The organism is Streptomyces sp. NPDC036815 (assembly GCF_055609205.1).
Genome location: NZ_JBVJPW010000005.1, coordinates 169,059 through 223,009, shown reverse-complemented (window position 1 = coordinate 223,009; position 53,951 = coordinate 169,059). Strand labels below are relative to the sequence as shown.

The 53,951-nt window shown below is 68.0% G+C and carries 62 protein-coding genes, 4 tRNA genes and 1 pseudogene (2 of these 67 cut by a window edge); 6 read left to right on the top strand and 61 right to left on the bottom strand.

Annotated elements, in window-relative coordinates; all coding sequences use genetic code 11:
- From ACZ69I_RS14130 to ACZ69I_RS13945, 38 genes are all read right to left on the bottom strand, one after another.
- Nucleotides 1–32, bottom strand: partial view of an adenylate kinase gene (locus tag ACZ69I_RS14130; RefSeq protein ID WP_467670440.1) — the 5' end (the start) only. Its footprint begins 622 nt before the window's first position; only the first 32 of its 654 coding nucleotides appear in the window; its start codon is at nt 30–32; the stop codon falls past the left edge of the window.
- A complete protein-coding gene (secY, locus tag ACZ69I_RS14125) occupies nt 32–1,345 on the bottom strand; it encodes a preprotein translocase subunit SecY (RefSeq protein WP_467670442.1) in 1,314 nt (437 codons plus the stop codon). The genes ACZ69I_RS14130 and secY overlap by 1 nt, the downstream gene beginning before the upstream one ends.
- A gap of 224 nt (nt 1,346–1,569) precedes the next feature.
- Nucleotides 1,570–2,025 carry a 50S ribosomal protein L15 gene (gene rplO, locus ACZ69I_RS14120; RefSeq protein ID WP_098244248.1) on the bottom strand — a complete coding sequence of 152 codons (456 nt, stop codon included), beginning with the start codon at nt 2,023–2,025 and terminating at the stop codon, nt 1,570–1,572.
- A 1-nt stretch (nt 2,026) separates the two neighbouring features.
- The gene (gene rpmD, locus ACZ69I_RS14115; protein ID WP_030567278.1) at nt 2,027–2,209 is read right to left on the bottom strand and encodes a 50S ribosomal protein L30; all 183 of its coding nucleotides are present in this window, start codon (nt 2,207–2,209) and stop codon (nt 2,027–2,029) included.
- Entirely contained in the window at nt 2,209–2,811 is a 603-nt protein-coding gene (rpsE, locus tag ACZ69I_RS14110) for a 30S ribosomal protein S5 (RefSeq protein WP_055553512.1), read from the bottom strand. The genes rpmD and rpsE overlap by 1 nt, the downstream gene beginning before the upstream one ends.
- A gap of 41 nt (nt 2,812–2,852) precedes the next feature.
- Nucleotides 2,853–3,236, bottom strand: a complete 384-nt coding sequence (rplR, locus tag ACZ69I_RS14105) for a 50S ribosomal protein L18 (protein ID WP_055564833.1) — start codon at nt 3,234–3,236, stop codon at nt 2,853–2,855.
- Between the two features lie 3 nt (nt 3,237–3,239).
- Complete coding sequence (gene rplF, locus ACZ69I_RS14100) at nt 3,240–3,779, bottom strand: 50S ribosomal protein L6 (protein WP_362363444.1); 540 nt, start codon at nt 3,777–3,779, stop codon at nt 3,240–3,242.
- Nucleotides 3,780–3,800: 21 nt separating this feature from the next.
- Complete coding sequence (gene rpsH, locus ACZ69I_RS14095) at nt 3,801–4,199, bottom strand: 30S ribosomal protein S8 (RefSeq protein ID WP_018528360.1); 399 nt, start codon at nt 4,197–4,199, stop codon at nt 3,801–3,803.
- Between the two features lie 222 nt (nt 4,200–4,421).
- On the bottom strand, nt 4,422–4,607 hold the full coding sequence (locus tag ACZ69I_RS14090) for a type Z 30S ribosomal protein S14 (RefSeq protein WP_003956452.1): 186 nt from the start codon (nt 4,605–4,607) through the stop codon (nt 4,422–4,424).
- 5 nt (nt 4,608–4,612) lie between these two features.
- The gene (rplE, locus tag ACZ69I_RS14085) at nt 4,613–5,170 is read right to left on the bottom strand and encodes a 50S ribosomal protein L5 (RefSeq protein ID WP_062775145.1); all 558 of its coding nucleotides are present in this window, start codon (nt 5,168–5,170) and stop codon (nt 4,613–4,615) included.
- Nucleotides 5,170–5,493 carry a 50S ribosomal protein L24 gene (gene rplX, locus ACZ69I_RS14080; protein ID WP_016645174.1) on the bottom strand — a complete coding sequence of 108 codons (324 nt, stop codon included), beginning with the start codon at nt 5,491–5,493 and terminating at the stop codon, nt 5,170–5,172. Before rplX ends, rplE begins: the two co-directional genes overlap by 1 nt.
- Before the next feature lie 2 nt (nt 5,494–5,495).
- Nucleotides 5,496–5,864: a 50S ribosomal protein L14 gene (gene rplN, locus ACZ69I_RS14075; protein WP_003974257.1), complete on the bottom strand. Its 369-nt coding sequence runs from the start codon at nt 5,862–5,864 to the stop codon at nt 5,496–5,498.
- A gap of 128 nt (nt 5,865–5,992) precedes the next feature.
- A complete protein-coding gene (rpsQ, locus tag ACZ69I_RS14070; RefSeq protein ID WP_150171090.1) occupies nt 5,993–6,280 on the bottom strand; it encodes a 30S ribosomal protein S17 in 288 nt (95 codons plus the stop codon).
- Nucleotides 6,280–6,504, bottom strand: coding sequence for a 50S ribosomal protein L29 (gene rpmC / locus ACZ69I_RS14065; RefSeq protein ID WP_127912615.1), 225 nt, complete (start codon nt 6,502–6,504; stop codon nt 6,280–6,282). The genes rpsQ and rpmC overlap by 1 nt, the downstream gene beginning before the upstream one ends.
- On the bottom strand, nt 6,504–6,923 hold the full coding sequence (gene rplP / locus ACZ69I_RS14060) for a 50S ribosomal protein L16 (protein ID WP_030782563.1): 420 nt from the start codon (nt 6,921–6,923) through the stop codon (nt 6,504–6,506). The genes rpmC and rplP overlap by 1 nt, the downstream gene beginning before the upstream one ends.
- A 5-nt stretch (nt 6,924–6,928) precedes the next feature.
- Complete coding sequence (gene rpsC, locus ACZ69I_RS14055) at nt 6,929–7,771, bottom strand: 30S ribosomal protein S3 (protein WP_125514476.1); 843 nt, start codon at nt 7,769–7,771, stop codon at nt 6,929–6,931.
- Nucleotides 7,771–8,118, bottom strand: coding sequence for a 50S ribosomal protein L22 (gene rplV / locus ACZ69I_RS14050; RefSeq protein WP_361716672.1), 348 nt, complete (start codon nt 8,116–8,118; stop codon nt 7,771–7,773). Before rplV ends, rpsC begins: the two co-directional genes overlap by 1 nt.
- A 42-nt stretch (nt 8,119–8,160) precedes the next feature.
- On the bottom strand, nt 8,161–8,442 hold the full coding sequence (rpsS, locus tag ACZ69I_RS14045; protein WP_356251643.1) for a 30S ribosomal protein S19: 282 nt from the start codon (nt 8,440–8,442) through the stop codon (nt 8,161–8,163).
- A gap of 12 nt (nt 8,443–8,454) precedes the next feature.
- Nucleotides 8,455–9,291: a 50S ribosomal protein L2 gene (gene rplB / locus ACZ69I_RS14040; RefSeq protein WP_361716676.1), complete on the bottom strand. Its 837-nt coding sequence runs from the start codon at nt 9,289–9,291 to the stop codon at nt 8,455–8,457.
- 39 nt (nt 9,292–9,330) lie between these two features.
- Nucleotides 9,331–9,750 carry a 50S ribosomal protein L23 gene (rplW, locus tag ACZ69I_RS14035; RefSeq protein WP_055564827.1) on the bottom strand — a complete coding sequence of 140 codons (420 nt, stop codon included), beginning with the start codon at nt 9,748–9,750 and terminating at the stop codon, nt 9,331–9,333.
- Entirely contained in the window at nt 9,750–10,403 is a 654-nt protein-coding gene (rplD, locus tag ACZ69I_RS14030; RefSeq protein WP_389714788.1) for a 50S ribosomal protein L4, read from the bottom strand. The genes rplW and rplD overlap by 1 nt, the downstream gene beginning before the upstream one ends.
- An 8-nt stretch (nt 10,404–10,411) precedes the next feature.
- The gene (gene rplC / locus ACZ69I_RS14025; protein ID WP_055564825.1) at nt 10,412–11,056 is read right to left on the bottom strand and encodes a 50S ribosomal protein L3; all 645 of its coding nucleotides are present in this window, start codon (nt 11,054–11,056) and stop codon (nt 10,412–10,414) included.
- Between the two features lie 14 nt (nt 11,057–11,070).
- Nucleotides 11,071–11,379 (bottom strand): 30S ribosomal protein S10, encoded by a 309-nt coding sequence (gene rpsJ / locus ACZ69I_RS14020; protein ID WP_003948644.1) that lies wholly within the window; start codon nt 11,377–11,379, stop codon nt 11,071–11,073.
- Nucleotides 11,380–12,146: 767 nt separating this feature from the next.
- Nucleotides 12,147–13,340, bottom strand: a complete 1,194-nt coding sequence (tuf, locus tag ACZ69I_RS14015) for an elongation factor Tu (protein ID WP_161692952.1) — start codon at nt 13,338–13,340, stop codon at nt 12,147–12,149.
- Nucleotides 13,341–13,484: 144 nt separating this feature from the next.
- Nucleotides 13,485–15,611 (bottom strand): elongation factor G, encoded by a 2,127-nt coding sequence (gene fusA, locus ACZ69I_RS14010; RefSeq protein WP_470832286.1) that lies wholly within the window; start codon nt 15,609–15,611, stop codon nt 13,485–13,487.
- Nucleotides 15,612–15,650: 39 nt separating this feature from the next.
- Nucleotides 15,651–16,121: a 30S ribosomal protein S7 gene (gene rpsG, locus ACZ69I_RS14005; protein ID WP_003974303.1), complete on the bottom strand. Its 471-nt coding sequence runs from the start codon at nt 16,119–16,121 to the stop codon at nt 15,651–15,653.
- A gap of 2 nt (nt 16,122–16,123) precedes the next feature.
- On the bottom strand, nt 16,124–16,495 hold the full coding sequence (rpsL, locus tag ACZ69I_RS14000; RefSeq protein WP_003948652.1) for a 30S ribosomal protein S12: 372 nt from the start codon (nt 16,493–16,495) through the stop codon (nt 16,124–16,126).
- A 480-nt stretch (nt 16,496–16,975) separates the two neighbouring features.
- Nucleotides 16,976–20,890 (bottom strand): DNA-directed RNA polymerase subunit beta', encoded by a 3,915-nt coding sequence (locus ACZ69I_RS13995; RefSeq protein WP_389714795.1) that lies wholly within the window; start codon nt 20,888–20,890, stop codon nt 16,976–16,978.
- A gap of 96 nt (nt 20,891–20,986) precedes the next feature.
- Nucleotides 20,987–24,472, bottom strand: coding sequence for a DNA-directed RNA polymerase subunit beta (gene rpoB, locus ACZ69I_RS13990; RefSeq protein WP_467670450.1), 3,486 nt, complete (start codon nt 24,470–24,472; stop codon nt 20,987–20,989).
- A 575-nt stretch (nt 24,473–25,047) separates the two neighbouring features.
- Entirely contained in the window at nt 25,048–25,428 is a 381-nt protein-coding gene (rplL, locus tag ACZ69I_RS13985; protein ID WP_389714798.1) for a 50S ribosomal protein L7/L12, read from the bottom strand.
- 113 nt (nt 25,429–25,541) lie between these two features.
- Nucleotides 25,542–26,072 carry a 50S ribosomal protein L10 gene (gene rplJ / locus ACZ69I_RS13980; RefSeq protein ID WP_447037989.1) on the bottom strand — a complete coding sequence of 177 codons (531 nt, stop codon included), beginning with the start codon at nt 26,070–26,072 and terminating at the stop codon, nt 25,542–25,544.
- A 269-nt stretch (nt 26,073–26,341) separates the two neighbouring features.
- Complete coding sequence (locus tag ACZ69I_RS13975; protein WP_467670452.1) at nt 26,342–27,196, bottom strand: SCO4651 family lipoprotein; 855 nt, start codon at nt 27,194–27,196, stop codon at nt 26,342–26,344.
- A gap of 123 nt (nt 27,197–27,319) precedes the next feature.
- Nucleotides 27,320–28,225 (bottom strand): SCO4651 family lipoprotein, encoded by a 906-nt coding sequence (locus tag ACZ69I_RS13970; protein WP_470832283.1) that lies wholly within the window; start codon nt 28,223–28,225, stop codon nt 27,320–27,322.
- A gap of 157 nt (nt 28,226–28,382) precedes the next feature.
- A complete protein-coding gene (rplA, locus tag ACZ69I_RS13965; protein ID WP_055564539.1) occupies nt 28,383–29,105 on the bottom strand; it encodes a 50S ribosomal protein L1 in 723 nt (240 codons plus the stop codon).
- A gap of 109 nt (nt 29,106–29,214) precedes the next feature.
- Nucleotides 29,215–29,649: a 50S ribosomal protein L11 gene (rplK, locus tag ACZ69I_RS13960; protein ID WP_355803871.1), complete on the bottom strand. Its 435-nt coding sequence runs from the start codon at nt 29,647–29,649 to the stop codon at nt 29,215–29,217.
- Nucleotides 29,650–29,824: 175 nt separating this feature from the next.
- Complete coding sequence (gene nusG / locus ACZ69I_RS13955; protein ID WP_467670456.1) at nt 29,825–30,727, bottom strand: transcription termination/antitermination protein NusG; 903 nt, start codon at nt 30,725–30,727, stop codon at nt 29,825–29,827.
- A 77-nt stretch (nt 30,728–30,804) separates the two neighbouring features.
- Complete coding sequence (gene secE, locus ACZ69I_RS13950) at nt 30,805–31,092, bottom strand: preprotein translocase subunit SecE (protein WP_467670458.1); 288 nt, start codon at nt 31,090–31,092, stop codon at nt 30,805–30,807.
- 107 nt (nt 31,093–31,199) lie between these two features.
- Nucleotides 31,200–31,272: transfer RNA gene (locus tag ACZ69I_RS13945), tRNA-Trp, on the bottom strand.
- Nucleotides 31,273–31,453: 181 nt separating this feature from the next.
- Between ACZ69I_RS13945 and ACZ69I_RS13940 the strand changes: the two genes are divergently transcribed.
- Together ACZ69I_RS13940 and ACZ69I_RS13935 are read left to right on the top strand one after the other, a co-directional pair.
- Nucleotides 31,454–32,680, top strand: coding sequence for a pyridoxal phosphate-dependent aminotransferase (locus tag ACZ69I_RS13940; protein ID WP_470832279.1), 1,227 nt, complete (start codon nt 31,454–31,456; stop codon nt 32,678–32,680).
- 143 nt (nt 32,681–32,823) lie between these two features.
- Nucleotides 32,824–33,843: an adenosine deaminase gene (locus tag ACZ69I_RS13935; protein WP_470832277.1), complete on the top strand. Its 1,020-nt coding sequence runs from the start codon at nt 32,824–32,826 to the stop codon at nt 33,841–33,843.
- Here the strand turns inward: ACZ69I_RS13935 and ACZ69I_RS13930 are convergent.
- Complete coding sequence (locus ACZ69I_RS13930) at nt 33,836–34,432, bottom strand: TetR/AcrR family transcriptional regulator (RefSeq protein ID WP_470832276.1); 597 nt, start codon at nt 34,430–34,432, stop codon at nt 33,836–33,838. The two genes, ACZ69I_RS13935 and ACZ69I_RS13930, sit on opposite strands and share 8 nt — an antisense overlap.
- A gap of 87 nt (nt 34,433–34,519) precedes the next feature.
- On the opposite strand from ACZ69I_RS13930, the gene ACZ69I_RS13925 reads away from it, so the two are divergent.
- Nucleotides 34,520–35,158 (top strand): NAD(P)-dependent oxidoreductase, encoded by a 639-nt coding sequence (locus ACZ69I_RS13925; RefSeq protein WP_467670466.1) that lies wholly within the window; start codon nt 34,520–34,522, stop codon nt 35,156–35,158.
- Nucleotides 35,159–35,184: 26 nt separating this feature from the next.
- Here the strand turns inward: ACZ69I_RS13925 and ACZ69I_RS13920 are convergent.
- The 8 genes and pseudogenes from ACZ69I_RS13920 to ACZ69I_RS13885 form a co-directional block, all read right to left on the bottom strand.
- Nucleotides 35,185–36,258: pseudogene (locus tag ACZ69I_RS13920) on the bottom strand (UDP-N-acetylmuramate dehydrogenase); the annotation flags it as partial.
- Nucleotides 36,259–36,300: 42 nt separating this feature from the next.
- Nucleotides 36,301–37,737, bottom strand: a complete 1,437-nt coding sequence (locus ACZ69I_RS13915) for a DHA2 family efflux MFS transporter permease subunit (RefSeq protein ID WP_467670468.1) — start codon at nt 37,735–37,737, stop codon at nt 36,301–36,303.
- A 113-nt stretch (nt 37,738–37,850) separates the two neighbouring features.
- Nucleotides 37,851–38,399: a TetR/AcrR family transcriptional regulator gene (locus ACZ69I_RS13910; protein ID WP_467670871.1), complete on the bottom strand. Its 549-nt coding sequence runs from the start codon at nt 38,397–38,399 to the stop codon at nt 37,851–37,853.
- Between the two features lie 142 nt (nt 38,400–38,541).
- A complete protein-coding gene (locus ACZ69I_RS13905; protein ID WP_467670470.1) occupies nt 38,542–38,970 on the bottom strand; it encodes a MaoC family dehydratase in 429 nt (142 codons plus the stop codon).
- 4 nt (nt 38,971–38,974) lie between these two features.
- Complete coding sequence (locus tag ACZ69I_RS13900) at nt 38,975–39,439, bottom strand: FAS1-like dehydratase domain-containing protein (RefSeq protein ID WP_389714820.1); 465 nt, start codon at nt 39,437–39,439, stop codon at nt 38,975–38,977.
- A gap of 99 nt (nt 39,440–39,538) precedes the next feature.
- Nucleotides 39,539–39,703 carry a 50S ribosomal protein L33 gene (rpmG, locus tag ACZ69I_RS13895; RefSeq protein ID WP_004571794.1) on the bottom strand — a complete coding sequence of 55 codons (165 nt, stop codon included), beginning with the start codon at nt 39,701–39,703 and terminating at the stop codon, nt 39,539–39,541.
- 88 nt (nt 39,704–39,791) lie between these two features.
- Nucleotides 39,792–39,864, bottom strand: a tRNA-Met gene (locus ACZ69I_RS13890).
- A gap of 47 nt (nt 39,865–39,911) precedes the next feature.
- Nucleotides 39,912–39,984 (bottom strand) — tRNA-Thr (locus tag ACZ69I_RS13885).
- Between the two features lie 242 nt (nt 39,985–40,226).
- Between ACZ69I_RS13885 and ACZ69I_RS13880 the strand changes: the two genes are divergently transcribed.
- Both ACZ69I_RS13880 and ACZ69I_RS13875 read left to right on the top strand, forming a co-directional pair.
- Nucleotides 40,227–41,522, top strand: a complete 1,296-nt coding sequence (locus ACZ69I_RS13880; RefSeq protein ID WP_467670473.1) for an amidohydrolase family protein — start codon at nt 40,227–40,229, stop codon at nt 41,520–41,522.
- Between the two features lie 156 nt (nt 41,523–41,678).
- The gene (locus ACZ69I_RS13875) at nt 41,679–42,335 is read left to right on the top strand and encodes an SDR family oxidoreductase (protein ID WP_467670475.1); all 657 of its coding nucleotides are present in this window, start codon (nt 41,679–41,681) and stop codon (nt 42,333–42,335) included.
- A gap of 70 nt (nt 42,336–42,405) precedes the next feature.
- Here ACZ69I_RS13875 and ACZ69I_RS13870 read toward each other — a convergent pair whose 3' ends face one another.
- Together ACZ69I_RS13870 and ACZ69I_RS13865 are read right to left on the bottom strand one after the other, a co-directional pair.
- Nucleotides 42,406–42,618 carry a hypothetical protein gene (locus ACZ69I_RS13870; RefSeq protein ID WP_467670477.1) on the bottom strand — a complete coding sequence of 71 codons (213 nt, stop codon included), beginning with the start codon at nt 42,616–42,618 and terminating at the stop codon, nt 42,406–42,408.
- A gap of 104 nt (nt 42,619–42,722) precedes the next feature.
- A tRNA-Tyr gene (locus ACZ69I_RS13865) sits at nt 42,723–42,804 on the bottom strand.
- 193 nt (nt 42,805–42,997) lie between these two features.
- Here ACZ69I_RS13865 and ACZ69I_RS13860 point away from each other — a divergent pair.
- Entirely contained in the window at nt 42,998–43,486 is a 489-nt protein-coding gene (locus ACZ69I_RS13860) for a YajQ family cyclic di-GMP-binding protein (protein WP_055564526.1), read from the top strand.
- A 124-nt stretch (nt 43,487–43,610) separates the two neighbouring features.
- On the opposite strand, the gene ACZ69I_RS13855 is transcribed toward ACZ69I_RS13860, so the two are convergent.
- The 12 genes from ACZ69I_RS13855 to ACZ69I_RS13800 all read right to left on the bottom strand — a co-directional run.
- Nucleotides 43,611–43,877 carry a GlsB/YeaQ/YmgE family stress response membrane protein gene (locus ACZ69I_RS13855; RefSeq protein ID WP_389714826.1) on the bottom strand — a complete coding sequence of 89 codons (267 nt, stop codon included), beginning with the start codon at nt 43,875–43,877 and terminating at the stop codon, nt 43,611–43,613.
- A 134-nt stretch (nt 43,878–44,011) separates the two neighbouring features.
- Nucleotides 44,012–44,548 carry an SMI1/KNR4 family protein gene (locus tag ACZ69I_RS13850; protein ID WP_470832274.1) on the bottom strand — a complete coding sequence of 179 codons (537 nt, stop codon included), beginning with the start codon at nt 44,546–44,548 and terminating at the stop codon, nt 44,012–44,014.
- Between the two features lie 123 nt (nt 44,549–44,671).
- Nucleotides 44,672–45,067: a YccF domain-containing protein gene (locus ACZ69I_RS13845; RefSeq protein ID WP_467670481.1), complete on the bottom strand. Its 396-nt coding sequence runs from the start codon at nt 45,065–45,067 to the stop codon at nt 44,672–44,674.
- Nucleotides 45,064–45,927, bottom strand: coding sequence for a zinc metalloprotease HtpX (htpX, locus tag ACZ69I_RS13840; protein WP_467670483.1), 864 nt, complete (start codon nt 45,925–45,927; stop codon nt 45,064–45,066). The genes ACZ69I_RS13845 and htpX overlap by 4 nt, the downstream gene beginning before the upstream one ends.
- Nucleotides 45,928–46,108: 181 nt before the next feature.
- Nucleotides 46,109–47,650, bottom strand: coding sequence for an NADH-quinone oxidoreductase subunit N (locus ACZ69I_RS13835; RefSeq protein ID WP_470832272.1), 1,542 nt, complete (start codon nt 47,648–47,650; stop codon nt 46,109–46,111).
- On the bottom strand, nt 47,647–49,239 hold the full coding sequence (locus ACZ69I_RS13830) for an NADH-quinone oxidoreductase subunit M (RefSeq protein ID WP_470832271.1): 1,593 nt from the start codon (nt 49,237–49,239) through the stop codon (nt 47,647–47,649). Before ACZ69I_RS13830 ends, ACZ69I_RS13835 begins: the two co-directional genes overlap by 4 nt.
- A 6-nt stretch (nt 49,240–49,245) precedes the next feature.
- Nucleotides 49,246–51,255 carry an NADH-quinone oxidoreductase subunit 5 family protein gene (locus tag ACZ69I_RS13825; protein ID WP_470832269.1) on the bottom strand — a complete coding sequence of 670 codons (2,010 nt, stop codon included), beginning with the start codon at nt 51,253–51,255 and terminating at the stop codon, nt 49,246–49,248.
- On the bottom strand, nt 51,252–51,710 hold the full coding sequence (gene nuoK / locus ACZ69I_RS13820; RefSeq protein ID WP_470832267.1) for an NADH-quinone oxidoreductase subunit NuoK: 459 nt from the start codon (nt 51,708–51,710) through the stop codon (nt 51,252–51,254). The genes ACZ69I_RS13825 and nuoK overlap by 4 nt, the downstream gene beginning before the upstream one ends.
- On the bottom strand, nt 51,710–52,276 hold the full coding sequence (locus ACZ69I_RS13815) for an NADH-quinone oxidoreductase subunit J family protein (protein ID WP_470832450.1): 567 nt from the start codon (nt 52,274–52,276) through the stop codon (nt 51,710–51,712). Before ACZ69I_RS13815 ends, nuoK begins: the two co-directional genes overlap by 1 nt.
- A gap of 110 nt (nt 52,277–52,386) precedes the next feature.
- A complete protein-coding gene (locus tag ACZ69I_RS13810; protein ID WP_470832265.1) occupies nt 52,387–52,947 on the bottom strand; it encodes a NuoI/complex I 23 kDa subunit family protein in 561 nt (186 codons plus the stop codon).
- Nucleotides 52,947–53,915: a complex I subunit 1/NuoH family protein gene (locus tag ACZ69I_RS13805; protein ID WP_470832263.1), complete on the bottom strand. Its 969-nt coding sequence runs from the start codon at nt 53,913–53,915 to the stop codon at nt 52,947–52,949. The genes ACZ69I_RS13810 and ACZ69I_RS13805 overlap by 1 nt, the downstream gene beginning before the upstream one ends.
- Nucleotides 53,912–53,951, bottom strand: partial view of an NADH-quinone oxidoreductase subunit C gene (locus ACZ69I_RS13800; RefSeq protein WP_470832262.1) — the end only. It continues 1,214 nt past the right edge of the window; 40 of the gene's 1,254 nt are visible here — the last part of the coding sequence; its start codon lies off the right edge, out of view; the stop codon is at nt 53,912–53,914. Before ACZ69I_RS13800 ends, ACZ69I_RS13805 begins: the two co-directional genes overlap by 4 nt.

Below are 53,951 nucleotides of genomic sequence, written 5' to 3'. Positions count from 1 at the left end.
GCACCGGGCGGCCCGACGAGGACGATTCGCATCAGCGGAGGAACCCTTCGTAATTGCGCTGCTGGAGCTGGCTCTCGATCTGCTTCACGGTTTCCAGACCCACACCCACGATGATGAGGATGCTCGTCCCGCCGAACGGGAAGTTCTGGTTTGCCTGGAAGCCCACCAACGCCATCGTCGGCACAAGAGCGATCAGTCCCAGATACAGCGAACCCGGCCACGTGATCCGGTTGAGTACGTAACTCAGGTACTCAGCGGTCGGGCGGCCAGCCCGGATGCCCGGGATGAAGCCACCATACTTCTTCATGTTGTCGGCGACTTCCTCGGGGTTGAAGGAGATCGCGACGTAGAAGAAGGCGAAGAAGACGATCAGGATGAAGTACGTGGCGATGTAAATCGGATGGTCACCCTTGGTCAGGTTCGCCTCGATCCACGTCTTCCATCCCGAGTTGCCGCCCGCGAACTGGGCGACCAGGGCCGGAATGTAGAGCAGTGAGGAGGCGAAGATCACAGGGATGATGCCCGCCTGATTGACCTTCAGCGGAATGTACGTCGACGTTCCGCCGTAGGACCGGCGGCCGATCATGCGCTTCGCGTACTGGACCGGAATGCGGCGCTGCGCCTGCTCGACGAAGACCACCAGACCGACCATGACCAGACCGACCGCGATCACGGTGCCGAACTCGATCCAGCCGCCCGCCAGGTCGCCCTGCTGCTTGATCGCCCAGAGGGCGCTGGGGAAGGTGGCGGCGATCGAGATGAACATCAGGATGGACATGCCGTTGCCGATGCCGCGGTCGGTGATGAGCTCACCGAGCCACATGACACAGGCCGTACCGGCGGTCATCGTGATGACCATCGTGATGGTGACGAAGATCGACTGGTCGGGAACGATCTCGCTGGCGACGGGGCAGCCCGAGAAGAGGGAGCCGGTGCGGGCGGTGGCCACCAGGCCGGTGCCCTGCAGGATCGCGAGCGCGATGGTCAGATAGCGCGTGTACTGCGTGATCTTCGCTGTGCCGGCCTGGCCCTCCTTCTTGAGGGCCTCGAGTCGCGGGATCACCACGGTCAGCAGCTGCAGAATGATGCTCGCCGTGATGTACGGCATGATGCCGAGCGCGAAGATCGTGATCTGCAGCAGCGCGCCACCGCTGAACATGTTGACGAGACCGAACAGACCCTGGTTCGCATTCGCGTTGTCGATGCAGGTCTGGACGTTCTTGTAGTCGATACCGGGGATCGGCACATGCGTACCCACCCGGTAGATCACGATGATGCCGAGCGTGAAGAGCAGCTTCTTGCGCAGGTCGGGCGTCTTGAACGCCCGGGCGAACGCGGTGAGCACGGTGCCTCCTGCGACCCCCGCGCGCGTGCGCCAGAGGTGGTGGTCTGAGGTTCGACGAATACGTATCAGTCAAGAAAACCGTGCGGCCAGGCCGCACGGAGCTTAGACAGTGCACGCCACCTTACCGGCGACCGTGCCCCCCTTGGAACGACCAACCGGGGATGCCCCTTTTGTGGGGCATCCCCGGCTGGGAATCGCTCATGTCATCGACACGTCCGAGGGAATCAGACGAGCTCGGTGACGGTACCGCCGGCGGCGGTGATCTTCTCCTTGGCGGAGCCGGAGACGGCGTCGACCGTCACCTGCAGCGCCACGGTGACCTCACCCTGGCCGAGGACCTTGACGAGGCTGTTCTTGCGAACCGCACCCTTGGCCACGAGGGCCTCGACGGTGACCTCGCCACCCTCGGGGAACAGCGCGCTCAGCTTGTCGAGGTTCACGACCTGGAACTCGGTCTTGAACGGGTTCTTGAAGCCCTTGAGCTTCGGGAGACGCATGTGGAGGGGCATCTGGCCACCCTCGAAGCGCTCCGGAACCTGGTAACGGGCCTTGGTGCCCTTGGTACCACGACCAGCGGTCTTACCCTTGGACGCCTCACCACGACCCACACGGGTCTTGGCGGTCTTGGCGCCCGGGGCGGGCCGGAGGTTGTGGACCTTCAGCGGGTTCTGCTCCGCCATGTCAGTCGACCTCCTCAACCGTCACGAGGTGGCGGACGGTCTGCACCATGCCGCGGAACTCGGGGCGGTCCTCCTTGACGACCTGCGTGTTGATGCCCTTGAGACCAAGGGAACGCAGGGTGTCGCGGTGGTTCTGCTTGCTGCCGATGTACGACTTCGTCTGCGTGATCTTGAGCTGTGCCATTACGCACCCGCTCCCGCACGCGCACGAAGGAGAGCCGCGGGGGCGACGTCCTCGAGGGGCAGACCACGGCGAGCCGCGATCTCCTCGGGACGCTGCAGGCCCTTGAGGGCCGCCACGGTCGCGTGCACGATGTTGATCGCGTTGTCGGAGCCCAGGGACTTCGACAGGATGTCGTGAACGCCCGCGCACTCGAGCACGGCACGCACCGGGCCACCGGCGATAACACCGGTACCGGGGGAAGCAGGCTTGAGCAGGACGACGCCCGCGGCCTTCTCGCCCTGGATGGGGTGCGGGATGGTGCCCTGGATACGGGGGACCTTGAAGAAGTGCTTCTTGGCCTCCTCAACACCCTTGGCGATGGCGGCCGGCACCTCCTTGGCCTTGCCGTAACCGACACCCACGGTGCCGTCACCATCGCCCACTACGACCAGCGCAGTGAAGCTGAAGCGACGACCACCCTTCACAACCTTGGCGACACGGTTGATCGCGACAACGCGCTCAACGTATGCGGTCTTCTCGGCGGCAGCGCCACCGTCGCGACCCTTCCGGTCCCGCCGCTCGCCGCCACCGGCACCGCCACCGCGGCGCTGGGGTCCAGCCATTGGAATTACCTCTCTCTGTTTCCGCTAGCTACGGAACCGACTCAGAACTTGAGTCCGGCTTCGCGGGCGGCGTCCGCCAGGGCGGCGATGCGCCCGGCGTACTGGTTACCACCACGGTCGAACACGACAGTCTCGACACCGGCGGCCTTGGCGCGCTCGGCGACCAGGGCGCCGACCGACTTGGCAGCCGCGGACTTGTCGCCCTCGGCACCGCGGATCGTGGTGTCCAGGGTCGACGCCGACGCCAGGGTGTGACCCTTGATGTCGTCGATGACCTGGGCCACGATGTGGCGGTTGGAGCGCGTCACGACCAGGCGCGGACGCTCAGCCGTACCCGAGATGTGCTTACGGATGCGGATGTGACGACGCTTGATGGCAGCACGCTTGTAAGCGTCGCCCTTAGCAATCTTGACACCGTATGCCATGGCTTACTTACCCGCCTTTCCGACCTTGCGGCGGATGACTTCGCCTTCGTACTTGACGCCCTTGGCCTTGTACGGGTCGGGCTTGCGCAGCTTGCGGATGTTGGCCGCAACCTCGCCGACCTTCTGCTTGTCGATGCCCTCGACCGAGAAACGGGTCGCGGACTCCACCTTGAAGGTGATGCCCTCGGGGGCCTCGACCAGGATCGGGTGGCTGTAGCCCAGCGAGAACTCCAGGTTGGAGCCCTTCGCGAGGACGCGGTAACCGACACCGCTGATTTCGAGCTTCTTCACGTAACCCTGGGTCACGCCGGTGATCATGTTCGCCACCAGCGTGCGGGACAGGCCGTGCAGGGCCTTGTTCTGACGCTCGTCGTTCGGACGGGTGACGTTCAGAACGCCGTCCTCGTCCTTAGCGATCTCGATCGGCGCGACAACGGTGTGCGAAAGGGAACCCTTGGGGCCCTTCACAGCGACCGTACGGCCGTCGATGGTGACGTCCACGCCGGCGGGAACCGTGATGGGGAGCTTGCCAATACGCGACATTAGCTATTCCTCCGTTCCCGACTACCAGACGTAGGCGAGGACTTCCCCACCTACGCCCTTCTTGCCTGCCTGCTGGCCGGTCAGGAGACCGTGCGACGTGGAGATGATCGCCACGCCGAGGCCGCCGAGGACCTTCGGCAGGTTGGTGGACTTCGCGTAAACCCGGAGACCGGGCTTGGAGATCCGCTTGATGCCCGCGATGGAGCGCTCACGGTTCGGGCCGAACTTCAGCTCGAGAACGAGGTTCTTGCCAACCTCGGCGTCCTCGACCTTCCAGCCCGTGATGAAGCCCTCCTGCTGGAGGATCTCCGCGATGTGAGACTTGATCTTGCTGTGCGGCATCGCCACGGTGTCGTGGTACGCCGAGTTCGCGTTACGCAGACGAGTCAGCATGTCCGCGATCGGATCAGTCATGGTCATGAATTGGCCTTCGGCCTCTCTCGCCGTGGTTTCCTATCTGCGCCATCCCTCTCCCCACTCAGAGGCGGGACGGGTGCGGCGCGGGGACCTACGGCGTAGTAAGTCGGTCAGGGCGGCAGACGCCCAACCCTCCTAGCCTAAGCCATACGGAGGAGGGCGGCTGCCAACCCTTTACTTACCGAGAGATCCAGGCAGTCCCGAAAACCTTCGAAAAGGTGGGGACTACCAGGAGCTCTTGGTCACGCCCGGGAGCTCGCCACGGTGAGCCATCTCACGAAGGCACACGCGGCAGAGGCCGAACTTGCGGTAGACGGAGTGCGGGCGGCCGCAGCGCTGGCAGCGGGTGTACGCACGCACACCGAACTTGGGCTTACGAGCAGCCTTGGCAATCAGAGCCTTCTTCGCCATCTCGCTTACGCCTCCTTGAACGGGAAGCCGAGGTGACGAAGGAGCGCACGGCCCTCAGCGTCGTTGGTCGCCGTGGTGACCACGGTGATGTCCATACCCCGGACGCGGTCGATCTTGTCCTGGTCGATCTCGTGGAACATGACCTGCTCCGTGAGACCGAAGGTGTAGTTGCCACGGCCGTCGAACTGCTTGGGGGACAGACCACGGAAGTCGCGGATGCGCGGCAGCGCGAGCGACAGGGTGCGGTCCAGGAACTCCCACATGCGGTCGCCACGGAGCGTGACGTGGCAGCCGATCGGCTGACCCTCGCGCAGCTTGAACTGCGCGATGGACTTCCGGGCCTTCGTCACGGCCGGCTTCTGACCGGTGATCGTGGTCAGGTCGCGGATGGCGCCGTCGATCAGCTTCGAGTCACGGGCGGCGTCGCCGACACCCATGTTGACCACGATCTTGACCAGGCCGGGGATCTGCATGACGTTCTCGTACGAGAACTCCTCACGCAGCTTGCCCGCGATCTCCTCGCGGTACTTCGTCTTGAGACGCGGAGTGGTGGTGGTCGTCATCAGATGTCCTCACCCGTCCGCTTGGCAACGCGGATCTTGTTGCCCTCGTCGTCGAAGCGGTAACCGACACGCGTGACAACCTTGTTGCCGTCCTTCTCCACGACCAGCTGGACGTTGGAGACGTGGACGGGGGCCTCGGTGGTCACGATGCCGCCGGCCTGCGAGCCGCTGGCGGTCGGGCCGGCCTTCGTGTGCTTCTTGACCCGGTTGACACCCTCGACCAGGACGCGCTCGTCGCGCGGGTAAGCGGCAATGACCTTGCCCTGCTTGCCCTTGTCCTTACCGGTGATGACCTGGACCAGGTCGCCCTTCTTGATCTTCATGCTTACAGCACCTCCGGCGCGAGCGAGATGATCTTCATGAACTTCTTCTCGCGCAGCTCACGGCCGACAGGGCCGAAGATACGGGTGCCGCGAGGGTCGCCGTCGTTCTTCAGAATGACGGCGGCGTTCTCGTCGAAGCGGATGTACGAGCCGTCCGGACGGCGGCGCTCCTTGACGGTGCGAACGATGACCGCCTTGACGACGTCACCCTTCTTCACGTTGCCACCGGGGATCGCGTCCTTGACGGTGGCGACGATGACGTCACCGATGCCCGCGTAGCGGCGACCCGAGCCACCGAGAACACGGATGGTGAGAATTTCCTTCGCACCCGTGTTGTCGGCGACGCGCAGTCGCGACTCCTGCTGGATCACGTCTATCTCCTGTTTGTCTGCCGGTTCCCCCGGGGCAGTTCAGTGAACTGCCCCGGGAGCCTGGCGGAACGAACTCCGAGGGATACCCCTGGGAGCTGTACTTGTTGGAATCCCCTTGCGGGAATTACCTACTTGGCCTTCTCGAGGATCTCGACGATGCGCCAGCGCTTGGTCGCCGACAGCGGACGCGTCTCCATCAGGAGGACGCGGTCGCCGACGCCGGCAGCGTTCTGCTCGTCGTGCGCCTTGAGCTTGTTCGTACGGCGGATGACCTTGCCGTACAGCGCGTGGGTCACGCGGTCCTCGACAGCGACGACGACGGTCTTGTCCATCTTGTCGCTGACGACAAGACCCTGACGGGTCTTGCGGAAGCCGCGGGCGGCCTTCGTCTCTTCAGTCACGTTGCTCTCGCTCATCAGGCGCTCTCCACCGTCTCGATGCCCAGCTCGCGCTCACGCATCAGGGTGTAGATCCGCGCGATGTCCTTACGGACGGCCTTGAGCCGACCGTGGTTCTCGAGCTGACCCGTCGCCGCCTGGAAGCGGAGGTTGAACAGCTCTTCCTTGGCTTCGCGAAGCTTGTTGACAAGCTCCTCGTCGCCCAGTTCGCGCAGCTCGGACGCCTTGGTACCGGCCGACATCACGACTCACCTGCCTCGCGCCGGACGATGCGGCACTTCATCGGAAGCTTGTGAGCAGCGCGGGTGAGCGCCTCACGAGCAATCTTCTCGTTCGGGTACGACAGCTCGAACATCACCCGTCCCGGGTGAACGTTCGCGACCCACCACTCCGGAGAACCCTTACCGGAACCCATGCGGGTCTCGGCAGGCTTCTTGGTGAGGGGGCGGTCCGGGTAGATGTTGATCCAGACCTTGCCGCCACGCTTGATGTGGCGGGTCATCGCGATACGAGCCGCCTCGATCTGGCGGTTGGTCACGTACGCCGGCGTGAGGGCCTGAATGCCGTACTCGCCGAATGCGACCGTCGTACCACCCTTGGCCTGACCGCGGCGCTTGGGGTGGTGCTGCTTGCGGTGCTTGACCCTACGGGGGATCAGCATTTCGGTCAGGCCTCCGTTCCGGTGCTCTCAGCCGGAGCGGCAGCGGCGGCGGGAGCGTCGGCCTTGGGGGCCTCGGCAGCCGGCGCGGACTGCTGCTGCGGCTTGCGGCCGCGGCCGCCACGCTCGCCACCACGGCCACCACGGGCCGGGCGGTCGTTGCCGCCGCCACGGGCCGGGCGGTTACCCGCACGGGCAGCGGCGTTCTCGGCGCGGACCTCGGCGATGTTCTTGACGTCGCCCTTGTAGATCCAGACCTTCACGCCGATGCGGCCGAAGGTCGTCTTGGCCTCGAAGAAGCCGTAGTCGACGTTGGCACGGAGCGTGTGCAGGGGCACGCGGCCCTCGCGGTAGAACTCCGAGCGCGACATCTCGGCGCCGCCGAGACGGCCGCCACACTGGATCTTGATGCCCTTGGCGCCCGCCTTCATCGCCGACTGCATGCTCTTACGCATGGCGCGACGGAAGGAGACGCGGGAGGACAGCTGCTCCGCCACGGCCTGGGCCACGAGCTGAGCGTCGACCTCGGGGTTCTTGACCTCGAGGATGTTCAGCTGGACCTGCTTGCCCGTGAGCTTCTCGAGGTCACCGCGGATGCGGTCGGCCTCGGCGCCACGGCGGCCGATGACGATGCCCGGACGAGCGGTGTGGATGTCCACACGCACGCGGTCACGGGTGCGCTCGATCTCCACCTTTGAGATGCCGGCGCGCTCCATGCCGGACGTCATCATCCGACGGATGGCGACGTCTTCCTTGACGTAGTCCTTGTACAGCTTGTCGGCGTACCAACGCGACTTGAAGTCGGTCGTGACACCGAGCCGGAACCCGTGCGGGTTTACCTTCTGGCCCATTACCGGGTTCCTTCCTTGCTGCTGACGACCACGGTGATGTGGCTGGTCCGCTTACGGATCCGGTAGGCACGGCCCTGAGCACGCGGACGGAACCGCTTCAGGGTCGGGCCCTCATCCACGTACGCCTCGCTGATGACCAGCGAAGAGGCGTCGTTGTGGTCGTAGTTGTGCGCGGCGTTGGCAATGGCGCTGTCCAGCACCTTGCCGACCGGCACGCTCGCGGCCTGCGGGGCGAAACGCAGGACCGCCTGAGCCTCCGTGGCATCCATGCCACGGATGAGGTCCACCACGCGGCGGGCCTTCATGGGCGTGACGCGGATGTACCGCGCCTGGGCCCTGGCTTCCATGGTTGTCCCTTCGGTGTTAGTCATAGTCGTTTCCACCCCGCGCTAGCGGCGCTTCGACTTCCGGTCGTCCTTGACGTGGCCGCGGAAGGTGCGAGTCGGCGAGAACTCGCCGAGCTTGTGGCCGACCATCGACTCGGTGACGAACACCGGGATGTGGGTCTTGCCGTTGTGCACCGCGATCGTGTGACCCAGCATGCTGGGAATGATCATCGAGCGACGGGACCAGGTCTTGATGACGTTCTTGGAACCGGCTTCGTTCTGCACGTCCACCTTTTTCACGAGGTGGTCGTCGACGAAGGGCCCCTTCTTGAGACTGCGCGGCATCTAAACCCGCTCCTAGCGCTTCTTGTTCGACTTGCGGCGACGGACGATGTACTTGTTGCTCGCCTTGTTGCGATCACGAGTACGACCCTCCTTCTGACCCCACGGCGAGACCGGGTGACGACCACCGGAGGTCTTGCCTTCACCACCACCGTGCGGGTGGTCGACCGGGTTCATCACGACACCACGCACGGTCGGGCGGACGCCCTTCCAGCGCATGCGGCCGGCCTTGCCCCAGTTGATGTTCGACTGCTCGGCGTTGCCGACCTCACCGATGGTGGCGCGGCAGCGCACGTCGACGAGACGGATCTCGCCGGACGGCATACGAAGGTGCGCCATGGCGCCTTCCTTCGCGAGCAGCTGCACCGAGGCACCGGCCGAGCGGGCGAACTTCGCGCCGCCGCCGGGCCGCAGCTCGATGGCGTGGAGCGTCGTACCGACCGGGATGTTGCGCAGCGCCATGTTGTTGCCGGGCTTGATGTCGGCACCGGGGCCGCTCTCAATCCGGTCACCCTGCTGCGTGCCGCGCGGGGCGAGGATGTAGCGCTTCTCGCCGTCCGCGTAGTGCAGCAGCGCGATGCGCGCGGTGCGGTTGGGGTCGTACTCGATGTGCGCGACCTTGGCCGGCACACCGTCCTTGTCGTGACGACGGAAGTCGATCACGCGGAAGGCGCGCTTGTGTCCGCCACCCTGGTGGCGAACGGTGATCCGACCGGCGTTGTTACGGCCGCCCTTGCTGTGCAGCGGGCGAACCAGCGACTTCTCCGGCGTGGACCGCGTTACCTCGACGAAGTCGGCGACGCTGGAGCCACGACGGCCCGGCGTAGTCGGCTTGTACTTGCGGATTCCCATTTCTCAGTCCTCGTCCGATATTCGGACCAGGGCGCTCCGTTAGGAGGCCTGGCCGAAGATGTCGATACGGTCGCCCTCAGCAAGGGTCACGATCGCGCGCTTGGTGTCGGCGCGCTTGCCGAACCCGGTGCGCGTGCGCTTCCGCTTGCCCTGACGGTTGATCGTGTTGACGCCGGTGACCTTGACCGAGAAGACCGCCTCGACGGCCTGCTTGATCTGGGTCTTGTTGGCGCCGGGGGCCACGATGAACGTGTACTTGCCCTCGTCGAGCAGCGCGTACGACTTCTCCGAGACAACCGGCTTGACGAGGACGTCGCGCGGGTCCGAGAAGGACTTGCTCAGCGGGGTGGGCTCAACAGCGATCTTGCCCTCGGTCGCGATGCGCTTCGCCTTGGCGACGCGCGCGGCCTTGGCGGCCTTCGCAGCCTTGGACGCGATGCTCTGGTGACGAATAGCCATCAGGCTTCGCTCCCTTCGGTCTCATCGGCCTTGGGGCCAGACACGAAGGACTCGAAGGCGGCCTTGGTGAAGACCACGTCGTCCGAGACGAGCACGTCGTACGTGTTCAGCTGGCCCGGCTCCAGGATGTGCACCTGGGGCAGGTTACGGGCGGAGAGCAGCGCGGTCTCGTCCGAGCGCTCGATGACCAGGAGCACGTTCTTGCGCTCACTGACCTTGCCGAGCAGGCTCTTCGCGGCCTTCGTCGAGATCTCGCCCGCGACCACGTCGGAGACGACGTGGATGCGCGAGTTGCGCGCCCGGTCGGTGAGGGCGTGACGCAGAGCGGCAGCCTTCATCTTCTTGGGCGTGCGCTGCGAGTAGTCACGCGGCTGCGGGCCGTGGACGACGCCACCGCCGGCGAACTGCGGCGCACGGGTCGAACCCTGGCGCGCGCGGCCGGTGCCCTTCTGGCGGTACGGCTTCTTGCCGCCACCGCGGACTTCGCCGCGACGCTTGGTCTTGTGCGTGCCCTGGCGGGCAGCGGCCAGCTGAGCGACGACGACCTGGTGGATCAGCGGAATGCTGATCTTCTCGACGTCGAAGATCTCCGCGGGGAGCTCGACCGTCCCGGTCTTGTCGCCTGCCGGCGAAAGGATGTCAATGGTGCTCATGGGTTACCTCAGGCCCCCTTGGCCGCAGTACGGACCAGGACGAGGCCGCCGTTCGGACCAGGAACCGCGCCCTTGATGAGGAGCAGGCCCTTCTCCGCGTCAACGGCGTGGACGGTCAGGTTCTGGGTGGTGACCCGCTCGCTGCCCATGCGACCGGCCATGCGCTGGCCCTTGAACACACGGCCGGGCGTGGCGCAGCCACCGATGGAACCGGGCTTGCGGTGCACGCGGTGGGCACCGTGGGAGGCCTTGCCGCCGGCGAAGTTGTGACGCTTCATCACACCGGCGAAGCCCTTGCCCTTGCTCTTGCCGGTGACGTCGACCTTGATACCGGCCTCGAACGTCTCGGCAGTCAGCTCCTGGCCGAGGGTGTACTCGCTGGCACCAGCGGTACGGATCTCGACGAGGTGGCGACGGGGGGTCACGTCGGCCTTGGCGAAGTGGCCCTTGAGGGGCTTGTTCACCTTGCGCGGGTCGATCTCGCCGAAGGCGATCTGGACCGACTCGTAGCCGTCGCTGTCATTCGTACGGACCTGGGTAACGACGCAGGGTCCGGCCTTGACCACGGTCACCGGGACGACACGGTTGTTCTCGTCCCAGACCTGGGTCATGCCGAGCTTCTCGCCCAGGATGCCCTTGATCTGCTTGGTCATCTTCTCCGCGCCCTTCAGAGCTTGATCTCGATGTCAACGCCGGCCGGAAGGTCCAGGCGCATCAGCGAGTCAACGGTCTTGGGGGTCGGGTCGAGGATGTCGATCAGGCGCTTGTGCGTGCGCATCTCGAAGTGCTCGCGCGAGTCCTTGTACTTGTGCGGCGACTTGATGACGCAGTACACGTTCTTCTCAGTGGGCAGCGGCACCGGGCCCGCGACCGACGCACCAGTACGCGTCACCGTCTCGACGATCTTCTTCGCCGAGGAATCGATGACCTCGTGGTCGTAGGCCTTGAGCCGGATGCGGATCTTCTGTCCCGCCATGGCTACTTAGTAGTCCTTCGTCTCGAACGCTCTGGCTCCCGGGAGGCCCTTTTTTCTACTTCCTCCGACCCACGCGGTCGGGCGTGTCGCAGTCCCGCTCACACAGTTCTCCCGAAGGAGAATCCCTGCTAGGGGCTGCGGCCCAGATGACCGCGGGTCCGGGGGAAGAAACCCACCGGGCGCCTGGCCGAGCCACCGCACCGCACTTCCCGAAAGATTCCCGTACGTCCGCCCCAGCGCTGCCAGTGGACCTTTTCGGGCCCTGCGACAGATAAGGCGACGAGTACTGTGGGACTCGCTTCCGGTCCTCCCGGCGGGAGGCGCGCAGCATCGGCACTCAACCGAGCAACCAGGACAGTCTGCCATACGGGGCATGCCGGGTGCCAATCGAGCGGAAGAGCGTACCCGGTGCTTGACGGAGATCAAACCCGGGTCGGGGCCGACGTCACCCCGCCGCCCGGTACGTCCTGGCGAACCTGCCGACACGTACGCCCCTGAGAGCCCTGGACGCGCTGGTGGCGGCGTTGGACACCCCCTCCGGCCGCCCCGTGACCCCGAGCGGCCGTGAGCCCGGCTGGAGCGCCGACGGGCACCCGGACGCGCGCCCGTAGAGCCGCCCCCGCTCCCCGCGCGTGACGAATCCCTCACCGGCCGCCCGTACCACGCGAAAGAGCCCGTACGACCGAAGTCGTACGGGCTCTTCCGGTACTGCGATGCGCTCAGTTCAGAGCGACCGGGTCTCCCCGATCAACGCGCAAGCGGAGTGCTTACTTGTTGATCTTGGTGACCTGGCCGGCGCCGACGGTCCGGCCACCCTCACGGATGGCGAACTTCAGGCCCTCTTCCATCGCGACGGGCTGGATGAGCTCAACGGTCATCTCAGTGTTGTCGCCCGGCATGACCATCTCGGTGCCCTCGGGGAGGGTCACGACGCCGGTCACGTCGGTGGTGCGGAAGTAGAACTGCGGGCGGTAGTTGTTGAAGAACGGGGTGTGACGGCCACCCTCGTCCTTCGACAGGATGTAGGCCTGGGCCTCGAACTCGGTGTGCGGCGTGACCGAACCGGGCTTGATGATGACCTGGCCGCGCTCGACGTCCTCGCGCTTGATGCCACGGAGGAGCAGACCGACGTTCTCACCGGCCTGGCCCTCGTCGAGCAGCTTGCGGAACATCTCGATGCCGGTGACCGTGGTGGTGGTCTTCTCGGTCTTGATGCCGATGATGTCGACGGTCTCGTTGACCTTGAGGACACCACGCTCGATACGACCGGTGACGACGGTGCCACGACCGGTGATCGTGAAGACGTCCTCGATCGGCATCAGGAACGGCTTGTCGACGTCACGCTCGGGCTCCGGGATGGACTCGTCGACAGCCTTCATCAGGTTGAGGACGGACTCACCCCACTCCTTGTCGCCCTCGAGCGCCTTGAGCGCCGAGACCTTGACGACCGGCAGGTCGTCGCCCGGGAACTCGTACTCGGAGAGGAGCTCACGGACCTCGAGCTCGACGAGCTCCAGGATCTCCTCGTCGTCCACCATGTCGGCCTTGTTCAGGGCGACGACGATGTACGGAACGCCGACCTGGCGGGCCAGGAGCACGTGCTCCTTGGTCTGCGGCATCGGGCCGTCGGTGGCGGCGACCACGAGGATCGCGCCGTCCATCTGGGCGGCACCCGTGATCATGTTCTTGATGTAGTCCGCGTGACCCGGGCAGTCGACGTGGGCGTAGTGACGCGCCTCGGTCTGGTACTCGACGTGCGCGATCGAGATCGTGATACCGCGCTGGCGCTCCTCGGGAGCCTTGTCGATCTGGTCGAAGGCCGAGGCCTCGTTCAGGTCGGGGTACGCGTCGTGCAGCACCTTGGTAATGGCGGCCGTGAGGGTCGTCTTACCGTGGTCAATGTGACCGATGGTGCCGATGTTGACGTGCGGCTTAGTCCGCTCGAACTTTGCCTTCGCCACTGAATCCTCCTGCGGAGTGGTTCTGTACGCCTTGCTTCATCGGCGCCAGGTGATCTTTGCTGGGAAGCCAGCCGCCGGGGTTCTTGCCCTGGGGTTTCGAACCCCGGCGGATGGTGTCAAGCCTAAAGCGTGAACTCGGGTGAGTTACTCGCCCTTGGCCTTCGCGATGATCTCCTCGGCGACGTTCCGCGGAACCTCGGCGTAGGAGTCGAACTGCATTGAGTAGCTTGCGCGACCCGACGTCTTGCTGCGGAGGTCTCCGACGTAGCCGAACATCTCCGAGAGGGGCACGAGGCCCTTCACGACGCGAGCGCCGCTGCGCTCCTCCATGGCCTGGATCTGGCCACGGCGGGAGTTGATGTCACCGATGACATCGCCCATGTAGTCCTCGGGCGTGGTGACCTCGACGGCCATCATCGGCTCGAGCAGCACGGGGCTGGCCTTGCGCGCGGCCTCCTTGAAGGCCTGCGAGCCGGCGATCTTGAAGGCGAGCTCGGAGGAGTCGACCTCGTGGTACGCACCGTCGAGAAGCGTGATGCGGACACCGGTCATCTCGTAGCCCGCCAGGATGCCGAACTGCATGGCTTCCTGCGCACCCGCGTCCACCGACGGGATGTACTCGCGGGGGATGCGGCCACCGGTGACCTTGTTCACGAACTCGTACGACGCGTCGCCGCCCTCGATGGGCTCGATCGCGATCTGCACCTTCGCGAACTGACCGGTACCACCGGTCTGCTTCTTGTGGGTGTAGTCCACCCGCTCGACGGCCTTGCGGATCGTCTCGCGGTACGCGACCTGCGGCTTGCCGACGTTCGCCTCGACGCGGAATTCGCGCTTCATGCGGTCGACGAGCACCTCGAGGTGAAGCTCGCCCATACCACCGATGATGGTCTGGCCGGTCTCCTCGTCCGAGTGGACGCGGAAGGAGGGGTCCTCCTCCGAGAGACGCTGGATGGCGACACCCAGCTTCTCCTGGTCGCCCTTGGACTTCGGCTCGATGGCGACCTCGATGACCGGCGCCGGGAAGTCCATGGACTCCAGGATCACCGGCTGCTTGTCGTCACTGAGCGTCTCACCCGTGGTGGTCTGCTTCAGACCCATGACGGCGACGATGTCACCGGCGCCCACCGACTCGATCTCCTCACGCTTGTTCGCGTGCATGCGGTAGATCTTGCCGATGCGCTCCTTCTTGCCCTTGACGGAGTTCAGCACCGCGGTGCCGGCGTCCAGGCGACCGGAGTAGATCCGGACGAAGGTGAGCTTGCCGAGGTGCGGGTCGCTCGCGATCTTGAACGCGAGGGCCGACAGCGGCTCGTCGTCGGACGGCTTGCGCTTGACGACCGTCTCCGGGTCCTTCACGTCGTGGCCCTCGATGGCCTCGACGTCCAGGGGGGACGGCAGGTAGCGCACGACCGCGTCGAGCAGGGGCTGGACGCCCTTGTTCTTGAACGCGGTGCCGCAGAACACGGGGGTGACGGTGGTGTCGCCGCCCTTGCCGGAAGCGATGGTGATGCGACGGATCGCCGCGTACAGCTGGTCCTCGGTGGGCTCCTGGCCCTCGAGGTACAGCTCCATCATCGCTTCGTCGTTCTCCGCGACGGCCTCGAGCAGCTTGCCGCGGTACTCCTCGGCAGCCTCGGTGTGCGTGTCGGGGATGTCGACGATGTCGTAGGCCTCGCCCATCTTGGTCTCTGCGGACCAGACGAAGGCCTTCATCGTGACGAGGTCGACGACGCCCTTGAAGTCAGCCTCTGCGCCGATGGGCAGCTGCATGACGATCGGGGTCGCACCGAGGCGGTCGACGATCATGTCGACGCAGCGGTGGAACTCGGCACCGGTGCGGTCGAGCTTGTTGACGAAGCAGATGCGCGGGACGCCGTAGCGGTCCGCCTGACGCCACACGGTCTCGGACTGCGGCTCAACACCGGCGACGCCGTCGAACACCGTCACGGCACCGTCGAGCACGCGGAGCGAACGCTCCACCTCGACGGTGAAGTCGACGTGGCCCGGGGTGTCGATGATGTTGATGGTGTGGTCGACGTCGTTCATCGGCCAGTGACAGGTGGTGGCAGCAGAGGTGATCGTGATGCCACGCTCCTGCTCCTGCTCCATCCAGTCCATCGTGGCGGCGCCGTCGTGGACCTCACCGATCTTGTACGACACACCGGTGTAGAACAGGATCCGCTCGGTGGTCGTCGTCTTGCCCGCGTCGATGTGAGCCATGATGCCGATGTTGCGCACCTTGGCCAGGTCAAGTGAAGTGGTAGCCATGTCGGCTCAGTCTTCTCTCGGTCTCGATGTGGGTAGCGACTACCAGCGGTAGTGCGCGAAGGCCTTGTTGGACTCGGCCATCTTGTGGGTGTCCTCGCGCTTCTTCACAGCGGCACCGAGGCCGTTGGAGGCGTCGAGGAGCTCGTTGAGCAGACGCTCGGTCATGGTCTTCTCGCGACGGGCGCGGGAGTAACCGACCAGCCAGCGCAGGGCGAGCGTGTTCGCACGGCCCGGCTTGACCTCGATCGGGACCTGGTAGGTCGCGCCACCGACACGGCGGGACTTGACCTCGAGGGTCGGCTTGATGTTCTCGAGCGCGCGCTTCAGCGTGATGACCGGGTCGTTGCCGGTCTTCTCGCGCAGGCCCTCCATGGCGCCGTACACGATGCGCTCGGCGGTGGAGCGCTTGCCGTTCAGCAGCACCTTGTTGATGAGGGAGGTCACCAGAGGAGAACCGTAGACCGGGTCGATGATGACCGGGCGCTTCGGGGCGGGGCCCTTACGAGGCATTCTTACTTCTCCTTCTTGGCGCCGTAGCGGCTGCGGGCCTGCTTGCGGTTCTTGACACCCTGGGTGTCGAGGGAACCGCGGATGATCTTGTAACGAACACCAGGCAGGTCCTTCACACGGCCACCACGCACGAGCACGATGGAGTGCTCCTGCAGGTTGTGTCCCTCACCCGGAATGTAGGCCGTGACCTCGATCCCGGAGGTCAGACGCACACGCGCGACCTTACGGAGGGCCGAGTTCGGCTTCTTCGGGGTGGTCGTGAACACACGCGTGCAGACGCCACGGCGCTGGGGCGAACCCTCGAGTGCGGGCGTCTTGTTCTTCTCGACCTTGTCCTGCCGGCCCTTACGGACCAGCTGCTGGATCGTAGGCACTACTTCTCCGGTTTCTGTGTGCCGAATAGGTAAAGCTAACCTGGAACGTCGCCGACCCACGCGGTCGGGTGTGTCGAATGCTGCATACCTCCGCCGCCAAGCGGAAAGTGGGCGCAGATCACGGTGGCCGTTCTCGGACTCCCGCTGCGGTTGAGGACACGCGCGCGAGCCCAGGCACACCCCAGGCACAAGGTCTGAGCGTACCTACCTCATCGAGTCTGGTCAAAACAAATGCGATGGGGGGCGACACGCCGGGCATCTGGACGGATCACGGACGCCCGCCCCACAGCCCGTGAGAGGCCGACGGAGGGGCAGCGGCTGGTCCGGGGTCCCGGGGATGCCCGTACGGCCGCGTACGGGCCGTGCCGTCCCCGTACGGCGTACCTCACCCGGCGCCGCACCGCGTCGCGAACAGGGAGAAACGCCGAAGGGCGGCCACCCCTCACAGGGTGACCGCCCATCAACTCAACTCAACGACGCCTACTGGTTGTACGGCCCGTAGTCGTAGTCCTCCAGCGGAACGGCCTGGCCGGAGCCCGTGCCGAACGGGGAGTAGTCGATGTCGTCGTAGCCGACGGCCGAGTACATCGCGGCCTTGGCCTCCTCGGTCGGCTCGACCCGGATGTTGCGGTAGCGGGAGAGACCCGTACCGGCCGGGATGAGCTTACCGATGATGACGTTCTCCTTGAGGCCGATGAGGCTGTCGGACTTGGCGTTGATCGCCGCATCCGTCAGGACTCGGGTCGTCTCCTGGAAGGAGGCGGCCGACAGCCAGGATTCCGTCGCCAGCGAGGCCTTGGTGATACCCATCAGCTGCGGACGGCCGGAGGCCGGGTGGCCGCCTTCCGTGACCACACGACGGTTCTCGGTCTCGAACTTCGAGCGCTCGACGAGCTCGCCCGGCAGCAGCTCCGCGTCGCCGGACTCGATGATCGTCACGCGGCGCAGCATCTGCCGGATGATGATCTCGATGTGCTTGTCGTGGATCGACACGCCCTGGCTGTTGTAGACCTTCTGGACTTCGCCGACCAGGTGGACCTGGACCGCGCGCTGACCGAGGATCCGCAGCACGTCGTGCGGGTTGGTGGCACCGAAGGTGAGCTTCTGGCCCACCTCGACGTGGTCACCCTCACGCACGAGGACCTTGGCGCGCTTCGAGATCGGGAAGGGAGTCTCGTCGCTGCCGTCGTCCGGCGTGACGACGATCTTCTTGGTCTTCTCGGTCTCCTCGATACGGACGCGGCCCGCCGCCTCCGAGATCGGGGCGACACCCTTGGGCGTACGAGCCTCGAAGAGCTCGACGACACGGGGCAGACCCTGGGTGATGTCGTCACCGGCCACACCACCGGTGTGGAAGGTACGCATCGTCAGCTGCGTGCCGGGCTCACCGATGGACTGGGCGGCGATGATGCCGACCGCCTCACCGATGTCGACCAGCTTGCCGGTGGCGAGCGAACGGCCGTAGCAGAAGGCACAGGTGCCGACCGCGGACTCACAGGTCAGGACCGAGCGGGTCTTGACCTCCTCCACGCCGTTGGCGACCAGGGCGTCGATGAGGACGTCACCGAGGTCGACGTTGGCCGGCGCGATGACCTTGCCGTCGATGACGACGTCCTCGGCCAGCATGCGGGCGTAGACCGAGGTCTCGACGTTCTCCGTCTTGCGGAGCACACCGTCCTCGCCCTTGACCGCGATCTTGAGCTTCAGACCGCGCTCGGTGCCGCAGTCCTCCTCGCGAATGATGACGTCCTGCGAGACGTCGACCAGACGACGGGTGAGGTAACCGGAGTCGGCGGTACGCAGAGCCGTGTCCGCCAGACCCTTACGGGCACCGTGGGTGGAGATGAAGTACTCGAGAACGGTCAGGCCCTCACGGAACGAGGCCTTGATCGGACGCGGGATGGTCTCGTTCTTCGCGTTCGACACCAGACCACGCATACCCGCGATCTGACGCATCTGCATCATGTTTCCTCGGGCACCCGAGTCAACCATCATGAAGATGGGGTTCGTCTTCGGGAAGTTCGCGTTCATCGCCTCGGCAACCTCGTTGGTCGCCTTGGTCCAGATCGCGATGAGCTCCTGCGTGCGCTCGTCCTTGGTGATCAGACCGCGCTCGTACTGCTTCTGGACCTTCTCGTCCTGGGCCTCGTAGCCCGCGACGATCTCCTTCTTGGCCGCGGGGACCACGACGTCGGAGATGGCCACGGTGACGCCGGAACGGGTCGCCCAGTAGAAGCCCGCCGCCTTCAGGTTGTCGAGCGTCGCCGCCACGATGACCTTGGGGTAGCGCTCGGCGAGGTCGTTGACGATCTCGGAGAGCTGCTTCTTGCCGACCGAGTAGTCGACGAAGGGGTAGTCCTCGGGCAGCAGCTCGTTGAAGAGCGCGCGGCCCAGGGACGTACGCAGCCGGAAGCTGTCGCCCTGCTGGTACGGCCGCTCCTCGACGCCCTCGTCGCCCGCCTCGGAGACCGGCGGGGTCCAGCCGCGCGGCGGGATGGTGCCCACCGGGAAGCGGATGTCGACGGTCGACTGGAGCGCGAGCTCGCCGGCGTCGAACGCCATGATCGCCTCGGCCGTGGAGCCGAACGCGCGGCCCTCGCCCTTGGTGTCACGGAGCTCACCGTCGGTGGTCAGGAAGAACAGACCGAGGACCATGTCCTGGGTCGGCATCGTGACCGGACGGCCGTCGGCGGGCTTCAGGATGTTGTTCGAGGACAGCATCAGGATGCGGGCCTCGGCCTGCGCCTCCGCGGAGAGCGGCAGGTGCACGGCCATCTGGTCACCGTCGAAGTCCGCGTTGAACGCGGTGCAGACGAGCGGGTGGATCTGGATGGCCTTGCCCTCGACCAGCTGCGGCTCGAAGGCCTGGATGCCGAGGCGGTGCAGCGTGGGCGCACGGTTCAGGAGAACCGGGTGCTCCGCGATGACCTCTTCGAGGACGTCGTAGACGACCGTGCGGCCGCGCTCGACCATCCGCTTGGCGCTCTTGATGTTCTGCGCGTGGTTCAGGTCGACCAGGCGCTTCATCACGAACGGCTTGAAGAGCTCCAGGGCCATGGCCTTCGGCAGACCGCACTGGTGCAGCTTCAGCTGCGGACCGACGACGATCACGGAACGCGCGGAGTAGTCCACACGCTTACCGAGAAGGTTCTGACGGAAACGACCCTGCTTGCCCTTGAGCATGTCGCTCAGGGACTTCAGCGGGCGGTTGCCGGGACCGGTGACCGGGCGACCACGACGACCGTTGTCGAAGAGGGCGTCCACGGCCTCCTGGAGCATGCGCTTCTCGTTGTTCACGATGATCTCGGGCGCACCGAGGTCGAGAAGGCGCTTCAGGCGGTTGTTGCGGTTGATCACGCGGCGGTACAGGTCGTTCAGGTCGGAGGTCGCGAAGCGGCCACCGTCCAGCTGCACCATCGGACGCAGGTCCGGCGGGATGACCGGCACGCAGTCCAGAACCATGCCCTTGGGGCTGTTGCTGGTCTGCAGGAACGCGGAGACGACCTTGAGGCGCTTGAGCGCACGGGTCTTCTTCTGGCCCTTGCCGGTACGGATGATCTCGCGGAGGCGCTCGGCCTCCTCGTCGAGGTCGAAGGACTCCAGGCGCTTCTGCAGCGCCGCGGCACCCATCGAACCGTCGAAGTACGTGCCGAAGCGGTCACGCAGCTCGCGGTAGAGCAGCTCGTCGCCCTCGAGGTCCTGGACCTTGAGGTTCTTGAAGCGGTTCCACACCTCGTCGAGACGGTCGATCTCGCGCTGCGCACGGTCGCGCAGCTGCTTCATCTCGCGCTCGGCACCTTCGCGCACCTTGCGGCGCACGTCGGCCTTGGCGCCCTCGGCCTCGAGCTCGGCCAGGTCGGTCTCGAGCTTCTTGGCGCGGGCCTCCAGGTCGGAGTCGCGACGGTTCTCGATCTGCTGGCGCTCCACGGAGACGTGCGCCTCCAGGGAGGGCAGGTCGCGGGTGCGGCGCTCCTCGTCCACGAACGTGATCATGTACGCCGCGAAGTAGATGACCTTCTCGAGGTCCTTCGGGGCGAGATCAAGCAGGTAGCCGAGGCGCGACGGAACGCCCTTGAAGTACCAGATGTGCGTGACAGGGGCGGCCAGCTCGATGTGGCCCATCCGCTCACGACGCACCTTGGCGCGAGTGACCTCGACGCCGCAGCGCTCGCAGATGATGCCCTTGAAGCGGACACGCTTGTACTTACCGCAGTAGCACTCCCAGTCCCGGGTCGGACCGAAGATCTTCTCGCAGAAGAGCCCGTCCTTTTCCGGCTTGAGCGTGCGGTAGTTGATGGTCTCCGGCTTCTTGACCTCGCCGTGGGACCACTGTCGGATGTCGTCCGCGGTGGCAAGGCCGATCCGCAGCTCGTCGAAGAAGTTGACGTCGAGCACTTTGTCGTCAATCCCTCTTTCGGGGTCGAGTCTCAATCATGGTCTGAACGGGTCCGGGGAGAGCCGGCCGGACACGAGGTCCGGCCGGCCAACCCGTCAGACCTCTTCGACGCTGCTCGGCTCGCGCCGGGACAGGTCGATACCGAGCTCCTCCGCCGCGCGGAAGACGTCCTCGTCGGTGTCACGCATCTCGATGGACATGCCGTCCGAGGACAGCACCTCCACGTTGAGGCAGAGCGACTGCATTTCCTTGATGAGCACCTTGAAGGACTCAGGGATGCCGGGCTCGGGGATGTTCTCGCCCTTGACGATGGCCTCGTAGACCTTCACGCGGCCGGTCACGTCGTCGGACTTGATCGTCAGCAGCTCCTGGAGGGCGTACGCGGCGCCGTATGCCTCCAGCGCCCACACCTCCATCTCACCGAAGCGCTGACCACCGAACTGAGCCTTACCGCCCAGCGGCTGCTGGGTGATCATCGAGTACGGGCCGGTCGAACGGGCGTGCAGCTTGTCGTCGACCAGGTGGTGCAGCTTCAGGATGTACATGTAGCCGACCGAGATCGGCTCCGGGAAGGGCTCACCCGAGCGGCCGTCGAACAGCGGCGCCTTACCGGTCGGGAGCACCATGCGCTCGCCGTCGCGGTTCGGGATCGTGTGCTCGAGCAGACCGGCCAGCTCGTCCTCGCGCGCACCGTCGAAGACGGGGGTCGCGACGTTCGTGCCGGGGTCGACCTGGTCGGCGCCGATGGCCTGCAGGCGCTGCGCCCACTCGTCCCCGAGGCCGGAGACGTCCCAGCCGCGGCTGGCGAGCCAGCCGAGGTGGATCTCCAGGACCTGTCCCGGGTTCATTCGGGACGGCACACCCAGCGGGTTCAGGATGATGTCGACCGGAGTTCCGTCCTCGAGGAACGGCATGTCCTCGATCGGAAGGATCTTCGAGATAACACCCTTGTTGCCGTGTCGGCCGGCCAGCTTGTCGCCGTCCGTGATCTTGCGCTTCTGCGCCACGTAGACACGAACCAGCTGGTTCACGCCCGGCGGCAGCTCGTCGCCCTCTTCACGGTCGAAGACGCGGACGCCGATGACCTTGCCGATCTCGCCGTGCGGCACCTTCAGCGAGGTGTCGCGCACCTCGCGCGCCTTCTCACCGAAGATCGCGCGGAGCAGGCGCTCCTCCGGCGTCAGCTCGGTCTCACCCTTGGGCGTGACCTTGCCGACGAGGATGTCGCCGGCGACGACCTCGGCACCGATACGGATGATGCCGCGCTCGTCGAGGTCGGCGAGGACCTCTTCGGAGACGTTCGGGATGTCCCGGGTGATCTCCTCCGGGCCCAGCTTGGTGTCACGGGCGTCGACCTCGTGCTCCTCGATGTGGATCGAGGAGAGGACGTCGTCCTGCACGAGGCGCTGCGACAGGATGATCGCGTCCTCGTAGTTGTGACCTTCCCAGGGCATGAACGCCACGAGCAGGTTCTTGCCGAGGGCCATCTCGCCCTCTTCGGTCGCGGGACCGTCGGCCAGGACCTGGCCCTCGATCACGCGGGCGCCCTCGTCGACGACAACCTTCTGGTTGACGGAGGTGCCCTGGTTCGACCGGGAGAACTTGGCGATGCGGTACGTGGTGTACGTGCCGTCGTCGTTGGTGACCGTGACGTAGTCCGCGGAGACCTCCTGGACCACACCCGCCTTCTCGGCCTTGATCACGTCACCGGCGTCGACCGCACAGCGGTACTCCATGCCGGTGCCGACGAGGGGAGCCTCGGCGGTGATCAGCGGCACGGCCTGACGCATCATGTTCGCGCCCATGAGGGCACGGTTGGCGTCGTCGTGCTCGAGGAAGGGGATCATCGCGGTCGCGACCGACACCATCTGGCGCGGCGAGACGTCCATGTAGTCGACGTCCGTGCCGGGCACGTAGTCGATCTCTCCGCCACGACGGCGGATCAGGACGCGGGCCTCGGCGAAGTGGAGGTCGTCCGTCAGCGGCGCGTTGGCCTGCGCGATGACGAAGCGGTCCTCCTCGTCGGCCGTCAGGTAGTCGACGTCGTCGGTGACCTGGCCCTCGACGACCTTGCGGTACGGCGTCTCGACGAAGCCGAACGCGTTGACGCGGCCGTACGAGGCGAGCGAACCGATCAGACCGATGTTCGGGCCTTCGGGCGTCTCGATCGGGCACATGCGGCCGTAGTGGGACGGGTGCACGTCACGGACCTCGAAGCCGGCCCGCTCACGGGAGAGACCACCCGGGCCAAGCGCCGACAGACGGCGCTTGTGGGTGAGACCCGACAGCGGGTTGTTCTGGTCCATGAACTGCGACAGCTGCGAGGTGCCGAAGAATTCCTTGATCGACGCCACGACCGGGCGGATGTTGATCAGGGTCTGCGGCGTGATCGCCTCGACGTCCTGGGTCGTCATGCGCTCGCGGACGACGCGCTCCATACGAGCCAGACCCGTGCGGACCTGGTTCTGGATGAGCTCGCCGACGTTGCGCAGACGACGGTTGCCGAAGTGGTCGATGTCGTCGGTCTCGACGACGATCGACGTGCCGCTGTCGCCGACGGTCTCGACCTCACCGGCGTGCAGCTTCACCAGGTACTTGATCGAGGCGATGATGTCCTCGACCGTGAGGATGCCCGCGTCGAGCGGAGCGTCCGCACCCAGCTTCTTGTTGACCTTGTAGCGGCCGACCTTCGCGAGGTCGTAGCGCTTGGGGTTGAAGTAGAGGTTCTCAAGCAGGGTCTGAGCGGCCTCACGGGTCGGCGGCTCGCCCGGACGGAGCTTGCGGTAGATGTCGAGCAGTGCGTCGTCCTGGCCCTGGGTGTGGTCCTTCTCCAGGGTGGCGCGCATGGACTCGTACTCGCCGAACTCCTCGAGGATCTGCTCGGTCGTCCAACCGAGAGCCTTGAGCAGAACGGTGACCGACTGCTTGCGCTTGCGGTCGATGCGGACACCGACCATGTCGCGCTTGTCGATCTCCATCTCCAGCCAGGCACCCCGGGACGGGATGATCTTGGCGGAGAAGATGTCCTTGTCGGACGTCTTGTCGATCGAGGAATCGAAGTAGACGCCCGGCGAACGGACCAGCTGCGACACGACGACACGCTCGGTGCCGTTGATGACGAAGGTGCCCTTGTTCGTCATGAGCGGGAAATCGCCCATGAAGACCGTCTGGGACTTGATCTCGCCGGTCTCGTTGTTGGTGAACTCGGCGGTGACGAAGAGCGGGGCGGCGAACGTGAAGTCGCGCTCCTTGCACTCGTCGATGGAATTCTTCGGGGGCTCGAAACGGTGGTCGCGGAACGTCAGGGACATCGACCCGGAGAAGTCCTCGATCGGGGAGATCTCCTCGAAGATCTCCTCCAGACCGGACTTGGTGGGGACGTCCTGTCCGCTGTCCAGAGCCGCCTCGACACGAGCCTTCCACGCGTCATTGCCGAGCAGCCAGTCAAAGCTCTCGGTCTGCAGCGCAAGAAGGTTCGGAACCTCGAGGGGCTCCTTGATCTTTGCAAAGGAGATGCGCAGCGGGGCGGTGCTGGCGCCGTTGTTCGTATTCGCGGTCGAGGCAGTGCGCGAGGCGGCCAAGAGGGGGTCCTTCCGAGGGCTCGGACTCACTACGCGCGTACCGGTCCCAGGCTGGACACAGAGACAGACATCCCAGGTCAGGGAAGATTCGATCCACAGTGCTCAAGCATGGGCATGCCCCTGGTGACGGGCAGGAGGCAGCTAACAGGCAGCGCAAAGGGTCAGTGTAGCCACTAGGCCCACTGATGTCCAGTGCGGGTTTTTGAAGACCCTCGTTGTTCTCAACCCCTGCTGCAAGCCACGCCCTCGATGCACATCGATACTGCCCTCTTCGCCGCCGATCCATGCCTCGGATCCGGATCGTTGTGACGACGCGTCCTGAGAATTGCGCGCTGCGTGCGGTTCGTCAAGGCCCCCCATGCCCCGACATCGCCCTGAGATCGTCACCGTCACGGGCCGTCCCGAGGCACAACGAAGATCACCATACTCGTCGGGACCGACATCGCAAGGCAGCCTTCGCGGGCGTGCCCGGAACGCCAAAAGGCGACCACCCACATGGGTGATCGCCCTTGGCGACCCGCGCGTTACAGCGTTTCCGCCATACGTGCGGTGAAAGAGTCAGACGACTCGCGAGGTCACTTGACCTCGACGGAGGCGCCGGCGCCCTTGAGGGACTCGGCAGCCTTCTCGGCGGCCTCCTTGGTGACCTTCTCGAGGACCGGCTTCGGGGTGCCGTCGACGAGGTCCTTGGCCTCCTTGAGACCCAGCGAGGTCAGCTCACGCACGACCTTGATGACCTGGATCTTCTTCTCGCCGGCGCCGGTGAGGATGACGTCGAACTCGTCCTGCTCCTCGGCAACCTCGGCGGCGGCGGCCGGGCCGGCCGGGGCGGCGGCGACCGCGGCGGCGGCGGTGACGTCGAACTTCTCCTCGAACGCCTTCACGAACTCGGAGAGCTCGATGAGGGTGAGCTCCTCGAACTGAGCGAGCAGGTCTTCCTGGCTGAGCTTCGCCATGATGGGCGATCCTTCCACTAATTCGGCTGGTGCCGGGTGTATATGAAGGCGGGCGTACGTTGGGCCCGCTGCGACCGTCGCCCTAGCGGGCGGCGATCAATGCGCGAGCCGAATTACTCGGCACCGCCCTGCTCGGCCTTCTTGGCGCGAAGCGCTTCCGCGGTGCGGACGAACTTCGACGGCAGAGCCTGGAAGAGCTGCGCAGTCTGCGTCTGCTTGCCCTTCATGGCACCGGCCAGCTTGGCGAGCAGAACCTCGCGGGACTCGAGGTCCGCGAGCTTCTTGAACTCGTCGGCGGACAGCGCCTTGCCATCAAGGACACCGCCCTTGATGACGAGGTCGGGGTTGTCCTTGGCGAAGTCACGAAGACCCTTCGCCGACTCCACCGGGTCACCGGTGACGAAGGCAACTGCCGTCGGACCCGTGAACAGGTCGTCCAGCGTGTTGATCCCGGCCTCGTTGGCCGCGATCTTGGTCAGCGTGTTCTTCACCACGGCGTACTCGGAGTTCTCACCGAGCGAACGGCGCAGCTGCTTGAGCTGGGCCACGGTGAGACCCCGGTACTCGGTCAGCACGGCGGCGTTCGAGCTGCGGAACTTGTCCGTGAGCTCGGCTACCGCGGCAGCCTTGTCGGGCGTCGGCATAGAGCGTCGGCCTCCTTCCGGGTGATGAGGACCGCTCAGAAGGGGCCGACAAAACGAAACGCCCCGGCGCAGGCGCACGGGGCGTGAGCTCGACCGAACCGAATTCGGTTCAGGAGCACATCCACAGTCACCTGCGCGGGTCGTCCGCCGTCTCAGCGGATCCTTCGGCCACTGCGCCCTCTTGCGAGAACACAGCAACGACCAGCGGTCTTTGGCTTCTGTGGAAGAGTACGCGAACGGGGCCGCGTCGGGCAAATCCGGATCGAGCCTCAGCCCTGGAGGCCCTTCATCTCCTTGGCGAGGTCCATGACCTGGCTCTTCGGCGGGGCCTCGACGTTCACCGGCTTGTTGTAGTCGAGGAAGGTGATCGTCATGTCGAGCGGGCCCTTGTCGCCCTTGCCGCGGGCGCGGAACTGCTTGGTGTGGTCCTCACCATCGACCCACAGGTCCATCGTGAGCTTCTCGATGCCCATGTCCTCGTACTGCTTGATGCTCTTCTCGCGGCGCTTCTTGGTGGCCGCGTCCTCGTCCTTGCCGAGCTCGCGCATCCGGTCCAGCGTGACCGTGCCCGTGTAACGGGTGGTCTTGACGCCGCCGACGGACTCGTCGCCGACCTTCCTGAGGTCCTTGGAGCCGGTCAGCAGCGTGGACTGGTCGGCCGGGTTGTTCTCCGCCTGCGAGGAGACCGAGCCGCCGGCGGCCTTGCCGCCACCCTTGCCCATGGCCGAGGCGTCGAACTTGATCCAGCTCTTGCCGTCCATCTCCTTGGCGGCCTCCTTGCCGCCGCCGAGGTAGACGGCGCCGCCGACGTAGCGCAGCTCCATGTTCTCCGGGCCCTGGTCGGGCGCGGACATCTTCATGCGCATGGCGAGCGGCTTGGTGCTCATCGCCGCGTCGGCCCGGACCCGGCCGTCCTCGGGGACGGAGCCCTTCATCCGGAAGGTGAACGAGGTGAGGTCCTCGGTCTTGTCCGCGGCCTTCTTCACGGCGGCCGCGGGCGAGATGTCCTCCCCCGCCTCGTCGGCCTTCTCCGAGCCGCAGCCCACCGCCCCACCGGCGAGCAGCGCGGCCGCCAGCACGGCGCCCGCGGCTCTCTTGCGTCCGGTACGTACGGAAATACTCATGACCCCACCCCTAGGAACATTTGATCCACTTATTGCGGTGGGCTGAGATTACCCGAAGGTACGTCGCGCTTCCTCCGGGTTCTGTGCCGGTGGGGGTCCCGCGGTGGCTGCTCGCGGCCGTGCCTACCCGGCCGACTGCTTGTTCAGCAGGTCCTTGAAGCTCATGGTGTCCGAGGCCGGGGGCTTCTCCACGGAGAGCGGGGTGCCGTAGTCGCTGTAGTAGGCCGTCTGCCGGAAGGGGCCGTTCTTGGTCTCGGCCTTCTCGATCTTCTTGACCAGCAGGTTGTCGCCGTCGACCCAGATGTCGATCGTCTCGGTGTCCATGCCGACCTGGTCGAACTGCTTCTTCAGCTCGGCCATCCGGTCCTTGTCCAGGTCCGCGCTCTTGGCGGTGAAGTCCGCGACGTCGACCTTGCCCGAGTAGTGCGTCGCCTTGGTCCCGCGGACGTTCTCCTCGCCGACGCGCTTCACGTCACCGGAGGCGAGCAGCATCTTCACCGACTGGTTGGGCGTGGTGTTCTGCATCTGGTCCTGGAAGGCCTCACCGGCGGCGCCGCTCAGCTCGGCCAGGGTGTCGTAGTCGTACTCCAGCCAGTGCTTGCCCCCGCCCGCCTGCTGCGCGAACTTGTCGCCCATGTTCGCGTAGAAGCCGTTCTTCAGGTAGCGGTAGTCCAGCTTCGGCTGGCCGAGCTGGCGCATCTGCTGGGCCTGCGTACCGCCGGTGAACGTCACCGTCACGTTCCCGGTGATGCCGTCCGACCAGCCCATGACGCCCTTCATGTCCATGGCCGTGACCGTGCCCATGGTCGTCGAGCCGTCGATCCGGGCCGTGTCCGCCTTGTCGGTGGACTTCTCGACGGTGCGCAGCGCGGCTATCGGGCTGAGGTTGATGCCGCCCTTCTCGCCCTCTCCCCCGCCCGCCTTGTCGGAGGAGCCGCCCGAGTCGCCCGAGCCGCAGGCCGCGAGGCCCGTCAGCGCCGCGGCCACCGCGACCGAGAGTCCGGCACGGCGCATCGTCCTGCTGTTCATGTATCCCCACCCCTTGGCCTTCGTGGAGCCTGCACGCTAGCGCAGACCTATGACACACCTGTCCGACAGGTCCGTACACAAACAGGACGGGCCCCGCACCTCGAAAGGTTGCGGGGCCCGTCCACAGAACGCGTGCGCGACGCGGCTGCCGTCAGATTCAGACGGCGGCCGGGTCCTCCTCGGTGAGGAGGTTGCGGGTGCGGTTCGAGTCCAGCGGAATGCCGGGGCCCATCGTGGTGGTGATGGCGGCCTTCTTGATGTAGCGACCCTTGGCGGCCGACGGCTTCAGACGGAGGATCTCCTCCAGGGCCGCGGCGTAGTTCTCCACCAGCTTGGTGTCGTCGAAGGACACCTTGCCGATGATGAAGTGCAGGTTCGAGTGCTTGTCGACGCGGAACTCGATCTTGCCGCCCTTGATGTCGTTGACAGCCTTCACGACGTCGGGGGTCACGGTGCCGGTCTTCGGGTTCGGCATCAGACCACGCGGACCGAGCACGCGGCCGAGGCGGCCGACCTTGCCCATGAGGTCCGGGGTGGCGACGACGGCGTCGAAGTCCAGGCGGCCCTTGGCGACCTCGTCGATGAGCTCGTCGGCGCCGACGATGTCGGCCCCAGCGGCTTCCGCGGCCGCAGCACGGTCACCGGTCGCGAAGACCAGGACCCGGGCGGTCTTGCCGGTGCCGTGCGGGAGGTTCACGGTGCCGCGGACCATCTGGTCGGCCTTGCGCGGGTCGACACCCAGACGCATGGCGACCTCGACGGTGCCGTCGAACTTGGTCGAGGAGGTCTCCTTGGCGAGACGGACGGCCTCGAGCGGGGCGTACAGCTTCTCCCGGTCGATCTTGGCGTCCGCAGCGCGGAGAGTCTTGCTGCGCTTCACTTCTGCTCCTGTGCGGTTACGTCGTGCGGCTCCGCCGCACGACAGGTGTGGAGTCGTGGTACGGACCAGCGCTTGGCCCTACCACTGAGAAAGGTCAGACGGGGGAGGCTCAGCCCTCGACCGTGATGCCCATGGAACGGGCGGTGCCGGCGATGATCTTCGACGCGGCGTCCAGGTCGTTGGCGTTGAGGTCTTCCATCTTGGTCGTGGCGATCTCGCGGACCTGCGCCTCGGTGATCTTGGCGACCTTGGTCTTGTGCGGCTCGCCAGAGCCCTTCTCGACACCAGCGGCCTTGAGGATCATCTTGGCGGCCGGCGGCGTCTTGGTGATGAAGGTGAAGGAGCGGTCTTCGTAGACCGTGATCTCCACCGGGATCACCCAGCCACGCTGCGACTCGGTCGCGGCGTTGTAGGCCTTGCAGAACTCCATGATGTTGACGCCGTGCTGGCCCAGCGCGGGGCCGACCGGCGGGGCCGGGTTGGCTGCGCCGGCCTGGATCTGGAGCTTGATGAGCCCCGTGACCTTCTTCTTCTTGGGAGGCATTGCTCTCTCCGGGTCCTAGTGAGAGTTTCCAGCCACCATCCAGTCATCCGGATGGAGGCATACCGCACAACGATAACGGGTATGGTCGTGCGGCTAAAAACCGAGCAGGTCAGACCGGCTTCGGCAGCCTGTCTGACCTGTTCGGAAGCGTGTGTTCCAGAGGGTGCCGCGGAGGCTAGTTCTTCTGGATCTGGTCGAAGCTGAGCTCGACCGGGGTTTCGCGGCCGAAGATCTCGACGAGACCCTTGACCTTCTTCGAGTCGGCGTTGATCTCGTTGATCGTCGCCTGCAGCGTCGCGAACGGGCCGTCGGTGACCGTGACCGAGTCGCCCACCTCGAAGTCCAGGACCTGGACCTCGACCTTGCGGGCCGGAGCCGGCTTGCCCTCGGCCTCCGCGGCCTCGCGGGCGGCCTTCTCCTCGGCCTCGGGGGCGAGCATCTTGACGATCTCGTCCAGGGTCAGCGGGTACGGGTCGTAGGCGTTGCCCACGAAGCCGGTGACGCCGGGGGTGTTGCGGACGACGCCCCAGGACTCGTTCGTCAGGTCCATGCGCACCAGCACGTAGCCGGGGAGCTTGTTCTGACGGATCGTCTTGCGCTCGCCGTTCTTGATCTGGGCGACCTCTTCCTGCGGCACCTCGGCCTGGAAGATGAAGTCCTCGACGTTCAGCGAGACGGCGCGCTGCTCGAGGTTGGTCTTCACGCGGTTCTCGTAACCGGCGTACGTGTGGATGACGTACCACTCGCCGGGGAGGGTGCGGAGCTCTTCGCGCAGGGCGACGATCGGGTCGACCGGCTCGGACTCCTCGTCCTCGGTCTCCTCCGTGGCGTCCTCCGCGTCAGCGGCGGACTCCTCGTCGGCGACCTCGGCGACAGCGGCCTCGTCCTCGGCGGACTCGGCGACGGCCTCGGCATCGCCTTCCAGGTGGATGGCGGCCTCTTCGGCGGGCTCGCCCGCGACAGCGTCGGCAGCCTCGGCCTGATCCGGCGCCTCGGCGTCCGCCGCCTCGACGATGTCGAGCTCGTCCTCAACGGACTCGACCGACTCGATGGCGTCGTTCAGGTTCGGGTCAGACACGGTGGCTGCTTCTTCCTGGATACATGGGGTGGAACACGCGAATAGGGGCGCCGGGTACGGCGCCCTTCGCTCTCGGCTCAGCCGAAGATGTACTTGACAGCGTGGCTGAAGCCATAGTCAATCACGGTCACGAGACCGATCATGATGATGACGAAGACGATCACCACGGTGGTGTAGGTCGTGAGCTGACTGCGAGTCGGCCAGACGACCTTGCGGAGTTCCGCGACAATCTGGCGGTAGAAGAGCGCGAGACGGCCGAAGGGGCCCTTCTTGCCGCGCTTGCCGCCCTTGCGGGCCTTCTTCTTGGACTCCGGCGCCTCGTCCTGGGCATCAGGCATGTCGATGGAGCCCACGGCGTCCGTCACTCGTCCTCACCTGATTCCGGGTCGTGGCCGTGCCGCGCCCGGTTGAGCCGCACGGCGGTGCAATGCAGTACGTACATGCGCACACATCCTGGCGAAGGAGTGTGTAGCAGGGCCGGAGGGACTTGAACCCCCAACCGCTGGTTTTGGAGACCAGTGCTCTACCAATTGAGCTACGACCCTTTGATTTCCCCCAACCTACCGCATCCGCCCATGTGCACGGAGTGCGTCGAGAGGGTGCGGCCGGTGAGGGCCAACGAGCAGTGAGTGTACGTGCTCCGCGGCCCCCCGTCGAACAGAAAGGGATCCGATGCTCCGGGAAACCCGCGCACCGGGGCTCTCCGGGGTCTGGAACGATGGGGTCATGAGCGCTGCAACTTCTCCGACCGAGCGCCGGGTGTCCGCGCGCATCGGCGCGATCTCCGAGTCCGCGACCCTCGCCGTCGACGCCAAGGCCAAGGCCCTGAAGGCCGCAGGCCGACCGGTGATCGGCTTCGGCGCGGGCGAGCCCGACTTCCCGACTCCGGACTACATCGTCGAAGCGGCCATCGAGGCCTGCAAGAACCCGAAGTTCCACCGCTACACGCCCGCCGGGGGCCTGCCCGAGCTCAAGGCCGCGATCGCCGCGAAGACCCTGCGCGACTCGGGGTACGAGGTCGACGCGTCCCAGATCCTGGTGACCAACGGCGGCAAGCAGGCCATCTACGAAGCGTTCGCCGCGATCCTCGACCCGGGCGACGAGGTCATCGTCCCGGCCCCCTACTGGACGACGTACCCCGAGTCGATCCGGCTGGCCGGCGGTGTCCCGGTCGAGGTCGTCGCCGACGAGACCACCGGATACCGCGTCTCCGTCGAGCAGCTCGAGGCCGCGCGCACGGAGCGCACGAAGGTCGTCCTCTTCGTGTCGCCGTCGAACCCGACGGGTGCCGTCTACAGCGAAGCCGACGCCGAGGCGATCGGCCGCTGGGCCGTCGACAACGGCCTGTGGGTCATGACCGACGAGATCTACGAACACCTCGTCTACGGAGACGCGAAGTTCACCTCGCTCCCCGCGATCCTGCCCGAGCTGCGCGACAAGTGCATCGTGGTCAACGGCGTCGCCAAGACGTACGCGATGACCGGCTGGCGGGTGGGCTGGATCATCGGCCCGAAGGACGTCGTGAAGGCGGCGACGAACCTGCAGTCGCACGCCACGTCCAACGTGTCCAACGTGGCGCAGGCCGCCGCGCTCGCCGCCGTCTCCGGTGACCTGGTCGCCGTCGAGCGGATGCGGGCGGCCTTCGACCGGCGCCGCAGGACCATCGTGCGGATGCTCAACGACATCGAGGGCGTCATCTGCCCCGAGCCCGAGGGCGCCTTCTACGTGTACCCCTCGGTGAAGGGGGTCATCGGCAAGGAGATCCGCGGCAAGCGCCCGCAGGACTCCGTCGAGCTGGCCGCGCTGATCCTGGAGGAGGCCGAGGTCGCCGTCGTTCCGGGTGAGGCCTTCGGGACGCCGGGTTACCTGCGCCTTTCGTACGCGCTCGGCGACGAGGACCTCGTCGAGGGCGTCTCGCGCGTCCAGAAGCTGCTCGCCGAGGCCCGCGCCTGAGCCTGCCGGCAGAGAACAGCGCTCCACGCGTGCGTGCGGGCCGTCTCCCCTCGTGGGGAGGCGGCCCGTTTCTTCGTTCGGAGGATTCCACGAAGGGGGAAAGCCGCTACCCGGGCACCAGGTGCGTACGGCAAGATCCTGGAATGGAGCACGCACGAAACGTAAGAGAGCTGCCGAAGGCCCACCTGCACCTGCACTTCACCGGGTCGATGCGGCCCGCCACTCTGCTCGAACTCGCCGACAAGTACGGGGTGCGGCTCCCGGAGGCGCTGACCGGTGCCGAGCCGCCGAAGCTGCGCGCCACGGACGAGCGCGGCTGGTTCCGCTTCCAGCGGCTCTACGACGCCGCGCGCTCCTGCCTGCGTGAGCCCGAGGACATCCAGCGCCTGGTGCGCGAGGCCGCGGAGGAGGATCTGCGGGACGGGTCGGGGTGGCTGGAGATCCAGGTCGACCCCACCTCGTACGCGCCGCGCCTCGGCGGTCTGATCCCGGCCCTCGAAGTCATCCTGGACGCCGTCGAGAGCGCCTCGCGCGCGACCGGCCTCGGTATGCGCGTCCTGGTCGCGGCGAACCGCATGAAGCACCCGCTGGACGCCCGCACGCTGGCGCGGCTCGCGGTGCGGTACGCGGACCGGGGCATCGTCGGCTTCGGGCTCTCCAACGACGAGCGGCGCGGCATGGCCCGGGACTTCGACCGCGCCTTCGCCATCGCGCGCGACGGCGGTCTCCTGGCGGCGCCGCACGGGGGCGAGCTGACCGGGCCCGCGTCGGTGCGGGACTGCCTGGACGACCTGGCGGCGGCGCGCATCGGGCACGGGGTGCGGGCCGCCGAGGACCCGCGGCTCCTGAAGCGGCTCGCGGACCGGGGCGTGACGTGCGAGGTGTGTCCGGCGTCCAACGTGGCCCTCGGCGTCTACGAGAAGCCCGCGGACGTACCCCTGCGCACCCTGTTCGAGGCCGGGGTGCCGATAGCTCTCGGCGCCGACGACCCGCTGCTCTTCGGATCGCGGCTCGCCGCCCAGTACGAGATCGCGCGCAGGCACCACGCCTTCACCGACGCCGAACTGGCCGAGCTGGCGCGGCAGTCGATCCGCGGTTCGGCCGCGCCCCTGGACGTCCAGGACAAGCTGCTGGCCGGCGTGGACGAGTGGCTGGTCAGCTGATGCCCTTCAGGAGGGTGCGGGCGAGGGCCGCCGCGAACTCGTCGACGGACTGCGGGGGCTGCTTGCCGACCGTGGCGTCGTAGGCGAAGGCACGCTGCGCGCAGGCGCCCATGAGGAGCGAGGCCGCCGCGAAGGTGTCGGCGTCGGGTGCGATGCGGCCGGCGTCGCGTTCGGCGCGCAGATAGGCGTCCAGGGCCTCGATGGGCATGTGGGGGCCCGCCCCCATCGCGCGCAGAGAGTCCTCGTGGCGGCGCTTCAGCTTGGTCTCGGCGTACAGGGAGGCCGCGATCGGGAAGCTCTGCGCGTAGAAGCCGCTGGCCGAGCGGGCGATCTCGGTGAGGTTCTCGGCCACGCTGCGCTCCCCCGGCTTCTCCAGGAGCTCGTCGAGGAGGGGGGTCAGCCGGGGCAGCCTCTCCTGGAGGACGCCCACGAACAGCTCCTCCTTGCTGGCGAAGTGCTTGTAGAGCGCCGCTTCGGAGCAGAGTGCCGCCTTGGCGATCTCCTTGGTGGTGGTCCTGGCCAGACCGCGGGTGACCATGAGCTCGTGGGCCGCGTCGAGGATGCGGGCCCGGGTGGGCTTCTGCTGCATGCCGTTCCAACCTGATTTGACGAGGGGGTGAGTGTCTCCTCACCCTAGAGGTGAGTGAATACTTACTCACCCTCGGGAAGGTGCACGATGAGACTCACGGTGTTCGGCGCGACCGGTGGCATCGGTCAGGAGATCGTCCGGCAGGCGCTCACGGCAGGGCACAAGGTCACGGCGGTGGTGCGCGACCCGGCCCGCCTCACGGTGACCGGCGAAGGGCTCGACGTGTTCCGGGCGGACGTACGGGATCCGGCGGCGCTGCGCCCCGCGGTCGCGGGCCGGGACGCGGTCCTCTCGGGTCTCGGCGTGCGCAGCCGCGCGGACGCGGCGCGGGGAATCGCCACGGAGCTGACGCGCTCGGTGCTGCGGGCGCTGGACGCGGAGGGCACCCGGCGGCTGGTGGTCGTGAGCGCGGCCCCGGTGGGTCCGGAGCCGGCGGACTCGCCGCTTCTGGACCGCCTCATGCGCCCGGTGATCAGCAAGATCCTCAAGGACGTGTACGACGACCTGACGGTCATGGAGGGCGAGCTTGCCGCCAGCGCGACGGACTGGACCTCGGTCCGTCCGCCCAAGCTCCTCGACAAGCCCCTCACCGGCACCTACCGTACGGTCGTGGACGGCTTCCCGCGCGCGGGACGCACGATCGGGCGCGCGGACGTGGCGCACGCGATGCTCGCCATGATCGACGACAGCGCGACCGTGAAGCAGGCCGTGGGCGTGGCCTACTGACGGACTCCGACCGGCCCGCGGTCCCGCTACAGGCTGACGCCCACCGTCACCGGCTCGTTGACCAGCGTCACCCCGAAGGCGTCCCGCACTCCGGCGACGACCTCGCGGGCCAGCTCGAGGAGGTCCTCGGTGGTGGCGCCGCCCCGGTTGGTGAGCGCGAGCGTGTGCTTGGTGGAGATGCGGGCCCGGCCCTCGCCGTAGCCCTTGGTGAAGCCCGCCTTGTCGATGAGCCAGGCGGCGGAGGTCTTCACGCGGCCGTCGCCGGTCGGGAAGGCGGGCGGGGCGGCCTCCGGGCCGAGGCGGTCCGCCACGCGCGCGTGGAAGGCGGTGAACTCCGCCTCGGTGAGGATCGGGTTGGTGAAGAAGGACCCGGCCGACCAGCTGTCGTGGTCCTCGGGGTCGAGCACCATGCCCTTGCCCGCGCGGAGCTTCAGGACGGTCTCGCGGGCCACCGCGGCGGGGACGCGGTCCCCGGCCTCGACGCCGAGCGTGCGGGCCGTCTCCGGGTACTTGATCGGAGCGCTCATGCCCTGCGCGTCCTCCAGCTCGAAGCGCACCCGCAGCACCACGAAGCGGTCGGGATCCGCCTTGAAGCGACTGTGGCGGTACGAGAAGTCGCACTCGGCGTTCGACATCGTGACCGTCTCGTGCGTCTTCCGGTCGTACGCGATCACCTCGGTGATCGTCGTCGCGACCTCCTGGCCGTACGCCCCCACGTTCTGGATCGGCGTCGCGCCCGCGGAGCCGGGGATCCCGGCGAGGCACTCGATGCCCGCGAGGCCCGCCTCGACGGTCCGCGCCACGGCGTCCGTCCAGGTCTCGCCGGCCGCGAGCTCCAGCCTCGTACCGTCGAGCTCGAAGCCCCGGGTGGCGATGCGCAGGGCGGTGCCGTCGAAGCCCTTGTCGCCGATGACGAGGTTCGAACCACCGCCGATGAGCAGCAGCGGAGTCCCGGAGGCGTCGGCCTCGCGGACGGCGGCGACCACCTCGGCGTCGGTCGTCGCGGTGATCAGACGGGTCGCGGGACCGCCGAGCCGGAAGGTGGTCAGCGGGGCGAGCGGGGCATCGTGGAGTTCCTGCACGTGCTCAAGGGTACGAGAACGGCCCCGCCGGTCAGGGCGAGGCCGTTCGCGTACGACGACTCAGGCGGAGATCAGGTCCTCCCGCGCCTTCGGAGCGGCCGCCCCGGGCCCTCCGGTCGTCGCCCGGCGGGCCGGGATGAGCAGCGCCGCCACCGCCGCGAGGGCCACCGTCGCGGCACCCACCCACAGCGCGGGCTCCATGCCGTCCACGAAGTTCCGCGCCGAGTCGTAGCCACCCTGTGCCGTGAAGATCGACGACATCACGGCGATGCCGAGCGCGCCGCCGACCTCACGCAGCGCGTTGTTGGCGCCGGACGCGATGCCCTGCTCCTGCGGGCGGACGCTGGACATGACCAGGTTGGCGGCCGGGGCGAAGTACAGGGCCATTCCGACGCCGCTGATGATCAGGGCGGGCAGCTGTGCGCCGTAGGTGGCGTCGGGCGCCACCACGGCGGCGTACCAGGCCAGGCCCAGGGCTTGCAGGAAGAGCCCGGCGGCGACGACCGGGCGGCCGCCGATGCGGTCGGAGAGGTAGCCCGCGAGCGGCGAGACGAGCATGGGCATGCCGGTCCAGGGCAGCATCCGCAGCCCCGCCTCGGTGGGCGAGTAGCCGAGGACGCCCTGCATGTACTGGCTGAGCAGGAAGATCGAGCCGAACATGCCGAGGAACATCAGCAGGCTCGCGGCGTTGATGCCGGAGAACGCACGGCTGCGGAAGAGGCGCATCGGCAGCATCGGTGCGGTGCCGCGGATCCCGTGGTGGACAAAGCCGCCGAGCAGGGTGATGCCCGCGATCATGCTGATCAGGACGGTGGCGCTGGCCCAGCCGTCGAGGGGGCCGCGCACGAGGGCGTACACGATGCCGAAGAGGCCGCCGCTGGCGAGGAGGGTCCCCGCGATGTCGAGCCGCGCTCCGGGGGCATGGGACTCGGCGAGGCGGAGACGGGCGAGCGGCAGCAGGGCGAGGCCGAGCGGGACGTTGAGCCAGAAGATCCACTGCCAGGAGACGTGCTCGGTGAGGCTGCCGCCGATCAGCGGGCCGCTGGCGACCGCGAGTCCGTTGACGGCGCCCCATATGCCGTACGCCGTACCGCGTTTGGCCGGGGACACGGCCGCCGTCAGCAGGGTCAACGTCAGCGGCATCATGATCGCTGCGCCGACGCCCTGCACCGCGCGGGCGGCGATCAGCGCGTCCAGGCCGGGCGCCATGGCCGCGGCGGCGGAGGCACCGGTGAAGACCGTGAGGCCGACGATGAAGAGGCGCCTGCGGCCGAACCGGTCCCCCAGAGCCGCGCCGGACATCAGCAGCACGGCGAAGGTGAGGGTGTAGGCGCTCACCGTCCATTCGAGGTCGTGCAGCGCGCCGCCGAGGTCCTCCCGGATGGAGGGCAGCGCGGTGGTGACGACGAGATTGTCGAGAGCCGCCATGAACCCGGCGACGCTGGTGATGACGAGGGCCCAGGCCGCTCCCCCGCGCTGGGCTGTCTGCTGTGACATCGCTTCCCCTGAGGTTAGTTATTGATGACTAACTTTTGTGGGCACAAAAACACGCACCCCCCGTGACGAACAGGACCCCTGCGCGCACCCCCGTGACACGCAGGAGACCCGCCTCATTGCTTCGGCTGAGCCTGCTCGTAGAAGCCGGTCCACACCCGGTGGTCGGGCTGGAACCCCAACGACACCAGGACGTTGATCAGCATCCCGTACGCCAGGAACGCGGTCGTCTCGTCGACCCCGGCCCCCCGCGCGAGATGCACCGTGTCGTACATCTCCATCCAGGCGGCCCGCAGCGTCGCGCTGAACTCCGGATCACCGGCCGCCTCCGCGGCGGACGCGGCGACGTACATCTGCATCTGCATGAGCAGCTTGTCGGGGTCGTCCGCGATGAGCGCCTGATAGGCCCGCCCCATGGCGTACTCGGCCTCTTCCGCCTCCAGCCCTTCGGCCGCGGCCCGGAAGACCTCCGTGGTCTCCTGGCAGCACCGCTCCGCGGCGGCGAGGAAGATGGCCCGCTTGTCCGGGAAAAGCCGGAAGAGATACGGCTGCGAGACACCCACCCGCTTGGCGATCGCCTCGGTGGAGGTGCCCTTGAAGCCACTGCGGGCGAACTCGACCATCGCCGCGCGGATGACGCTCTCGCGCCGCTCCTCTGCGCTCATCCTGACCATGCGAGTAAGTTAGTGGCCAATCACTAAGCGGTCAAGAGAGGGGCTGGGACCTGTCTCGCCCACTCGGGCCTGTCTCACCCATACGTAAGGGGCGCCCCCCAGTGGAGGGCGCCCCTTACGTAGTACTGACGGTTCAGGCCAGCCGCACGACGGCCCGCGACATGCCGAGGACCTTCTGGTCCGCGCTCTTCGCGAGCAGGTCGACCCGCACGCGGCGGTCGTCCAGTTTGGCCGCGACCTTGGCGCTGACCTCGATCGTGGCGCCCTTGTCGTCGTTCGGGACGACGACGGGCTTGGTGAAGCGCACGCCGTACTCGGCGATCGCCCCCGGGTCGCCCAGCCAGTCGGTCACGACGCGGATCGCCTCGGCCATGGTGAACATGCCGTGCGCGATGACGTCGGGCAGACCGACCTCGACCGCGAACTTCTCGTTCCAGTGGATCGGGTTGAAGTCACCGGAAGCGCCCGCGTACCGCACGAGCGTGGCGCGCGTCACCGGGAAGGACTGCGCCGGCAGCTCGGTGCCGACCTCGACGTCGTCGTAGGAAATCTTCGCCGTCATCGCGTCAGGCCTCCTTCGCCGCGGGCTCCGCCGCACGCGAGACGAGCTTGGTCCAGGCGGTCACGACGTGCTCGCCGGCCTCGTCGTGGACCTCGCCGCGGATGTCCAGGATGTCGTTGCCCGCGAGGGACTTGACCGACTCGATGGTCGAGGTGACCGTGAGCCGGTCACCCGCGCGCACCGGGCGCGTGTAGGCGAACTTCTGGTCGCCGTGCACGACACGGCTGTAGTCGAGCCCCAGCTGCGGATCCTCGATGACCAGACCCGCGGCCTCGAATGTGATGGCAAACACAAAAGTCGGCGGCGCGATCACGTCCGGGTGACCGAGTGCCTTCGCGGCCTCCGTGTCGGTGTACGCGGGATTGGTGTCCCCCACCGCCACGGCGAACTCGCGGATCTTCTCCCGGCCGACCTCATAAGGATCAGTGGGGGGATAGGACCGCCCCACGAAGGACTGGTCGAGCGCCATGGCCCGGAACCTCCTGCGGTTGATTGATCACGACTGATTGATCAAACGACACGAGGCCGCCCCCAACAAACGGGGACGGCCTCGTGTACGAGCCTGTGTTTAGCGCGTTTCGCGGTGCGCAGTGTGCGCGTTGCAGCGCGGGCAGTGCTTCTTCATCTCCAGTCGGTCCGGGTCGTTACGCCGGTTCTTCTTGGTGATGTAGTTCCGCTCCTTGCACTCCACGCAGGCCAGCGTGATCTTCGGGCGGACGTCGGTGGCAGCCACGTGAGTGCTCCTTGACGGACGGATGGACGGATGAACGCATAAAAGAGTAGCCGATCGAAGGACCGACCCCACAATCGGCTACCGTTAGTAGCGGTGACCGGACTTGAACCGGTGACACAGCGATTATGAGCCGCTTGCTCTACCGACTGAGCTACACCGCTGCGATGCCGGATGACCCCGCCCGAGGGCGAGGATCACTCAACATCAGAGCCCCAATGCGGAATCGAACCGCAGACCTTCTCCTTACCATGGAGACGCTCTACCGACTGAGCTATTGGGGCGAGCGATGAAGACATTACACGGTTGGTCGCCGATCGCCCAAATCCGTTTCGCAGGGGCCGTCCCAGGGCATCGAAAGGCCCGCCTCAGGGGTCTGTGAACGCCCCACCAGAGCACTCGCACCACACCGGTATGACTATTTCGCTCCTCCTCGAAGCAGGCCTTTCGCCGTCCTAGGCTCGGCACACGCTGCGTGATCTTGACGCCCCGACGACTGCAGCCGCCCCCGAGCCCCAGGAGCGCGATGCCCGACAGCCAGCCGCAGCAACCCCACTCCTCGGGCGCCTCCGGACCCTCCGGTTCCGGCCCCGCCGACGACTCCGGGGCCCTGCTCCTTTGCGGCGCCCGGCTCACCGACGGCCGGACCGTGGACGTCCGCCTGGGCGGCGGGCGCATCGAGGCGGTCGGCACCGCGGGCAGCCTGAGCACGCACGCCGCCCGCGTGGACCTCGCCGGCTACCTCCTGCTGCCCGCGGCCGCGGAACCGCACGCCCACAGCGACACGGCACTGTCGGCGGACACGCCGGGCCCGGTCTCGTACGACGCCCCTGACGTGCAGCGCAGGGCCACGGAGGCGGCGCTGCTGCAGCTCGGGCACGGCGCCACGGCACTGCGCTCGCACGTACGGATCGGCGACGTCCAGGGGCTCGGCCCGATGGAGGCGGTGCTGCAGGCGCGGCGCTCGCTTCGGGGCCTGGTGGACCTCACGGCCGTCGCCGTGCCGCGGCTGCTGACCGGTGTCGCGGGCGCCGACGGGCTCGCGATGCTGCGCGACGCGGTGAAAATGGGCGCCTCCGTAGTGGGCGGTTGTCCTGATCTCGACCCCGATCCGACGGGGTACACGGAGGCGGTCCTGGAGCTCGCCGCGGAACACGGGTGCCCGGTCGACCTGCATACGGACGGTGACGATCCGGCGCGGCTCGGGCGCCTCGCGGCGATGGCCGGCGGGCTGCGGGCGGGCGTGACGGTCGGGCCGTGCGGCGGGCTCGGGCGGCTGCCCGCGGATGTGGCCGCACGCACCGCCGAACAGCTCACGGCGGCCGCCGTGACAGTGGTCTGCCTGCCGCAGGGCAGGTGCGGGAGCGTGGAGCGGCGCGGGGCGGCGCCCGTACGGCTGCTGCGGGCGGCGGGGGTGCGGGTCGCCGCGGGCAGCGGGGCGATGCGCGACGTGTCGAATCCGGTGGGGCGCGGGGATCCGCTGGAGGCCGCCTACCTGCTGGCCTCGCGGTGCGGGCTGCGGCCCGAGGACGCCTACGACGCGGTGAGCGGGGCGGCGCGGGCGGCCATGGGGCTGCCGGAGGTGCGGGTGGAGGCGGGCTTCCCCGCCGAGCTGCTCGCCGTGCGCGGCGACCGGCTCGCGGGGGCGCTGTCGCTCGCGTACAGCCGGATCGTGGTGCACCGGGGGCGCGTTGTGGCGCGGACCAGCGCGGTGCGCGAGTACTGCGACTCCGCCGCCGCGGTGGCGCTGGACCTGCCGCGGCAGGGGCGGTCGACGAACACGGCTCCCGGCCGGGCGAAGGGTGACGAACCGTCGGACTGAGATTTCCGGCCATCCGCGCGGAGCTCCCGGACGTGGCCGTGGAGGGGGGCCGGACGGCTCGTGACGACCCTCCACGCGTGTGTGCCCCGCGTTGGATCTCCGGGGCGCCGCGCGTGTGTTGAGCACTCTCGTCCGCCCTGTCGTACGGTCGGGAGTATGCGCATTGTCATCGCTGGTGGTCATGGTCAGATCGCGCTGCGGCTGGAGCGTCTGCTCGCCGCGCGCGGTGACGAAGTCGCGGGTCTCATCCGCAGTTCCGGACAGGAAGCCGACCTGCGCGAGGCGGGTGCCGAACCGGTCCTGTGCGACCTGGAGTCGGCGTCGGTCGACGAGGTCGCCGGGCACCTGCGCGGCGCCGACGCGGCCGTCTTCGCGGCGGGCGCGGGGCCGGGAAGCGGCGTGGACCGCAAGGCCACCGTGGACCGCGGCGCGGCCGTGCTGTTCGCGGACGCGGCGGAGCGGGCCGGCGTGCGACGCTACATCGTCGTGTCGTCGATGGGCGCGGACCCGGCCCACCAGGGCGACGAGATCTTCGACGCCTACCTGCGGGCCAAGGGCGAGGCCGACGCGTACGTACGCTCGCGCGACGCCCTGGACTGGACGATCCTGCGCCCCGGGATGCTGACGGACGACGCGGGCACCGGCCTGGTCCGCCTGGAGGCGTCGACCGGGCGCGGGCCGGTCCCCCGGGACGACGTCGCCGCGGTACTCGCGGAGCTCGTGGAGACGCCGGCGACGGCGGGCCTGACGCTGGAGCTGGTCAGCGGCTCCGTGCCGGTGTCGGTGGCGGTCAAGTCGGTCGCGGGGAACTGAGCCCGGCCGAGCGCCGGGGAGCGGAGGCTCCCGCCGGGGACGGAGGCTCTCCAACCCCTCTGAGGGCCGCTCAGAACAGCGGGAGCTGGCCGGGGTGGTCCGGGACGACATAGCCGTCCAGAGCGGGCTGTGCGGCGCCCAGCTGGGCCTGGGTGCGGGAACCCGGGCACGAGATCAGGTCACCGGTGCCGCGCGGCCCCGGCGGGTCGTGGCGGGCGAACCGTCCGCCGACGACGGCGATCTCGCGGCGGCACACCGGGCAGTTTCTGCGACGGGACGACATGGGCCCCATTTTGTACCCGGAGGGCCCGGGAAAGGTTTCCGCGGGCGCACGAAAAGACCCTCCCCGTCCTGCGTTTCCGCAAGTCGGGGAGGGTCTCCTTCATGTGGCGGCGCCAGGATTCGAACCTGGGAAGGCTGAGCCGGCAGATTTACAGTCTGCTCCCTTTGGCCGCTCGGGCACACCGCCGGGTTTGCTGCCCGCTCCGCTTTCGCGGCGCTCCGTGGCAACGACGTAAACGATACCTGATGCACAGGGGTGCTTCGCCACCCGATTGATCGGCACCCCGCGCGGGGGCGATGGCTAGGCTTTGCGGATGCGGCCGGCGCCAGTGGGCCGTATCCGCTGAGTACGCATACCCCGATACAAGGAGCCACAGGACATGGCCGACTCCAGTTTCGACATCGTCTCGAAGGTCGAGCGGCAGGAGGTCGACAACGCGCTCAACCAGGCCGCCAAGGAGATCTCGCAGCGCTACGACTTCAAGGGCACGGGCGCCTCGATCGCCTGGTCCGGCGAGAAGATCCTGATGGAGGCGAACGGCGAGGAGCGGGTCAAGGCGATCCTCGACATCTTCCAGTCCAAGCTGATCAAGCGCGGCATCTCACTGAAGTCGCTGGACGCGGGCGAGCCGCAGCTGTCCGGCAAGGAGTACAAGATCTTCGCCTCGATCGAAGAGGGCATCTCCCAGGAGAACGCGAAGAAGGTCGCCAAGATCATCCGCGATGAGGGCCCCAAGGGCGTCAAGGCGCAGGTCCAGGGCGACGAGCTGCGGGTCAGCTCGAAGAGCCGCGACGACCTGCAGGCCGTGCAGGCGCTGCTCAAGGGGCAGGACTTCGACTTCGCGGTGCAGTTCGTCAACTACCGGTAGTCCAGGTAGTTCGCTCAGGTAGTGCAGGTAGTGCAGGTAGTTCACTGTCGTACGACGACGGAGGGCGGGCGCCCCGCGCGGGATGCCCGCCCTCGCTGCTGGCCGCAGACCGGGGAACGGGTGCTCAGCGTCGTGAGTGGCCGAAGAGGATGCGGTAGGCGACGAGCAGGACGAGCGAGCCGCCGATGGCCGCCGCCCAGGTGGCGCCGTCGTAGAAGTGGTTGGTGATCGGGCGGTCCAGGTAGCGGGCGGAGATCCAGCCGCCGATGAAGGCGCCCGCGATGCCGATGGCGGTCGTGCCGATGAAGCCGCCCGGGTCGCGGCCGGGCAGCAGCAGTTTGGCGACGGCTCCGGCCAGCAGACCCAGAACGATCCAGCTGATGATGCCCATGCGGTGACCTGACCTCTCTCGCGCGGTGAGCTCTGTGCGCTGTTGTCCTGGAGGACGTCACCGGGCGGGGGTGCGGTTGCGGTGATCATCGGGGTGCGGCATACGACACAGCGAACCGAACCGCAGGCCAGGCCCTACGCGCGCGTGCGGTCGTCCTGCCACATCGGCAGCTCCGGGTCGTCGCTGTCCTCCGCGTACCAGCCGGTGCCGTCGAGCCAGGCCGTGAGCCACGTCGTGAGGTCCGGGGAGTCGACGAACCAGGCGTGCCTCGGATCGCCGCCGTTCGGCTCGAAGAGCAGGACCTGGGCGTCGTCCGTGCGGCAGTCCACGCACGCGTACATCGCGCAGCCCCAGTGCGACACCGGCAACACGCCTTCGGGCCAGCCCCACGCGGAGTCACGCATCGTGCGGTACTTCTCGACGACGGCGGGCTCGCCTCCGGAGGACTTCTCCTCGAGCAGCGGCAACAAGCCGTACTCCGGGCCGAATCCGCCGTCGCCTATGCGGGTGTAGAGCGCGGCGAGCAGGGGTGGCAGGCGAAAGCCCAGGGTGACCTCCGCCCGGGCCAGGGTCTCCGCGTCCACCGGGGCGGGCAGGGAGTCCCAGCCCCAGGGGCGGGTGGCGCGCGCGGCCGTGGCGACGCGGTCCAGCAACTGCTCGGTCTCGGTCATGAGTTCATGGTGGACCACGGCAGTGACAACCGGCCGCGGGCACCAGTGGCGGCCGTCTGCCGGGCCGTCAGGCCGAGGCGTTGCCGTCAGGCCGAGGCGCTTCTCGAAGGGCGGCGCAAGGCCCTAGTAGCGGGCCGCGAACGGCTGGTCCGTGCGGACGATCTCGCGGCCGAGCGGCAGCAGGGAGACCGGGATCAGCTTGAAGTTGGCGATGCCCAGCGGGATGCCGATGATCGTGACGCACAGCAGGAAACCCGTGACGATGTGGCCGATCGCCAGCCACCAGCCCGCGAGGACCAGCCACAGGATGTTGCCCACGCAGGACGGGGCGCCCGCGTCGCGGCGCTCGACCGTGGTGTAGCCGAAGGGCCACAGGGCATAGCGGCCGATGCGGAAGCTGGCCAGGCCGAACGGGATGCCGATGATCGTGATGCAGAGCAGTGCTCCCGCGACCAGGTAGGCCAGGAACATCCAGAAGCCGCAGAGCACGAGCCATATGACGTTCAGGATTGTCTTCACTGGTGGCGACCTGCCATCTGCTCGAGTCGGGCAATGCGCTCCGCCATCGGCGGATGCGTGGAGAACATCTTGGACATGCCCTGCCCCGGGCGGAAAGGGTTCGCGATCATCATGTGACTCGCCGTCTCGAGACGGGGCTCGGGCGGCAGCGGCAACTGCTTCGTCCCGGCGTCGAGTTTACGCAGGGCGCTCGCCAGAGCCAGGGGGTCGCCGGTGAGTTGGGCGCCGGACGCGTCGGCCTCGTACTCCCTGGAGCGGCTGATCGCGAGCTGGATGATGGAGGCCGCGAGCGGGCCGAGCAGCATGATCAGGAGCATGCCGAAGATGCCGGGGCCCTCGTTGTCGTTCGACCGGCCGACCGGGATCAGCCAGGCGAAGTTGACCAGGAACATGATCACGGAGGCCAGGGCGCCGGCTACCGAGGAGATCAGGATGTCGCGGTTGTAGACGTGGCTGAGCTCGTGGCCGATGACCCCGCGCAGTTCGCGCGCGTCGAGGAGGCGCAGGATGCCGTCGGTGCAGCACACCGCCGCGTTGCGCGGATTGCGGCCCGTCGCGAACGCGTTCGGCGCCTCGGTGGGCGAGATGTACAGGCGGGGCATGGGCTGGCGGGCCTGGGTGGAGAGCTCGCGGACCATGCGGTACAGCTCGGGGGCCTCGAATTCGCTCACCGGGCGGGCCCGCATGGCGCGCAGGGCGAGCTTGTCGCTGTTCCAGTACGCGTACGCATTGGTGCCGAGCGCGACGAACAGCGCGACGATCAGGCCGGTACGCCCGAAGAAACTGCCGATGACAAGGATGAGCGCGGACAGTCCCCCGAGGAGTACGGCGGTCTTCAACCCGTTGTGCCGGCGGTGCACGGTACGCCCTCCTGGTGGTGCGTGGGGGAACCCTCTGCTGACTGGTGCTTCCACTGTTCAGTGGACCCTCCCGTACTGGTCAACGCCAGGCGGGGAGCACTAGTTCCCTTGTGCACGCAGGAGCGATGTAGGCCGCGCGGGTGACGGCCCCGGCGCCGGGCCGAAACAGGGGGCCGCCGGGTCAGAACAGGCCGGTGTCCGAGAAGCGCAGGATCAGCTGGGGCGCTCCGGAGAGCGCGATGCCGAGGACCGCCGTCAGGGCGATGGCCGCGGTGAGCGGGGCGGGCACCCGGTGCCGGACCGGCTCGCCCTCGGGGGCGCGGAACAGCAGCGCGGTCCACTGGAGGTAGTAGTAGAGCGCGATCACGACGTTCACGGCCATCACCACGGCGAGCCAGCCGAGGCCCGCGTCGACCGCGGCCGAGAAGACCGTGACCTTCGCGAAGAGGCCGATGATGCCGGGCGGCAGTCCGGCGAGGCAGAGCAGGAAGAAGCCCAGGAGGAGCGCGGCCAGCGGGCTGCGGGCATACAGGCCGCGGTAGTCGCTGACGCGGTTGCGGCGCCGGGTACGGCCCACGAGGGCCGCCACGGCGAAGGCTCCCAGGTTCACGGCCGCATACATCAGGGCGTAGGCGACGGTGGAGCCGACGGCCTTCTCGGCGGCGGCCTCGTTGTCGGCGTAGCCGGCCGCGGCGATCGGCACCAGGAGGTAGCCGGCCTGGCCGACCGAGGACCAGGCGAGGAGGCGGACCGCGCTGTACGCGCGCGTGGTCCGCTGTCGCAGGGCCGCGACGTTGCCCGCGGTCATGGTGAGCGCGGCCAGGACGGCGAGTGCCGGGCCCCAGACGTCCGCGTACGAGGGGAAGGCGACGACGGTGACGAGGATGAGGCCGGTGAAGCCGACGGCCTTGCCGACGACGGAGAGGTACGCGGCGACGGGCAGGGGCGCGCCCACGTAGGTGTCGGGCACCCAGAAGTGGAAGGGGACGGCCGCCACCTTGAAGGCGAACCCGACGAGGGTGAGGGCGACGCCGGTCTGGGCGAGGGTGTGCAGCTGGCCGTCGACGCTCCGGAGCTCGGTGGCGATCTCGGTCAGGTGCAGGGTGCCGGTCGCCGCGTACACGAAGCTGACGCCCATGAGGGTCACCGCGGTCGCGGTGACGGAGGAGAGGAAGAACTTCAGGGCCGCTTCGGAGGAGCGCTTGTCGCCGCGCTTCAGGCCGACGAGGGCGAACGCCGGCAGGGAGGCGACCTCCAGGGCGACGACGAGCGTCGCGAGGTCGCGCGAGGCGGGCAGCAGGGCGGCCCCCGCCGCGGAGGAGAGCAGCAGGAACCAGTACTCCCCCGCGGGCAGTTCGTCCCCGGAGTCCTTGAGCGTGCTCATGGAGAGCAGGGCGGCGAGCAGGGCGCCGCCGAGGACGAGGAGCTGGATGACGAGGGTGAAGCGGTCGGCGGTGTAGCTGCACGCGTGCGTGCCGCCGCCGGTCAGGCAGAAGGTCGAGCGGTCGTCGTCCAGGAGGGGCAGCAGGGAGAGCGCGGCGGCGGCCAGGCCCGCCACGGAGATCCAGCCGAGGACCGCCTTCTTGCCGGTCCCTACGAAGAGGTCGGCGACGAGCACGACGAGGCCGACGACCGCCGCGACGGTCGGCGGCGCGATCGCGAGCCAGTCGACGGACTGGACCAGGTTTGCCGCGCTTTCGGCGCTTTCGGCGGCCACGGTCACGACTTGCCTCCAGTGAGGAGCTTCTGCACGGCCGGGTCGGTCAGGCCGAGGAGAGCCGCGGGCCAGAGTCCGGCGAGGACGGTGAGGGCGACGAGGGGGGTCCAGGCGGCGAACTCGTAGCCGTGGACGTCGGCGAGCGCCTTGGGCGCGGGCCCGCCGGCCGCGGCCTGCGGCATCGGGCCCATGCAGACACGGCGTACGACGATGAGCATGTACGCGGCGGTGAGCAGGGTACCGAAGGCGGCGATCGCCATGAAGGTGAGGAAGGCGGGGCGGCTCAGGTCGGCGGCGGGCTCGAACGCGCCGAACAGGGCGAGCATCTCGCCCCAGAACCCGGCGAGACCCGGCAGTCCGAGCGAGGCGACGGCGGCGAAGGCGAGGAGGCCGCCGAGGCGCGGGGCCTTGCCGTAGAGCGCCGCGCCGGACTCCTGGGCGAGGGAGTCGAGGTCGGTGGTGCCGGTGCGGTCCTTGAGCGCGCCGACGAGGAAGAAGAGCAGGCCGGTGATGAGGCCGTGGGCGATGTTGGCGAACAGCGCGCCGTTCACGCCGGTCGGGCTCATCGTCGAGATGCCGAGCAGGACGAAGCCCATGTGGCCGACGGACGAGTAGGCGATGAGGCGCTTGAGGTCGCCCTTCGCGCCCTGCTTGGCCAGCGCGAGGCAGGCGAGGGAGCCGTAGATGATGCCGACGACGGCGAAAGCGGCGAGGTACGGGGCGAACTCCCGCATCCCGTCGGGCGCGATAGGGAGGACGATCCGGACGAACCCGTACGTACCCATCTTCAACATGACGCCGGCCAGCAGCACCGAGCCGACGGTCGGGGCGGCGGTGTGGGCGTCCGGCAGCCAGCTGTGCAGCGGCCACATCGGCGTCTTGACCGCGAGCCCGATCCCGACCGCCAGAACCGCGATGACCTGCACGGATGTGGTCAGGCCCCGGCCGTTGTCAGTGGCGAGTGCCACCATGTCGAAGGTGCCGGACTTGAGTCCGATCAGGAGGAGGCCGAGGAGCATCACGACGGAGCCGAGCAGCGTGTAGAGGATGAACTTCCAGGCGGACCGCGTCCGTTGCTCACCGCCCCAGCGGGCGATGAGGAAGTACATCGGGACGAGCACCATCTCGAACGCCAGGAAGAACAGCAGCAGATCGAGGACGGCGAAGGTCGCGAGGGTGCCGGACTCGAGGACGAGGATCAGTGCGACGAATGCCTTGGGGGACGGCCCGGCAGGCATTTTGAAGTAGCTGTAGAGCGCGCAGAGGAAGGTCAGGAGCGCGGTCAGGACCAGGAGGGGGAGCGAGATGCCGTCGATGCCGAGGTGGATGCGCACGTCGAGTGCGGGGATCCAGCTGATATCCGTCGTGGCCTGCATCTTTGACGGCTGGTCATGGTCGAAGCCGAGTGCGAGGACGATCGCGGCGATGAGGATCGCGCCGGTCACGAACACGCCGTGGCGCAGCACGGCCTGGTCGGGTGACGTCCCCTTCAGCCCGGGCGGGGCCGGCAGGAGGGCGGCCACGGCGCCGATGAGCGGCCCGACGACGATCAACGCCAGAAGAAACTGCATCACGGACTCACTGATACCGATCACGGCTGCTCACGCTCCGGCGGTGGCGACGAGGACGGCGGCGACGGCCAGGACGACCGTGCCGGCGAGCAGCGCGCTCAGGTAGGTCTGGACATTGCCGGTCTGCGCGCGGCGGACGGCCGCGCCGAGCCAGCGGGGTGCCGTGCCCGCGCCGCGCACGTACGTCTCGACGACCTCGCGGTCGAGGAAGCGGACGAGGCTCGCGGCGGCCCGCACGGGGCGCACGAACAGGGCGGCGTAGACGGCGTCGAGGCGGAAGCCTGCGGCGGCGTGCCGGTGCAGCGGTCCGAGCAGCAGACGGCCGGGGTCGGCCGGGTCCGGGGCCGACGCGACGTCCCCGTACGCGGGGGCGTGGGCGGCGATGGCCTCCGCCTCGACCACACCGCCGTCGGCGTCCGGGTCCGCGGCGACCGCGCCCATCGGGACCTGCCCCGCGAGCGCCGTGGTGTGCCGCCACGCGCCGTAGGTGACCAGGCCGCCGACGAGGGCGAGGCCGGTGCCGAGGACGGAGGTGGTGAGCGTCGGGGTGAGCGAGTGGCCGTCGAACCAGTCCGGCAGGACGCCGACGGCGAGACCGAAGACGAGGGAGGGGACGGCGAGCACCCACAGCACGGCGGTCATGGCGAGGGGCTGCCGGCCGTGATCCGGGGCCTCGGGGCCCCGGCCGTTGAAGGCGAGCAGCCACAGGCGCGTCGCGTACGCGGCGGTGAGGAGGGCGGTGAGCAGACCGGCGACGAGGACGATCCAGCCCGCCGCGGCGGGCACGGAACCGGCGTGGCCGGTGGCCGTGTGCTCGGCGGCGCCGAGCACCGCCTCCTTGGAGAAGAAGCCGCTGAACGGCGGGATCGCGGCGAGCGCGAGGAGCGCCACGGTCATCGTCCAGTAGGCGTCGGGGATGCGGTCGCGCAGGCCCTTCATCCGCGACATGGCGGCGAGGGAGTTGGTGCCTGCGGCGTGGATGATCACGCCCGCCGCGAGGAACAGCAGCGCCTTGAAGGCACCGTGCGACAGGAGGTGGAAGACGGCGGCACCGCGGTCGCCGACGGCGAGGGCGCCGGTCATGTAGCCGAGCTGACCGATCGTCGAGTACGCGAGGACGCGCTTGATGTCGTCCTGGGCGAGCGCGGCGAGGGCCGAGCCGGCCATGGTGGCGGCGGCCATGACGGCGAGGACGACCAGGGCCGCGCCGGAGAGGGCGAAGACGGGGAGGAGCCGGGCCACGAAGTAGACACCGGCGGCGACCATCGTCGCGGCGTGGATCAGCGCGGAGACGGGCGTGGGGCCCGCCATCGCGTCGGGCAGCCAGGTGTGCAGCGGGAACTGCGCGGACTTGCCCGCCACGCCCGCGAGGAGCAGCAGGGCGATCAGCGTGGGGTGGTCGAGGCCGCCGTCCGCGACGCTCGCGAGAATCGTCGTGACGCGGAAGGAGCCGGTGTCGGCGGCCAGGGCGAACAGCCCGATCAGGAAGGGGACGTCGCCGAGCTTGGTGACCAGGAAGGCCTTCAGGGAGGCGGCGCGCGTCTCGGGCGTCTCCCAGTAGTGGCCGACGAGGAAGTACGAGCAGATGCCCATGATCTCCCAGCCGACCAGGAGCACCATCAGGTCGCCGGAGTAGACGACGAGCAGCATCGCGGAGGTGAAGAGGGAGACGAGCGCGGCGTACGAGGGGTAGCGGGGGTCCTCGCGGAGGTAGCCCGTCGAGTAGATCTGCACGCAGGACGCGACGACGCCGACCAGGACGGCGACGAGGGCCGCGAAGCCGTCGATGTGCAGGGCGAGTTCGATGGGGACCGAGCCGGTCGGGGTGAGCTCGGTGGCGGCGTCGAGGGAGGCGTGCCCGCCACCGGTGCCGCCGCCCTGCCGGACGGCCACGAGCACGGCGAGCAGCAGGGCCGTCAGCGTGGGCAGCACCGCGAGAGGGCGTACGAGGCCGGGGGCCCGGCGGCCGAGCAGCAGGCCGGCGGCGGCGCCGAGGAACGGAAGGAGGGGGACGAGGACGGCGAGGGTGGTCGTGGTCACGCGGTGGCCTCAGCCTTCTGCGCCGGTGCGGCCTGCTGTTCGTCGGTGCCGTCGGTGCCGTCGGTGCCGTCGGTGCCATCGGTGCCATCGGTGCCGTCGGCGTTGGCAGCAACATCGGTGTCGTCGTCATCAGGGTCGTCGGGACCCTCGGCGGTGTCGCGGAGGTCGTCGACGGCGGAGCTGCCGCGGTTGCGGTAGACGGCCAGGACGATCGCGAGGCCGATGCCGATCTCGGCGGCGGCGATGGCGATGGTGAAGAGGGTCAGGGCCTGACCGGCGTGGAGGGAGTCGCGGAGCCAGACGTCGAAGGCGACCAGGTTGAGGTTGACGGCGTTGAGCATCAGCTCGACGGACATCAGGACCAGGATCGCGTTGCGCCGGGCGAGCACGCCGTACAGGCCGACGCAGAAGAGGAGGGCGGCGAGGACGGTGGGGTAGGCGAGGTGAAGGTGCATCAGCTGTTCTCCTCACGGTCCGTGGCGCGAGCATCCGACGCGGAGTTCCTGCGGGACAACGCGGAGTTCCTGCGGGACAGGACGATCGCGCCGACGAGAGCGGCGAGGAGGAGCACGGAGAGCGCCTCGAAGGGGAGCACCCAGTGCCGGAAGAGGATCGATCCGGTCACGTCGGTGGAGCCCTGGGCGGCGCCGTCCAGGTCGATCACCGTGGTGCGGAACGCGTCCACGACGACCCAGACCAGGGCGGCGGCAGCGGCGAGGGCCACCGCGAACGCGACCGGGCGGTTGCCCGAATCGGCGTCCGGGGAGCGGCCGATGGGCGCCCTGGTGAGCATCAGTCCGAAGAGGAGGAGGACGACCACGGAACCGACGTAGATGAGGACCTGCACCCAGGCGATGAACTCGGCGCTCAGGAGGAGGTACTCGACGGCGAGTCCGCCGAGCGCCACCACCAGCCAGAGCGCGGCGTGCACCAGCTGCTTGGTGGTGACCGTGATGAGCGCCGCGCCGAGCGTGACGAGTCCGACGAGGACGAAGGCGATCTCGACGCCGGTCGGCGACAGGAAGCCGTGGCTCTCGGCGGCCTTGGCCGCGGTGGCCTGCCCTGTCGTCGTGGCGGCCTGCGCCGCTGACGTAGCGGCCTGCGCCGCCGTCGTGGCGGCTGCTGCGAGCGTCACGCGTCCCCCTCCGGCCCGGGGTCGGGCGTCTCTTGGGCGGCGGCCAGTTTCTCCGCGGACTTGCGGGCTGCGACGAGTTCCTTGGGGTCCTCGGCGCCGGGGTCCAGAGCGGGCGGGGCCGGGACCGTCCACATCCACTCGCGGAGTTTGTCGCGCTCGTGGGTGAGTTCGTGGATGTCGGTCTCGGCGTACTCGAACTCCGGTGACCAGAAGAGCGCGTCGAAGGGGCAGACCTCGATGCAGATGCCGCAGTACATGCAGAGGGCGAAGTCGATGGCGAAGCGGTCGAGGACGTTGCGGCTGCGCTCGCGGCCGCCCGGGGCGGCGGGCGGGACCGTCTCCTTGTGGGAGTCGATGTAGATGCACCAGTCCGGGCACTCGCGGGCGCACAGCATGCAGACCGTGCAGTTCTCCTCGAAGAGGCCGATGACGCCGCGGGTGCGGGGCGGGAGCTCGGGCTGGTGCTCCGGGTACTGCTCGGTGACGGTCTTCCTCGTCATCGTGCGGAGGGTGACGGCGAGGCCCTTGGCGAGGCCTGACCCAGGGATCGGAGGCATCAGTTGATCGCCACCTTCACGATTCCGGTGAGCGCGATCTGCGCGAGGGCGAGCGGGACGAGGAGGGTCCAGGAGAGCTTCTGGAGCTGGTCCTCGCGGAGACGGGGGTAGGACACGCGCAGCCAGATGACCACGAAGGCCAGGACGGCCGTCTTGAGCAGGGTCCAGACCCAGCCGAGGCCGTCGGCGCCCCACGGCCCGTGCCAGCCGCCCAGGAACAGGACGGTGGTCAGGCCGCACAGGACGACGATCCCGGCGTACTCGGCGAGGAGGAAGAGGGCGAAGCGCAGGCCCGTGTACTCGGTGTAGGCGCCGAAGATGATCTCGGAGTCGGCGACCGGCATGTCGAACGGCGGGCGCTGCAGTTCGGCGAGGCCCGCGATGAAGAACACGAGCGCGCCGACGATCTGCCAGGGCAGCCACCACCACTCGAAGGCGTCGACGATGCCGGGCAGCGAGACCGTGCCCGAGGCCATCGCGACCGAGGCGGCGGCGAGCAGCATCGGGAGTTCGTACGCGAGGAGCTGGGCGGCGGTGCGCAGGCCGCCGAGGAGGGAGAACTTGTTGGCGCTGGCCCAGCCCGCCATGAGCGAGCCGAGGACGCCGACGCCCATCACCGCGAGCACGAAGAAGATGCCCGCGTCGACGACCTCGCCGACCGCGCCCTCGTCCGGGCCGATCGGGATGGCGATGAGGACGAGGAGGTAGGGCAGGAGGGCGATCGCGGGGGCCAGTTGGAAGACGCGGCGGTCGGCCTCGGCCGGGACGATGTCCTCCTTCTGCGCGAACTTGACGCCGTCGGCGACGAGTTGGGCCCAGCCGTGGAAGCCGCCCGCGTGCATGGGGCCGAGGCGGCCCTGCATGTGGGCCATCACCTTGTGCTCGGTCTGACCGATGACGAGGGGCAGGACCAGGAACACCGCGAAGACGATGACGAGGCGCAGGGCGACGTCGAGGGCGTCGTTCACTCGGTGCCTCCTCGGCGTTCGCCATCTCGGGGGTTC

What these genes read in the sequence shown, in the direction of transcription:
- rplF (WP_362363444.1), bottom strand. Translation starts at nt 3,779, where the DNA reads ATGTCGCGTATTGGCAAGCTCCCCATCACGGTTCCCGCCGGCGTGGAC.
- rplP (WP_030782563.1), bottom strand. Translation starts at nt 6,923, where the DNA reads ATGCTGATCCCCCGTAGGGTCAAGCACCGCAAGCAGCACCACCCCAAG.
- rplR (WP_055564833.1), bottom strand. Translation starts at nt 3,236, where the DNA reads ATGGCATACGGTGTCAAGATTGCTAAGGGCGACGCTTACAAGCGTGCT.
- ACZ69I_RS13850 (WP_470832274.1), bottom strand. Translation starts at nt 44,548, where the DNA reads ATGACCGAGACCGAGCAGTTGCTGGACCGCGTCGCCACGGCCGCGCGC.
- ACZ69I_RS13925 (WP_467670466.1), top strand. Translation starts at nt 34,520, where the DNA reads ATGAGACTCACGGTGTTCGGCGCGACCGGTGGCATCGGTCAGGAGATC.
- ACZ69I_RS13905 (WP_467670470.1), bottom strand. Translation starts at nt 38,970, where the DNA reads ATGACGGCGAAGATTTCCTACGACGACGTCGAGGTCGGCACCGAGCTG.
- ACZ69I_RS13930 (WP_470832276.1), bottom strand. Translation starts at nt 34,432, where the DNA reads ATGCAGCAGAAGCCCACCCGGGCCCGCATCCTCGACGCGGCCCACGAG.
- rpmD (WP_030567278.1), bottom strand. Translation starts at nt 2,209, where the DNA reads ATGGCACAGCTCAAGATCACGCAGACGAAGTCGTACATCGGCAGCAAG.
- ACZ69I_RS13975 (WP_467670452.1), bottom strand. Translation starts at nt 27,196, where the DNA reads ATGAGTATTTCCGTACGTACCGGACGCAAGAGAGCCGCGGGCGCCGTG.
- ACZ69I_RS13935 (WP_470832277.1), top strand. Translation starts at nt 32,824, where the DNA reads ATGGAGCACGCACGAAACGTAAGAGAGCTGCCGAAGGCCCACCTGCAC.
- rplE (WP_062775145.1), bottom strand. Translation starts at nt 5,170, where the DNA reads ATGACGACCACCACCACTCCGCGTCTCAAGACGAAGTACCGCGAGGAG.
- rpsQ (WP_150171090.1), bottom strand. Translation starts at nt 6,280, where the DNA reads ATGAGCGAGAGCAACGTGACTGAAGAGACGAAGGCCGCCCGCGGCTTC.
- rpsJ (WP_003948644.1), bottom strand. Translation starts at nt 11,379, where the DNA reads ATGGCGGGACAGAAGATCCGCATCCGGCTCAAGGCCTACGACCACGAG.
- rplV (WP_361716672.1), bottom strand. Translation starts at nt 8,118, where the DNA reads ATGGAAGCCAGGGCCCAGGCGCGGTACATCCGCGTCACGCCCATGAAG.
- rplC (WP_055564825.1), bottom strand. Translation starts at nt 11,056, where the DNA reads ATGACCAAGCAGATCAAGGGCATCCTGGGCGAGAAGCTCGGCATGACC.
- rplB (WP_361716676.1), bottom strand. Translation starts at nt 9,291, where the DNA reads ATGGGAATCCGCAAGTACAAGCCGACTACGCCGGGCCGTCGTGGCTCC.
- rpsH (WP_018528360.1), bottom strand. Translation starts at nt 4,199, where the DNA reads ATGACCATGACTGATCCGATCGCGGACATGCTGACTCGTCTGCGTAAC.
- ACZ69I_RS13810 (WP_470832265.1), bottom strand. Translation starts at nt 52,947, where the DNA reads ATGCCTCCGATCCCTGGGTCAGGCCTCGCCAAGGGCCTCGCCGTCACC.
- ACZ69I_RS13970 (WP_470832283.1), bottom strand. Translation starts at nt 28,225, where the DNA reads ATGAACAGCAGGACGATGCGCCGTGCCGGACTCTCGGTCGCGGTGGCC.
- ACZ69I_RS13860 (WP_055564526.1), top strand. Translation starts at nt 42,998, where the DNA reads ATGGCCGACTCCAGTTTCGACATCGTCTCGAAGGTCGAGCGGCAGGAG.
- rpsS (WP_356251643.1), bottom strand. Translation starts at nt 8,442, where the DNA reads ATGCCGCGCAGTCTCAAGAAGGGGCCCTTCGTCGACGACCACCTCGTG.
- rplD (WP_389714788.1), bottom strand. Translation starts at nt 10,403, where the DNA reads ATGAGCACCATTGACATCCTTTCGCCGGCAGGCGACAAGACCGGGACG.
- ACZ69I_RS13915 (WP_467670468.1), bottom strand. Translation starts at nt 37,737, where the DNA reads ATGTCACAGCAGACAGCCCAGCGCGGGGGAGCGGCCTGGGCCCTCGTC.
- ACZ69I_RS13880 (WP_467670473.1), top strand. Translation starts at nt 40,227, where the DNA reads ATGCCCGACAGCCAGCCGCAGCAACCCCACTCCTCGGGCGCCTCCGGA.
- rplW (WP_055564827.1), bottom strand. Translation starts at nt 9,750, where the DNA reads ATGGCTATTCGTCACCAGAGCATCGCGTCCAAGGCTGCGAAGGCCGCC.
- rplL (WP_389714798.1), bottom strand. Translation starts at nt 25,428, where the DNA reads ATGGCGAAGCTCAGCCAGGAAGACCTGCTCGCTCAGTTCGAGGAGCTC.
- rpsE (WP_055553512.1), bottom strand. Translation starts at nt 2,811, where the DNA reads ATGGCTGGACCCCAGCGCCGCGGTGGCGGTGCCGGTGGCGGCGAGCGG.
- ACZ69I_RS13870 (WP_467670477.1), bottom strand. Translation starts at nt 42,618, where the DNA reads ATGTCGTCCCGTCGCAGAAACTGCCCGGTGTGCCGCCGCGAGATCGCC.
- rpsG (WP_003974303.1), bottom strand. Translation starts at nt 16,121, where the DNA reads ATGCCTCGTAAGGGCCCCGCCCCGAAGCGCCCGGTCATCATCGACCCG.
- fusA (WP_470832286.1), bottom strand. Translation starts at nt 15,611, where the DNA reads ATGGCTACCACTTCACTTGACCTGGCCAAGGTGCGCAACATCGGCATC.
- rplJ (WP_447037989.1), bottom strand. Translation starts at nt 26,072, where the DNA reads ATGCCGACGCCCGACAAGGCTGCCGCGGTAGCCGAGCTCACGGACAAG.
- ACZ69I_RS14090 (WP_003956452.1), bottom strand. Translation starts at nt 4,607, where the DNA reads ATGGCGAAGAAGGCTCTGATTGCCAAGGCTGCTCGTAAGCCCAAGTTC.
- rplX (WP_016645174.1), bottom strand. Translation starts at nt 5,493, where the DNA reads ATGAAGATCAAGAAGGGCGACCTGGTCCAGGTCATCACCGGTAAGGAC.
- rplO (WP_098244248.1), bottom strand. Translation starts at nt 2,025, where the DNA reads ATGGCGGAGCAGAACCCGCTGAAGGTCCACAACCTCCGGCCCGCCCCG.
- rpsC (WP_125514476.1), bottom strand. Translation starts at nt 7,771, where the DNA reads ATGGGCCAGAAGGTAAACCCGCACGGGTTCCGGCTCGGTGTCACGACC.
- nuoK (WP_470832267.1), bottom strand. Translation starts at nt 51,710, where the DNA reads ATGCACCTTCACCTCGCCTACCCCACCGTCCTCGCCGCCCTCCTCTTC.
- ACZ69I_RS13900 (WP_389714820.1), bottom strand. Translation starts at nt 39,439, where the DNA reads ATGGCGCTCGACCAGTCCTTCGTGGGGCGGTCCTATCCCCCCACTGAT.
- ACZ69I_RS13875 (WP_467670475.1), top strand. Translation starts at nt 41,679, where the DNA reads ATGCGCATTGTCATCGCTGGTGGTCATGGTCAGATCGCGCTGCGGCTG.
- ACZ69I_RS13940 (WP_470832279.1), top strand. Translation starts at nt 31,454, where the DNA reads ATGAGCGCTGCAACTTCTCCGACCGAGCGCCGGGTGTCCGCGCGCATC.
- ACZ69I_RS13855 (WP_389714826.1), bottom strand. Translation starts at nt 43,877, where the DNA reads ATGGGCATCATCAGCTGGATCGTTCTGGGTCTGCTGGCCGGAGCCGTC.
- rplK (WP_355803871.1), bottom strand. Translation starts at nt 29,649, where the DNA reads ATGCCTCCCAAGAAGAAGAAGGTCACGGGGCTCATCAAGCTCCAGATC.
- ACZ69I_RS13910 (WP_467670871.1), bottom strand. Translation starts at nt 38,399, where the DNA reads ATGAGCGCAGAGGAGCGGCGCGAGAGCGTCATCCGCGCGGCGATGGTC.
- rpmC (WP_127912615.1), bottom strand. Translation starts at nt 6,504, where the DNA reads ATGTCGGCCGGTACCAAGGCGTCCGAGCTGCGCGAACTGGGCGACGAG.